This window comes from uncultured Clostridium sp. (genome assembly GCF_900547735.1).
Classification (GTDB): domain Bacteria; phylum Bacillota; class Clostridia; order Lachnospirales; family Lachnospiraceae; genus Otoolea.
Genome location: NZ_URHZ01000001.1, coordinates 57,672 through 115,342 on the forward strand (window position 1 = coordinate 57,672; position 57,671 = coordinate 115,342).

The 57,671-nt window shown below is 51.4% G+C and carries 52 protein-coding genes (2 of these 52 cut by a window edge); 44 read left to right on the top strand and 8 right to left on the bottom strand.

Annotated elements, in window-relative coordinates:
- Together QZT18_RS00265 and QZT18_RS00270 are read left to right on the top strand one after the other, a co-directional pair.
- Positions 1–1,477 carry the 3' portion of a DUF6923 family protein gene (locus QZT18_RS00265; protein WP_294143478.1) on the top strand. Its footprint begins 1,409 nt before the window's first position, so the window shows 1,477 of its 2,886 coding nt (coding positions 1,410–2,886); its start codon lies beyond the left edge, outside the window; it ends in the stop codon at positions 1,475–1,477.
- Between the two features lie 233 nt (positions 1,478–1,710).
- The gene (locus tag QZT18_RS00270) at positions 1,711–2,907 is read left to right on the top strand and encodes a hypothetical protein (protein WP_294143479.1); all 1,197 of its coding nucleotides are present in this window, start codon (positions 1,711–1,713) and stop codon (positions 2,905–2,907) included.
- Between the two features lie 12 nt (positions 2,908–2,919).
- On the opposite strand, the gene QZT18_RS00275 is transcribed toward QZT18_RS00270, so the two are convergent.
- A complete protein-coding gene (locus tag QZT18_RS00275; protein ID WP_294143480.1) occupies positions 2,920–4,782 on the bottom strand; it encodes a diguanylate cyclase in 1,863 nt (620 codons plus the stop codon).
- A gap of 477 nt (positions 4,783–5,259) precedes the next feature.
- On the opposite strand from QZT18_RS00275, the gene QZT18_RS00280 reads away from it, so the two are divergent.
- Complete coding sequence (locus QZT18_RS00280; protein WP_294143481.1) at positions 5,260–8,727, top strand: PAS domain-containing hybrid sensor histidine kinase/response regulator; 3,468 nt, start codon at positions 5,260–5,262, stop codon at positions 8,725–8,727.
- 108 nt (positions 8,728–8,835) lie between these two features.
- Here QZT18_RS00280 and QZT18_RS00285 read toward each other — a convergent pair whose 3' ends face one another.
- The 3 genes from QZT18_RS00285 to QZT18_RS00295 all read right to left on the bottom strand — a co-directional run bounded on the left by QZT18_RS00285 (position 8,836) and on the right by QZT18_RS00295 (position 13,963).
- Positions 8,836–11,550: an EAL domain-containing protein gene (locus QZT18_RS00285; RefSeq protein ID WP_294143482.1), complete on the bottom strand. Its 2,715-nt coding sequence runs from the start codon at positions 11,548–11,550 to the stop codon at positions 8,836–8,838.
- 179 nt (positions 11,551–11,729) lie between these two features.
- On the bottom strand, positions 11,730–12,443 hold the full coding sequence (locus QZT18_RS00290) for a response regulator (RefSeq protein WP_294143483.1): 714 nt from the start codon (positions 12,441–12,443) through the stop codon (positions 11,730–11,732).
- Positions 12,440–13,963, bottom strand: coding sequence for a histidine kinase (locus QZT18_RS00295; RefSeq protein ID WP_294143484.1), 1,524 nt, complete (start codon positions 13,961–13,963; stop codon positions 12,440–12,442). Before QZT18_RS00295 ends, QZT18_RS00290 begins: the two co-directional genes overlap by 4 nt.
- A 298-nt stretch (positions 13,964–14,261) precedes the next feature.
- Between QZT18_RS00295 and glyA the strand changes: the two genes are divergently transcribed.
- From glyA to QZT18_RS00310, 3 genes are all read left to right on the top strand, one after another.
- Positions 14,262–15,536 carry a serine hydroxymethyltransferase gene (glyA, locus tag QZT18_RS00300; RefSeq protein WP_294143485.1) on the top strand — a complete coding sequence of 425 codons (1,275 nt, stop codon included), beginning with the start codon at positions 14,262–14,264 and terminating at the stop codon, positions 15,534–15,536.
- Positions 15,537–15,632: 96 nt separating this feature from the next.
- Positions 15,633–16,850 carry a dicarboxylate/amino acid:cation symporter gene (locus QZT18_RS00305; protein WP_294143486.1) on the top strand — a complete coding sequence of 406 codons (1,218 nt, stop codon included), beginning with the start codon at positions 15,633–15,635 and terminating at the stop codon, positions 16,848–16,850.
- A gap of 12 nt (positions 16,851–16,862) precedes the next feature.
- Complete coding sequence (locus tag QZT18_RS00310) at positions 16,863–17,717, top strand: bifunctional 5,10-methylenetetrahydrofolate dehydrogenase/5,10-methenyltetrahydrofolate cyclohydrolase (protein ID WP_294143487.1); 855 nt, start codon at positions 16,863–16,865, stop codon at positions 17,715–17,717.
- Between the two features lie 299 nt (positions 17,718–18,016).
- On the opposite strand, the gene QZT18_RS00315 is transcribed toward QZT18_RS00310, so the two are convergent.
- Positions 18,017–19,354, bottom strand: coding sequence for an MATE family efflux transporter (locus QZT18_RS00315; protein ID WP_294143488.1), 1,338 nt, complete (start codon positions 19,352–19,354; stop codon positions 18,017–18,019).
- A gap of 170 nt (positions 19,355–19,524) precedes the next feature.
- On the opposite strand from QZT18_RS00315, the gene QZT18_RS00320 reads away from it, so the two are divergent.
- Together QZT18_RS00320 and QZT18_RS00325 are read left to right on the top strand one after the other, a co-directional pair.
- Positions 19,525–20,160 (top strand): TetR/AcrR family transcriptional regulator, encoded by a 636-nt coding sequence (locus QZT18_RS00320; protein ID WP_294143489.1) that lies wholly within the window; start codon positions 19,525–19,527, stop codon positions 20,158–20,160.
- A gap of 73 nt (positions 20,161–20,233) precedes the next feature.
- Positions 20,234–20,725: an amidase domain-containing protein gene (locus QZT18_RS00325; RefSeq protein ID WP_125142391.1), complete on the top strand. Its 492-nt coding sequence runs from the start codon at positions 20,234–20,236 to the stop codon at positions 20,723–20,725.
- 102 nt (positions 20,726–20,827) lie between these two features.
- Here the strand turns inward: QZT18_RS00325 and QZT18_RS00330 are convergent, their stop codons facing one another.
- Positions 20,828–22,570 carry an FUSC family protein gene (locus QZT18_RS00330; protein WP_294143490.1) on the bottom strand — a complete coding sequence of 581 codons (1,743 nt, stop codon included), beginning with the start codon at positions 22,568–22,570 and terminating at the stop codon, positions 20,828–20,830.
- Positions 22,571–22,737: 167 nt separating this feature from the next.
- Here QZT18_RS00330 and QZT18_RS00335 point away from each other — a divergent pair, with 167 nt between their 5' ends.
- From QZT18_RS00335 to mobC, 27 genes are all read left to right on the top strand, one after another.
- The gene (locus QZT18_RS00335; RefSeq protein ID WP_294143491.1) at positions 22,738–23,181 is read left to right on the top strand and encodes a MarR family winged helix-turn-helix transcriptional regulator; all 444 of its coding nucleotides are present in this window, start codon (positions 22,738–22,740) and stop codon (positions 23,179–23,181) included.
- A gap of 102 nt (positions 23,182–23,283) precedes the next feature.
- Entirely contained in the window at positions 23,284–24,147 is an 864-nt protein-coding gene (locus QZT18_RS00340) for a hypothetical protein (RefSeq protein ID WP_294143492.1), read from the top strand.
- Positions 24,148–24,351: 204 nt separating this feature from the next.
- Positions 24,352–27,747, top strand: coding sequence for a restriction endonuclease (locus tag QZT18_RS00345; protein ID WP_294143493.1), 3,396 nt, complete (start codon positions 24,352–24,354; stop codon positions 27,745–27,747).
- 91 nt (positions 27,748–27,838) lie between these two features.
- The gene (locus QZT18_RS00350; RefSeq protein WP_294143494.1) at positions 27,839–28,681 is read left to right on the top strand and encodes a deoxyribonuclease IV; all 843 of its coding nucleotides are present in this window, start codon (positions 27,839–27,841) and stop codon (positions 28,679–28,681) included.
- A 177-nt stretch (positions 28,682–28,858) separates the two neighbouring features.
- Positions 28,859–30,175, top strand: coding sequence for an MATE family efflux transporter (locus QZT18_RS00355; RefSeq protein ID WP_294143495.1), 1,317 nt, complete (start codon positions 28,859–28,861; stop codon positions 30,173–30,175).
- A complete protein-coding gene (locus QZT18_RS00360; protein WP_294143496.1) occupies positions 30,172–30,789 on the top strand; it encodes a DUF3877 family protein in 618 nt (205 codons plus the stop codon). The genes QZT18_RS00355 and QZT18_RS00360 overlap by 4 nt, the downstream gene beginning before the upstream one ends.
- A 469-nt stretch (positions 30,790–31,258) precedes the next feature.
- A complete protein-coding gene (locus QZT18_RS00365; RefSeq protein ID WP_366925764.1) occupies positions 31,259–32,125 on the top strand; it encodes a hypothetical protein in 867 nt (288 codons plus the stop codon).
- Between the two features lie 147 nt (positions 32,126–32,272).
- Positions 32,273–33,736: a ParB/RepB/Spo0J family partition protein gene (locus QZT18_RS00370; protein ID WP_294143497.1), complete on the top strand. Its 1,464-nt coding sequence runs from the start codon at positions 32,273–32,275 to the stop codon at positions 33,734–33,736.
- 310 nt (positions 33,737–34,046) lie between these two features.
- A complete protein-coding gene (locus QZT18_RS00375; RefSeq protein WP_002588266.1) occupies positions 34,047–34,400 on the top strand; it encodes a hypothetical protein in 354 nt (117 codons plus the stop codon).
- Complete coding sequence (locus tag QZT18_RS00380) at positions 34,393–35,091, top strand: antirestriction protein ArdA (protein WP_294143498.1); 699 nt, start codon at positions 34,393–34,395, stop codon at positions 35,089–35,091. The genes QZT18_RS00375 and QZT18_RS00380 overlap by 8 nt, the downstream gene beginning before the upstream one ends.
- Positions 35,092–35,143: 52 nt before the next feature.
- Complete coding sequence (locus tag QZT18_RS00385; protein WP_294143499.1) at positions 35,144–35,932, top strand: DUF6674 family protein; 789 nt, start codon at positions 35,144–35,146, stop codon at positions 35,930–35,932.
- A gap of 84 nt (positions 35,933–36,016) precedes the next feature.
- Positions 36,017–36,484, top strand: a complete 468-nt coding sequence (locus QZT18_RS00390) for a PcfB family protein (protein ID WP_002588269.1) — start codon at positions 36,017–36,019, stop codon at positions 36,482–36,484.
- Positions 36,481–38,298, top strand: a complete 1,818-nt coding sequence (locus QZT18_RS00395; protein ID WP_294143500.1) for a VirD4-like conjugal transfer protein, CD1115 family — start codon at positions 36,481–36,483, stop codon at positions 38,296–38,298. The genes QZT18_RS00390 and QZT18_RS00395 overlap by 4 nt, the downstream gene beginning before the upstream one ends.
- Before the next feature lie 111 nt (positions 38,299–38,409).
- Positions 38,410–38,625: a Maff2 family protein gene (locus QZT18_RS00400; protein WP_002575635.1), complete on the top strand. Its 216-nt coding sequence runs from the start codon at positions 38,410–38,412 to the stop codon at positions 38,623–38,625.
- A gap of 16 nt (positions 38,626–38,641) precedes the next feature.
- Positions 38,642–39,508 (top strand): VirB6/TrbL-like conjugal transfer protein, CD1112 family, encoded by an 867-nt coding sequence (locus tag QZT18_RS00405; RefSeq protein ID WP_006356267.1) that lies wholly within the window; start codon positions 38,642–38,644, stop codon positions 39,506–39,508.
- 54 nt (positions 39,509–39,562) lie between these two features.
- Positions 39,563–40,264: a septation protein SpoVG family protein gene (locus QZT18_RS00410; RefSeq protein ID WP_294143505.1), complete on the top strand. Its 702-nt coding sequence runs from the start codon at positions 39,563–39,565 to the stop codon at positions 40,262–40,264.
- A 52-nt stretch (positions 40,265–40,316) separates the two neighbouring features.
- The gene (locus QZT18_RS00415) at positions 40,317–40,946 is read left to right on the top strand and encodes a DUF7007 domain-containing protein (RefSeq protein WP_006356269.1); all 630 of its coding nucleotides are present in this window, start codon (positions 40,317–40,319) and stop codon (positions 40,944–40,946) included.
- Between the two features lie 47 nt (positions 40,947–40,993).
- Positions 40,994–41,428, top strand: a complete 435-nt coding sequence (locus QZT18_RS00420; RefSeq protein ID WP_294143506.1) for a PrgI family protein — start codon at positions 40,994–40,996, stop codon at positions 41,426–41,428.
- Positions 41,406–43,757: a VirB4-like conjugal transfer ATPase, CD1110 family gene (locus QZT18_RS00425; protein WP_366925768.1), complete on the top strand. Its 2,352-nt coding sequence runs from the start codon at positions 41,406–41,408 to the stop codon at positions 43,755–43,757. The genes QZT18_RS00420 and QZT18_RS00425 overlap by 23 nt, the downstream gene beginning before the upstream one ends.
- Complete coding sequence (locus tag QZT18_RS00430) at positions 43,738–45,732, top strand: CD1108 family mobile element protein (protein ID WP_294143508.1); 1,995 nt, start codon at positions 43,738–43,740, stop codon at positions 45,730–45,732. The genes QZT18_RS00425 and QZT18_RS00430 overlap by 20 nt, the downstream gene beginning before the upstream one ends.
- Before the next feature lie 15 nt (positions 45,733–45,747).
- A complete protein-coding gene (locus QZT18_RS00435; RefSeq protein ID WP_118021104.1) occupies positions 45,748–46,011 on the top strand; it encodes a DUF4315 family protein in 264 nt (87 codons plus the stop codon).
- The gene (locus QZT18_RS00440) at positions 46,001–46,639 is read left to right on the top strand and encodes a DUF4366 domain-containing protein (RefSeq protein WP_294143509.1); all 639 of its coding nucleotides are present in this window, start codon (positions 46,001–46,003) and stop codon (positions 46,637–46,639) included. The genes QZT18_RS00435 and QZT18_RS00440 overlap by 11 nt, the downstream gene beginning before the upstream one ends.
- The gene (locus QZT18_RS00445) at positions 46,636–46,809 is read left to right on the top strand and encodes a hypothetical protein (RefSeq protein ID WP_294143510.1); all 174 of its coding nucleotides are present in this window, start codon (positions 46,636–46,638) and stop codon (positions 46,807–46,809) included. The genes QZT18_RS00440 and QZT18_RS00445 overlap by 4 nt, the downstream gene beginning before the upstream one ends.
- The gene (locus tag QZT18_RS00450; protein WP_085951117.1) at positions 46,806–47,186 is read left to right on the top strand and encodes a cysteine-rich VLP protein; all 381 of its coding nucleotides are present in this window, start codon (positions 46,806–46,808) and stop codon (positions 47,184–47,186) included. Before QZT18_RS00445 ends, QZT18_RS00450 begins: the two co-directional genes overlap by 4 nt.
- A gap of 147 nt (positions 47,187–47,333) precedes the next feature.
- The gene (locus QZT18_RS00455) at positions 47,334–47,945 is read left to right on the top strand and encodes a hypothetical protein (protein ID WP_294143511.1); all 612 of its coding nucleotides are present in this window, start codon (positions 47,334–47,336) and stop codon (positions 47,943–47,945) included.
- A gap of 11 nt (positions 47,946–47,956) precedes the next feature.
- Complete coding sequence (locus QZT18_RS00460) at positions 47,957–48,136, top strand: DUF4316 domain-containing protein (RefSeq protein ID WP_294143512.1); 180 nt, start codon at positions 47,957–47,959, stop codon at positions 48,134–48,136.
- Positions 48,136–48,477: a plasmid mobilization protein gene (gene mobC, locus QZT18_RS00465; RefSeq protein ID WP_294143513.1), complete on the top strand. Its 342-nt coding sequence runs from the start codon at positions 48,136–48,138 to the stop codon at positions 48,475–48,477. The genes QZT18_RS00460 and mobC overlap by 1 nt, the downstream gene beginning before the upstream one ends.
- 39 nt (positions 48,478–48,516) lie before the next feature.
- Here the strand turns inward: mobC and QZT18_RS00470 are convergent, their stop codons facing one another.
- The gene (locus QZT18_RS00470) at positions 48,517–49,341 is read right to left on the bottom strand and encodes an HNH endonuclease (protein WP_294143514.1); all 825 of its coding nucleotides are present in this window, start codon (positions 49,339–49,341) and stop codon (positions 48,517–48,519) included.
- A gap of 193 nt (positions 49,342–49,534) precedes the next feature.
- Between QZT18_RS00470 and QZT18_RS00475 the strand changes: the two genes are divergently transcribed.
- The 4 genes from QZT18_RS00475 (at position 49,535) to QZT18_RS00490 (ending at position 53,249) form a co-directional block, all read left to right on the top strand.
- Complete coding sequence (locus QZT18_RS00475) at positions 49,535–49,828, top strand: CD1845 family protein (protein ID WP_294143515.1); 294 nt, start codon at positions 49,535–49,537, stop codon at positions 49,826–49,828.
- 93 nt (positions 49,829–49,921) lie between these two features.
- Positions 49,922–51,346, top strand: a complete 1,425-nt coding sequence (locus QZT18_RS00480; protein WP_294143516.1) for a relaxase/mobilization nuclease domain-containing protein — start codon at positions 49,922–49,924, stop codon at positions 51,344–51,346.
- A 248-nt stretch (positions 51,347–51,594) separates the two neighbouring features.
- Positions 51,595–52,509, top strand: coding sequence for a YafY family protein (locus tag QZT18_RS00485; protein WP_294143517.1), 915 nt, complete (start codon positions 51,595–51,597; stop codon positions 52,507–52,509).
- Positions 52,510–52,565: 56 nt separating this feature from the next.
- Positions 52,566–53,249: a flavin reductase gene (locus QZT18_RS00490; protein ID WP_294143518.1), complete on the top strand. Its 684-nt coding sequence runs from the start codon at positions 52,566–52,568 to the stop codon at positions 53,247–53,249.
- 94 nt (positions 53,250–53,343) lie between these two features.
- Here the strand turns inward: QZT18_RS00490 and QZT18_RS00495 are convergent, their stop codons facing one another.
- A complete protein-coding gene (locus QZT18_RS00495) occupies positions 53,344–53,706 on the bottom strand; it encodes a helix-turn-helix transcriptional regulator (protein ID WP_294143519.1) in 363 nt (120 codons plus the stop codon).
- Positions 53,707–54,298: 592 nt separating this feature from the next.
- On the opposite strand from QZT18_RS00495, the gene QZT18_RS00500 reads away from it, so the two are divergent.
- The 5 genes from QZT18_RS00500 to QZT18_RS00520 all read left to right on the top strand — a co-directional run.
- The gene (locus QZT18_RS00500) at positions 54,299–54,721 is read left to right on the top strand and encodes an RNA polymerase sigma factor (protein ID WP_294143520.1); all 423 of its coding nucleotides are present in this window, start codon (positions 54,299–54,301) and stop codon (positions 54,719–54,721) included.
- A 465-nt stretch (positions 54,722–55,186) separates the two neighbouring features.
- A complete protein-coding gene (locus tag QZT18_RS00505; protein ID WP_006356351.1) occupies positions 55,187–55,387 on the top strand; it encodes a hypothetical protein in 201 nt (66 codons plus the stop codon).
- A gap of 152 nt (positions 55,388–55,539) precedes the next feature.
- The gene (locus QZT18_RS00510; RefSeq protein ID WP_002585354.1) at positions 55,540–55,803 is read left to right on the top strand and encodes a DUF6870 family protein; all 264 of its coding nucleotides are present in this window, start codon (positions 55,540–55,542) and stop codon (positions 55,801–55,803) included.
- 120 nt (positions 55,804–55,923) lie between these two features.
- Positions 55,924–57,615, top strand: a complete 1,692-nt coding sequence (locus tag QZT18_RS00515) for a recombinase family protein (RefSeq protein ID WP_294143521.1) — start codon at positions 55,924–55,926, stop codon at positions 57,613–57,615.
- Positions 57,616–57,631: 16 nt separating this feature from the next.
- A protein-coding gene (locus QZT18_RS00520) for a collagen-like protein (protein ID WP_294143522.1) crosses the window boundary here: on the top strand, positions 57,632–57,671 show its 5' end (the start). The gene runs 1,064 nt beyond the window's last position; only the first 40 of its 1,104 coding nucleotides appear in the window; it begins with the start codon at positions 57,632–57,634; the stop codon falls past the right edge of the window.

The following is a 57,671-nucleotide window of genomic DNA, read 5'->3' on the forward strand; positions in this document are numbered from 1 at the left end:
TTCCAACACGGCCGAGGTCGGAAGTGACGCACAGGATCCCAATCCCGACAATAATATTTCAACCGATACGGTCGATGTGGAAACTTTGGCGGATATGTCGGTCGCGAAAACTGCGTCACCCGATCCGGTTACGGCAGGGCAGCAGATTACCTTCCACATTACCGTGTCAAACCTGGGACCGTCCGACGCCCATGCGGTGACATTGGCAGATGATATACCGGCTGCCGTCACGGGAGCGGAATATTCCACCGACGGCGGCATTACGTTTATTCCGTGGCCCGGACTCATTAACCTGGGAACGTTTTCAAACGGCGAAGTACAGGAGTTTATAATAAGAGGCACCGTTGCCTCGGTTGCCGCAGGAACGATTGTCAATACGGTGGTGGTAGATTCCCCGACGCCGGATCCCAATCCGGATAACAACACCTCCACCTCGGTTACGGCGGTCAACGAATCCGCCGATGTTGCCGTGGAAAAGACCCAGTCACCGGATCCGCTGGTTCCGGGGCAGCAGGGAACGTACACGATAATCGTGTCAAACCTGGGCCCCTCCGATGCGCAGGATGTAGTCCTGTCCGATGCGATTCCTCCTCAGTTTACCGGGGCGGAATATTCCACCGACGGCATCAGCTTTTTCCCGTGGACGGGTATGCTGGCCCTGGGTACGATGACAGACGGCGAAGTGAGGACTATTTTGATAAGAGGCCTGGTAAGCCTGAATCCGGGAGTGATTACCAATACGGCGGTCGTCAGCTCGCCGACCCCGGATCCCAACCCCGATAATAATACCTCAACCGTTATCTCTCCGAACGTGGCCTCCGCCGATCTGTCGGTTGTAAAAACGGCGGTGCCGAATCCGGTTACGGCGGGAGAAGTTTTGACGTATACCATGGTGGTTGCCAATGCAGGTCCCGATGAGGCGGAGAATGTAACACTGACCGACGCCATACCGGGGGTGCTGTCCGATGTGGAGTATTCCGTGGACAATGGAACGACCTTTAACCCGTGGACCGGAACTTACCTGATTGGCACGCTGTCGGACGGTGAATCAAAAACGGTGTTGATCCGTGGTACGGTAAACTTACAGGCTTCGGGCATTATTTCAAATACGGCGGTAGTCGATTCCACAACATTTGACCCGAATCCGGATAATAATAGCTCTACGGTAGATACCGGTATTTTGGCATTCTGCGGACCGAGATGCCGGGCAGTCTCCGACCTGATTGAATCTGTTGCACTGGAAGAGGCGGGGATCGCGCACATTTTAAACGCAGAAGGAGAGAAACTCCAGAAGATTATAGGAAATCCGGGAACTTCAACCTGTACACTGCTGCAGGCCAACAATTCGGTTAAGAAGATGGTAAATTCCACCATGCTCCTTAATCTTATATTACAGAGTAAGCTGGGATTATTTGAAGACTGCATCTGCGGTGACACCCCGGACTGCTCATCTTCATGCGGCTGTGAAAACCGGTAAACCGTATTTCTAAAACCGGGAACAGACTGCTTTTCTGTATGAATACCGGGCCGGAAGCAATCCGGCCCGGTGCTCATACATGACATGGCGGCTGGATTCATACACTACATGGCGGCTGGATTCATACACTACATGGCGGTCGGATTCATACACTACATGGGCTCATACATGACACGGCAGCCAGGTTCATACATTACATAGTAACCGATATAAGAAACAGGAAGGAGATTTTGATGGATGATTGTGTTTTAACGGATTGCAGACCGGTATCACTGCGGTGTGATCAAAAGATAAACCGTGTGGCATTTGACGGCTGCCATTACTATTTTACAATACTGCACGCCTGCGAAATAATTAAAGCGGATATTTGTCTGGATATCGCTGAATGTTTTTCTACAGGCAGGGAGTATGACTGCATCTGCTATGATTCCGTGGAAAACTGTTTCTGGGCGTCAACGAAAAGGCAGAGCAATATGCTGTTTAAGCTGGCCCGGAATATGACGGAAATAGACTGCATTACCTTTAGCTGCGGGAAAAATGCGGGCAATATTACCGGAATCTCTTTTAACTGCTGCCACAACAGCCTGATTGTCTCCTATACGGCCTGTGTGATCGAGGTATGCAAGTGCTCCGAGGGAGCAGAGGTGCTGTACCGTTCCCCCGGTTCCTGCATTACCGGAATTCTCAGTCTATGCCCCGTGTACATCATCACGTTCGTGAAAAACAGCCAGTCCTATCTCTGCATCTTCGACGAATGCGGCCGTGTCGCCGGCTCCTGTATGGCGGACTGCGGTTTCATTCTGAGAGATATTATTTTTTATCCCTGCCGGTCGGAGTGCGGGGAGATATGCCTCGATTTCCTGGCGGTAAAAAAGGAAAAATATCCATACCTGTGCCGATGGAAATTCCCCATATGCTGTTTAGACATAACCCTCTGCCCCTGCAATTTTATCATGTGCAGAAAATGCCGCCCTGAAAATGACTGCTGCCGGAAAGACGCATGCGCCGATATCATGGAATCCATCGCCCTGATGGAGGCCTCTATGGCCCACATTTTAAATGCGGAGGGGGAAAAACTTCAGAAGGTGCTTTCCCTGACGGATGATATTGATAAAATACTCTGCATGAACAGAGAGATTAACAAAACGATCATTAATGCAACCCACCTGGAACATACGCTCTATGCAAAGCTGTCCGCACTATGCGGCTGCTGCGGTGACAGTTGCTGCTGCGGTGACGGCTGTGGCGGCTGCGGTGATGGCTGCGGCTGTGTTGACGGCTGCTGCTGCGGTGATGGCTGTTACTGCAGCAATAACTGCTGCGGCTGTGCCAACATCCGTGATCTCTGTGACTGCCATGACTGCGGAGGTCCGGCTTCTCCGGCGGGCCTGCCGGACTGTGAAGGTTCGGGGGAGCCGTGGGGGATATGACGGAACGTGAGCTCAAATCATAAAATACCGGTTTTTACCCTGCTGCTTTGCCTTATAAAGCGCCTCATCCGCTCTTTTGTAAAGATCCTCAAAGGATTCCGGTTCCCCGCCGGAATTGATTACGGCGCCGCAGCTATAGGTGACGGTGATATTATCTTCCAGCACGATGGGGCGCCGGTAGATGGAATCGAGGATATCCTTAAGCTCCGCGGCGGTGGCAAATTCATAGCAGAATACACAAAATTCATCGCCGCCGATTCTTCCGATCAGCGCCCTGGACGGAAATACTGTCTTCAGCATTGCGCCGGTCTGGATAATCACGCGGTCCCCGGCAGGGTGGCCGTAAACATCGTTTATGCGTTTGAAGTTATCAATATCAAACATTAAAAATGCATAGAGTACGGAGGCCTTACTGCGTTTCAGACAGGCCAGGATCTGTTCCATGATGACCTTTTTATTCAAAAGTCCGGTCAGCGGGTCTAATTCCGCCAGTTTTTCCTTTGTAATGTCCTCCATAAGTCCAATGACGCGCGTCTGCTGTCCGGAAAGCGGGGAGATGGAGACTTTATACCAGGCAACCGAATGATTGGAGCAGAATACCTTGATGACACATTCATTGTTAAAGATACCGTGATGGGTGTCACTGAGCATATGCTGTAACAGGAGCAGAGACTCATCATCGATTGTTCCGTTCAGGATAATCCGCTTTTTTAAGTCTTCCGGGGAATCCGAACTGTGGGTAACGCGGGTGGAATAAAAATTAGTGATGTCCCCTGTCTGCAGATCGTATTCGAATACGGTATTATTTGTCTGGGCCATCGCCACACGGAACCGTTCCTCATTGACGATCAAATCCTCCGACTGTTTCTGGATCTCCTGTTTTTGCAGGAGAAGTTCTTTGACATAGCGCTTCTCTTTTTTCAGGTTGTAGTTGGCGTAAACGACCAGGATGATGAAGAAGGACAGTATGGCAACAAAAAACGGAAGGCTGGACATAAGACTTTTCCGGGCGCTGTTGTTGATATAGTTACGTATCAGGTCACCGTAAAAGCCGACATAAAATCCCCATCCGGTTTCCTGTATGGGGGCATAGACCAGATAATTTCTGGAGCCGTCCCACAGGTAAGAGCCGCGGCCGCTTTTTCCTTCCAGTGCCTGACGTTCCAGATCGGCCACTGTCTTTGATTCTTCATTTGTACCGGCCAGTGCCTGTGAATTATATGAGGACATAATCCAGTCATAATTTTCTTCTCTTGAAGCAGCGATATTCCTGCCGCTGCTGTCGACGATATAGGCAACTCCCTCCCCGATTCGGAATTGAATATCCTCAAGCCATCGGCTGATGCAGAATCCGTCCAGCCGGGCAACCAGCAGGGCTTTTACACGGCCATGCTCACGAAGGGGAGCGGCGATGGAGAAGACATAATTACCCTCTCCGTCAAAATTGGGAGCGATAACGGCCGTTGTCCCGTTTGCAAATGCGGCATCCAGATCAAGCTGCGTATTCCAGTTCAGGACGTTTCCATCCGAATCAACGGCAGTTCCATCCGGCGAGGCGAGCCAATAGCCGGTACCGTCCGGCAGAAGCGGAAGTTCCTTAAGCACAGCGGCCTGTTCGGTCCGAGTCCCGGCGGTCAGCCGTCCTGAATATTCTGAGGCAGTGTCCTCAAGGCCGGTTTCCAGGTCGTCCAGATGATCTTCGACCAGATAGATACCCAGTTCACGTATTACCTCCATTGCCTCCATCGTCTGATCGACGGAGGCGTCGAAAAACACCTGATTGATGGTCCGGAAGGTAACCATATATAGAAAAAAGGCCAGAAAAATCAGCAGTGCGGTAATACTGACGGATATACGCAGTTTTTTCTTTTGCATTAGGATGCTCCAATATTTATTTTTTGTATTTTCAATTTATCAACAAAATGTATTCTTATCATTTTATCATATTGTTCTACCGGTAACAAGCTTATTTAAAATCACGAAACTGGAAACGAAGCCGAAAACGAAGCCGGAAACGAGGCCGAAAACGAAGCCGAAAACGAAGCTGAAAACAAAGCCGGAAACGAAACCGGAATCCGGCCTGCCGGGAAGTGGCCGGCGGCATCCGATTTTACGCTTCACCGGCACGGTTCCGGTCAGCCCGGACCGATGCAGTTTCGGGGTAAGGGCCGAGTAAGATTGCATATCCATCCCCCCTATGGTAGAATTAATAGAATATAGAAAACAGGGTACCGAAATTTTCATACATAACAGTGGAAAAATTGTTTAACTTACGATAAATTCCTCTTACTGCAATCACAGTCTGTTTATTTCTGCATGCGGATGCAGCGGGAGACGGGGGAAAGTCTGAAGATGGAAAAAAATTCTTTGTCACCATTAAAGCTGTTGGAATATTTCTGCGAGTGTGATTATGTGAGGAGGGATACCGCCGGAGCAGTGGAGTGTCTGAGTGAGGACATCCATTGGTTCGGCACTTCCGATGCGGAAGATATCCATAATTTAGAGGAAGCAAAAGCATTTATTACCGAAGAGATAGAAAAATCACCGGATTCATATCAGATTGAATTCAGTGAAGGGAGAGAGAACCTGACGGCGGAGGGGCTGGGCATCGCCACCGTTAAGATGAAAATCAGCGCCAACGGCCTGATTATGCTCAGCCGGATTACCTGCGTGACAAAACTTCAGGACGGGATAGCGAAGATTTGTGAGATGCATACGTCATTTCCGGAGGAACATCAGGAGCAGGGGGAGTATTTCCCATTTGAGTTTTCCAGGCAGCATGAGTCGGACGTGGTGCTGGACTTTGTGAATACGGCGCTGCCGGGAGGCGTTTTCGGCTTTTCGCTGGAGGAGGATTTTCCTCTTGCTATCATCAACCAGAACATGCTGCTGTACCTTGGCTACCGGAATGAGCGCGAATATCTGAGGGACACGGAGGGAAAGCTGGTTAACGCAATTCATCCCGATGACCGTCGGGTTCTGCGCCTGTCGGTTTCGGAGGCGGCAGAGCAGGGAGATGAATTTAAGGCGCTGCTGCGAATCAGGAAGAACGACGGAAGTTACTTCTGGGCGGATATTAAGGGAACGCTGAACCGGGACAGGAGCCGGATCACCTGTTTATGTCTGGATGCCACGGAACTGGTAATGGCGAACAACCAGTTGGAAAACGATCGGCTGAAGATGAAGGAATATGCATCCAGACTGATGGAGAAAGAACAGATTATATCCGAGGACGCCGTAGAAATGAGCCGGCTGCGTAAGATGAAGGGCCTTTACGGGGAGCGGAAAGAGAAAGAAGAGGGCGGTAAAACACCGGGCGGAAAGCATGTAAGGTGGAAGGATGCCGCCGTGATTATGGCATCGGTTGCCGCCATCATCGCGGCAGTGGTCGGTTTTACCTTTTATCTGTATGATATTCAGTGGGAGGCAGCGGCGGACGCAGTCAGGACGGCATCGCTTTCCGGAGTGCAGTGCGTGTCTAATTCGATGAATGCGGATCAGCAGATTCTTACAAATACGGCGGATTTGCTCGGCAGACTGGATGACCGGGAAGAAGCGGGAGATACCTTAAAACAGAATATCAATTCGGGATTTGACGAGCTGATACTGTCCTATGACGGCGGTGAATGCTTTTCCTCCCTCTCAGGTCCGTCCGAAACGGCCCGCGAAGAGATAAATCAACTTGTGTTTGCGAACGGAAGAAATGTCAGCAGGACCTTCCATGGAAAGAACGGAAAAAAACAGATTGCATACCGTACGGATGTGTTTTCAGGGGGAGAGAAGACAGGAGCGCTTTTCGGGATTGTTAATCTGTCCGGTTATTATGTTCCCGAGGTGATGGAATTTTATGAAGGCAGGGGATTTTCATGCGTAATTGACGGGGAAAGCGGAGATTTTATCATCGGCAAAACCGGGACCGTGCCACAGGGGGAAGACAGGGGCTTTTACGATGTCCTGGCGGAGTCTGAGGATGACAAGACCGTAACGGAACTGAAAAGCGCTCTGACGGGCGGGAGGACCGGCAGCACGGTCGTTAATATGCCGGGAGAAAAGATGTATCTGTACTTTCTGCCTCTTAATAACGGCAGTCCTGCGTGTCTGATTGCCATGATTCCCTACAATATGATGAGAAAAGAGTCATCGGGCATGGTGTACCTTGGTGTGGCGTTTATTGTTGTCATTCTGCTGGCGGCGGCTCTGCTGATCATTTATAACAACCGGATTGCCGGGACAAAGATACAGGAGAGGGAATACCGCAATACCCTCTTTCGTCTCCTTGCGGAAAATGTGGACAGCGTCTTTCTGATTTTCGATTCCGAAACGGATGAAATCGATTATGTTTCAGAAAATATAGAGCGGATTTTAGGAATAGGCTTTGACATGGTCAAGGGTGGAATTATCAGGAATGAAAAGCTGTCCTTTACAGAGAAGGAACTCTTGGATATAAAAGAGATGATGGATGAAAAGGAAAACTTTTACTTTGATTTCCGATACCGGAATCCACTGGATGACAAACAACAGCTTCTGAGGCTGAGCGGTTATGTTCCTGAAGGAACGGCATGGCAGAAAAAGTGGATCTTCTGCATCAGTGACCGCACGGATGAAGTTTTAAAGGAGAGACGGCTGGAACAGGCGGTAAAAGAGTCCGACGAAGCCAGCAGGGCAAAATCAGAGTTTTTAGCCAATATGTCACACGATATCCGGACTCCGATGAACGGAATCATCGGGATGACGCAGCTTGCTCTTCAGGATGGGGTCAGTGCAGATTCTATGAGGGTGTACCTGGAAAAAATTTCAACGTCCTCCGCCTTTTTGCTGACGCTGATTAACGATATCCTGGACATGTCTAAAATTGAAAGCGGAATGATAGAACTGCATCCGAAACCATATCCGATGAAAGAAGTGAGCGGATATCTGGACAGTGTAATAATGCCGCTTGCCAGGGAAAAGAATATTGATATCGAGACGGATATCGATGAAACCATCATAATATCCGTAGATCAGCAGCGATTTAACCAGATTTTATTTAACCTTCTTTCAAATGCAGTGAAATATACGGAGCCCAATGGAAGAGTGGCGCTGACAATCCGGGGAAAACGGGGTAAAAACGGAAAATTCCATATGACGGCCGCGGTCGAGGATAACGGAATCGGCATGTCTGCGGAGTTTCAGAAACGGATGTTTAAATCCTTCACCCAGGAGAGCCGAAAGATTATGGGAATGAGCGGCACGGGGCTCGGCCTTGCCATTGTTAAGAAACTGGTGGATCTGATGGACGGGACAATCCAGGTGGAAAGCAGCATAGGCAGGGGCAGTCTCTTTACGGTGGAACTGGACGCTCCGGAAGCGGATAAACCGTGTGAAGAAGGACAGAAACAGAAGGCTGAATATGATTCGGCTGGAGAATCGGCCCGTGTGCTGCTGTGTGAGGATAATGCCATCAACCAGGAGATTATGCTGGGAATTCTGGAATTCCTCGGGGCGGAACCGGAACTTGCGGTCAATGGAAAAGAGGGAGTTGAAAAATTCCAGAGTCAAAACCCCGGCTTCTACAGCGCCGTTCTGATGGACTGCCGGATGCCGGTGATGGACGGATATGAGGCGGCCCGAACAATACGCGCCATGGACCGCCCCGATGCGAAAACAATACCAATCATTGCGCTTACGGCCGATGCGTTCGAGGAAGACAGAAGGCGGTGTATGGAAGCCGGAATGAGCGATTTCCTTGCTAAACCGGTAGAGATAGATGCCTTGAAGACGCTGCTGGGAAAGTATATGCGAAGCGGGGAGAAAGCGGAAGATGCAGGCCGGATTTTATAAGATATCCCGAATGAACTGAGGGAGTGAATGAAATAAGATGAGAAAGAAATAAGATGAGAAAGAAATAAGAAAGGGTCCGGACGGTTTTTTACCAGTCCGGACTCTTTCTTATTCCTGGTTTTCGTATAAAAACAGTTTCTCGTATTCCTCTGTGGAAACAGGCTTGCTGAATAAATATCCCTGGACCAGATCAATATCACAGGAACAGAGTACGGAAAACTGTTCTTCCGCCTCCACGCCTTCGGCCACCAGGCAGACACCGAGATTGTGGCAGACCTCGGAGATGGATTTGACAATGGTCAGGTTCCTCGGATTGTCGGCAATATGGTCGATGATACTCTTATCCAGCTTCAGCACATCGAATTCCACCTCGGACAGAAGAACCACGTTCGCACACTCCGTGCCGAAATCATCGAGGGCAATGGTAAAGCCCGCTTTCTGAAGCCGGGAACTCAGTTCTTTTACATCGAGGCCGTCATTGTTCTGCATTTTCTCCGTGACCTCGATCTCCAGATAGTTCGGTGATATATCACAGGAAGCGCAGATTGCCGTAAGCTGCTCGATAAAATCAGGCATTTTCAGCGAGCAGACCGAAAAGTTTACGGAAACGGGGAAGATACGTCTGCCGCTCTTTTTCCAGGAACTCAGCTTGGAACAGACAAAGCGGAAGACAAAGAAATCAATCAGGTTGATGATTTCGAATTCCTCCAGCAGAGGAATAAAATCTCCGGGATCAATCAGTTTGCCGGGCTGCGGCGAGTAGCGGACAAGCGCTTCGGCTCCCTCGGCCAGACGGCTGGAGGACGAAATTTTAGGCTGGAAGTAAACGACGAAATGATTCTCATCGATCTCTTTCTGCAGTGTGGCGGAATTCGACAGGTGGGAAAGAAGATCGTCATTGTAATGACGGTAACGGCGTGAGGCCGGATTCTTCCGGTAAAATGCCTTCTTATCCTCGTACATCCGGGCGTCGGCAATTGCAATATCGCGGCTGATATCGTCAATGCATTCGATCCACTGGGAGCCAATCGCGGCCTGGCAGTCGGAGTCCAGAGCAAAGCGGGCCTTCAGCTCATGCACCAGGTTCTGGAACTGCTCCTGATTCATGTCGGGACAGATAATGACAAATTCGTCGCCGCCGATCCGGTAAAAATCGGCATGGGTGAATATATTTCTCATCCGTCTAGCACATTCCACTAAAACCTTATCGCCGAATTCATGGCCGTAGCGGTCGTTGATATCTTTTAATCCGTTGACATCGAGATAGACAATTCCCACCGGTTTGCACGAGTGGGCCAGAGCCGTCGTGTCTTCTATGTACTTATTCCTGTTCTGGAAATCGGTCAGCTTGTCAAAATAACTTAAATGGGTCAGTAATTTCTGGCTGTCCGAATGGCTTTTTGCAAGCAGGAGGAAATAACACAGGGTCTGAAGGAGGGGCGCAATATTCTGAATCCGGTCGGGCGGAGGGTTATCTACGCCGAAATAGCCGATCAGAGTCCCTTCGCGTTCCAGCGGGGCGACAACCAGGCTTGTGATGGTTTGTGAATGGAGAATTTCATATTCTTTCGGGGCTGTATTCCGGATCTGTTCCAAATCTTCGATTATAATGCATTCCTTGTGGTTGAAATAAGGAATCCAGCGTTCGATCAAATCGAGTGGAACCTCCTGCAGAAAATTTTTCTGAGGCGCAATTCCCCCGGCGCACCATTCATAATCATTGTACATTCTGCCGTCCCTGATATAGACGATATAGGTGCGGGCGGCGGAGAGAAAGCTTCCCAGATACTGCAGAACCTGAGAAATTGCCGCGTCGATGTCATCCGGCTGGTACAGCATGCGCACACATTCCGTGATCATCTTATCGGCTTCCAGGTTGGATTTGAGCTGCAGCTTTTCCCTTTCCGATTCGGTGGTGTCGAATGCGAGTTCCATCCTTGCGATGCGTCCTTCCCATTCCACCAGACTGTCTTTCAGGATATAATGGCGTTTTGTCAGGGGATTGGTATATTCCCAGGTATATATTTCTCCCTCTTTCAGGAGCGGAGTGGTGCAGAAATCGCAGGGACCGTCCTTTCCCTGAAGGGCTTTGTAGCATTTCTGCCCATCCATATTCTCGATATGGAAGGTTTCCTGGCCGGCCTTGTTCAGAAAAAGCAGGTCATGGCTCTCAATATCGGTTACATAGATAAGCTCGGAGATATCATTCATCGGTCCCAGAAGGCTGTCGGTCATACGGGACAGACGTTCCTCTTTTCTTCGGTTCTCTTCCTCGGCGGCCATCAGCGCTTTACGCCGTTTGGCCTGGCTGGAACTGAACAGATAGAATAAGAAAATCATGATAATAAAGGAACAGTTTAATATCAGCAGGCTCTTCTCGGCCAGATACTCCCTCTTTTCAGAAAACTGCTCCGCGGCCAGAACCGCCTGATCGGCCAGGTCAAAATAAGACTCACTGTCCTCAAAGAGCTGTTTCGTGTCGCCCCCGGCCCTGACGTCTCTGATTTCTTCTTTCATGTCTTTCCATTCAGACCGCATCTGAAGGATCAGGGACTGGAATTTACTGCTGTCCATGCGGATGAGCCCGTGCTCGCCTTCGCCGGTCTGAAGCTCTGAAATAATGCCGTCCAGTCTCTGAATCAGGGCATCATTGGGATGATGGTTCAGTTCTTCTTTGACCAGACGCTGGGTGGCGCCGCGCACGATACCGGCATAGTTTATTACCTTTGCATTACCCTGGAGGTTGTGCAGGCAGAAAAGTGAAAAAAAACTTGAAAGTATAAGGGCGATTGTGATAATAACAGGGAAAATTTTCTTTTGCATAAGTGCCTCCGGGTGGCTTTTTATTGTGTATGTTCCGTGATGTCGGTTCTGTATTTGATTTACTGCTTTTGCGGAAACTTTTGTTTTAATACGCCGCTGTTATGGATAAGCGTACCATACTTATCCGGAGTATGCAAGGTTCCCCGGTTAAAAGAATTGTGCCGGAAAATCCTTCCCTGTCAAGACGGAGGGATGGCGGGTTCATGGCCTCCCTGGTGCTCTTTCGGAGTCATTCCGGTCTGCTTCTTAAACGTGCGGTAAAAATAGTTTAAATTGCTGTATCCCACCATATCCGCGGCCTCCTTGACCGAGCAGCCGCTGTGCAGAAGTTCCGTCGCCTTATTGATCCGGACGGAATTATAATAGGTGGTAAAGCTGGTGTTCAGATAATGTTTGAATAATCTAGCCACGTTGCTTTCGCTGGTTGAAATAGCCGCAGCGCAGTCCCCCAGATGAAGCTCTTCCATATAATGCAGATCAATGTATTCCATAAGCTGGTTAAACAGCGGATTGTCGGAATAACGGTATCCCAGAACACGCTGCATAGTCTCGCAGAACTGCTCGTAGAGTATCGGTTTCAGCAGAAAATCACGGGCCTTGAGCCGCAGCGCCTGCTGGGCGTAGGTAAAGGAATTATATGCCGTAATGATGATAAAAGCCACATCCCCCAGGGGCTCATGGCTGAGCTTTTCCATGACCTGGAGCCCGTTTAAGCCGGGCATTTCAATGTCCAGGAATACAATGTCGGGGCGCAGCCGTTTGACCGCCTCCACGGTCTCATCGCCCCGGGTTGTCTCACCGACCACTTCCAGCGGAAGCTTATGTTTTTCTATAAAATAGCGGATGATATCGCTGGAGGCTCTTTCATCGTCGGCCAGGAGAACCTTTTTCATACTGCGTTCCCCCTTCTCCATGGAATCTTGATGGTCACGGTGGTTCCGTCGGCGCAGGAGCTGATTTCATAGCGGTATTTCTCACCGTACAGGGCATCCAGTTTCCGCGCAACCATTGCCGTTCCGTGGGAGGAGTCGCCGTTGCGCGTGATGTCCTTGAGGGCGAGAAGCTCTTCCGGTTCCATTCCTCTGCCGTTGTCTTTGATGCTTACGGTGAGATAATCCTCCGCCCCGTGGATGGAGACGGAGATAGCCATCAAATCCCCGGATGCGGTGAAGGCATGCTTAAAGCAGTTCTCCACAATCGGCTGGAGGAAGTTAAACGGGACCTCCTCGTGCAGAAGCTGTTCGTCAATATCGTACTGAAGCTGCAGGCGTTTTCCGAAACGCATCTGCTGCAACCCCGTATAATTCTTCAGGTAATTCACTTCCTCGCGAAGCGGGACAAAATAGCTGTCGCCGCGCAGCGTATATTGAAGCATCAGGGCCAGGCTGCTGATGGCCTGGTAGGTCTGTTCCGCGTTCTCACGGATGGCCGTGCCCATCATCATATTCAATGTGTTAAATAAGAAATGCTGGTTAATCTGTAAGTTGATGGCCTTTGTCTGGCTAGTCTGGAGCGAGGACTGCAGAAGCTGCTCCTGCTTCGTCTGGTCGGACAGGGCTTTTTTGCTGTCCTCCAGGGCCGCTTCCATCTGGGTAAAATGATAGTAATTGCAGATGATGTTCGAAAGCTTCTCCATAATCTGCAGGATGCCCGCCACGGTGCTGCTGGGGACATTGTAGGGGAGCTTTCCCGGAAATTCCGTCACGGCGGGCTCCATCGTCCTGACGTGGCCGGCCTTAATCGCCCCCAGGTAATCTTCGCCGGACACGATGGGCAGAATATAGAGGGAGAGGCCGTACTGGCAGATAAAGGCCGAGGGCCTCGAATTGCAGGATGCGGGATAAGACTCCTTCTGACGGTAGAGGGGACAGTTCATCGGATCCTCCACGATGTCACAGCACGTCTTACAGAAGGCGGGATATTCCGCATTCTGATAGACCGCCGTTCCGTCACAGTCGTAGATGGACAGCGGCATTTTCAGCGGGTGCAGCATCTGGCCGGAGATTTCTGAGATGGTCTGTCTGAGAAAATGCCGCCTGTCAATCTCCCGGGGAGCGGCGGGGACTTCGGTTTCCTGTCCCTGCCAGGCCGGTCCGTCGCTCAGCGCGGCGGGAATGGAGATCAGCAGTTTGACAATCTCTTCCTCTCCGTCGTTGACGGCCTCATGGGACATGCCGGGGGATATATGATAGAGCTTTCCGGGAGCCAGCGGGAGTTCTTCATCCCCGACTTTCTGGTGCCCGTACCCCTTCAGGACGTACATAAGCTGTTCATCCCCGATATGAATATGGCGGGGCTGCTCCCCGCCGGACCGTATGGTGCTGATTCCAACCTTCATTTTATCGTTTGATCCCGGGGCGGGTTCAAAGACCCAGTCGATATTTCCCCAGTCCAGTTCCTGTATATTTCCCATTGCATTCACCGCCTTTGCTCCATTATATCAGGAATCCCCCATGCCGTAAAGTTGACTTGAGAACCGTTATTTTATTAACAAAAACAGGGTATTATGTACAGGGAAAAGGAGGAGAAAACAGCCGGTTTCGTGATTATATACCATAATTGTAAAGAAAAAATGATAAAAAGTGTGATTTTGTTCAATAAAACAGCGGTTTAGTTCCTATAAAAAAACTGCCGGTTTATTATAATGGGATTATAGAAAAGCAACAGACAGGAACTTATAAATCGGGAATTTAAAAAATGGAGGAATGAAGATGTATCTGGATAACAGCTTTGAGAAAATTAAAAAATTTGACCCTGAAATGGCGGAACTGACCATGCAGGAGGAGGAACGTCAGAAAAAAACACTCTGCCTGATCGCATCGGAAAACTATGCCTCACCTCTGGCGGCGGGACTGGAAGGTTCCATCTGGGCCGACAAAAATGCCGAGGGTTATCCTGGCGGACGCTTCGTGGCAGGCTGTGAACTGGCCGACAGAGTGGAAAACCTGGCGAAAGAGCGTATTAAAAAACTGTTTGGCGCCGATCATGTAAACGTACAGTCCATGAGCGCTACGGTGGGGAATGTGGCGATTCTGCGCGCCCTGCTGAAACCGGGCGACACCGTACTTTCAATGGAACTGGATCAGGGCGGCCATTTAAGCCACGGCGCCAAATTCCATTACAGCGGCAAAATGTACCAGTCGGTATTTTACGGACTGAACAAGGAAACAGAGGAGATCGACATGGAGCAGGTGGAGAGGCTGGCCAAAGAGCATCAGCCGAAACTGATCATCTGCGGAGCTTCCTCCTATCCGAAACAGATCGATTACAAGCGCTTTGGTGAGATAGCAAGGAGCGTCGGAGCTTATCTGATGGCCGATATTGCACACCCGGTCGGCCTGATTGCAGCGGGAATCATTCCTTCACCGATTCCTCATGCCGATGTAGTCAGCAGCTCCACCCATAAGACCTGGAGAGGCGCCAGAGGCTGCGGTATCATCATGTGCAAAGAAGAACTCGCCAAAAAGATTGACACCCAGGTATTCCCGGGACTGCAGGGAGCGCCCAAAATGGATATGATCGCGGCGCGCGCAGTGCAGGCGCTGGAGAGCATGACTCCTGTTTATAAGGCATACCAGCAGAAGGTATACGACAATGCCCAGGCGCTGGCGGATGAACTGTTAAAATGCGGTCTCCGGCTCGTTTCCGGCGGAACCAATACACACCTGATTCTCGTGGATGTCCGAAACTTAATCCCATCCGGCAAAGAAGCCGAGGCGGTTCTGGAATCCGTAGGAATCGTAGTCAATAAAAATATGATACCTTATGATCCGCAGAGCCCGAAGGTGACGAGCGGCATCCGGATTGGCACACCGGCCCTGACGACCCGCGGCCTGGAAGAGGAAGAAATCCGTGAGGTTGGACGCCTCCTGGCGGATACTCTTAAAAACAGCGGCAATACGGAAGCTCTCGATAAGATCCGCACACGCGTGGCTGAGATTGCCGCGGTGCATCCTCTGTTTGATGAGGAAAAATGGCTTGCCTGATAAGTTCTTTACATACATACGTTCCGTCACCCCGCCCTTTTAGGGAACCGGGGCGGCGGAACAGGATCCATGAGTGGACTGGGGAAGGGGATAAGAATGAAAGAAACGAAAAAAATGCCGATATTTGCGAAAATCGCCATCGGTTTCGTCCTGGGAATTTTGTTTGGTGTTCTTTTGAGGGAAAGAGCCACCGTATTTGAGCCGATTGGCGATCTTTTTATGCGTATGCTGAAGATGCTGATACTTCCTCTGGTTTTCAGTGCGATTATCAGCGGCCTGACCAGCATACCGGATATGAAAAAAATTTATAAAATGGGAATCAAGGCATTCATCCTGTTTGTAGTCATGACGGCGCTGGCGATTCTGACCGGTATTGTATTTGCGAACCTGTTAAAACCGGGAGTGGGAGCGGCGATCCAGATGCCGGTGACAGATACCGGGAATGCCACGGATGTTTCCTTTATCTCGACGATCCTGAATATGTTCCCGACCAATGTGTTTGCATCATTTTCCGGTGACAATATGCTTCAGGTAATCGTTTTTGCATTCTTCTTTGGAATCTGTATCGTGATGTGCGGAGAGAAGGCGGAGCCGGTGAAGGTGTTCTTTGACAGAACCGCACAGGTTATGTATAAGATGACGGATATCGTCATTTCCTTTGCCCCGTTCGGCGTATTCGGCTTAATGTCCGGCATGATAGGAAAATACGGCCTTTCCACACTTCTTCCTCTGGGAAAATTTATTATTGTGCTGCATTTGGCACTGATTGTATTTATATTTGTCATCCAGGCGGGCCTCGTGGTCATCGGCGTCAGGATGAACCCAATCAAATTCTACAAGGGTATCTTCGGGGCAATCAGCATGGCCCTGGCAACCGACAGTTCGGCCGCGGCTCTGCCGGTGGCAATCAAGGAGCTGCAGAATAATCTCGGGGTTTCCGAGGCAATTGCCAGCTTTATCATGTCGGTTGGAACGAATGTCAGCAAGAGCGGAAGCGCGCTGTATCAGGGCATGACGGTCATCTTCATCGCCCAGGTGGCGGGAGTGCAGCTTTCAATGGCGCAGCAGGTAACGGTTTTCGTCACGGCGCTGCTGGCTTCCCTGGGAACCGCCGGTGTTCCGAGCGCCAGCATTGTCATGTTGACAATGACACTGGGCAGTGTTAATCTTCCGTTAGAGGGCGTTGCATTGATGACGGGAATCGACCGTATTATCGGCGGTCAGAGGACACTTCCGAACGTAATCACCAATGCCGCCATATCGGCTATGCTGGATCGGCAGGAGAAAATAGAACAGGGACAGCAGCCTGTGTAAGGAGGAGTTTCAATGGCTAAATTATTGACGGGAGCGCCCGTTGTCGCAGCGCTGAGCGGGGAGCTTTCGAAGCGGGTGGAACGGCTTAAGGCGGCCGGGATTACACCGACGCTTGCGATTGTCCGGATTGGGGAACGTCCGGCCGATCTGTCCTATGAGCGGGGCGCGTCCAAACGTTGCGCCGCAATCGGGATTGAGGTAAAGCATATCTTTCTTAAACCGGATTACCGGCCGGAGGAGCTGATGGCCGTCGTGCGGGAAATTAACGGGGATCCCGGAATTCACGGCTGTCTGATGTTCCGGCCTCTGGCACGGCGCGAGGACGAACTGGCCGTCTGCGCGGCCCTGAAACCGGAAAAGGACATGGACGGCATTACGGCCTGGTCCCAGGGAAACGTACTTTCCGGCGAGGAGGGAGGTTTTGCACCGTGCACCGCCCAGGCTTGCCTGGAAATTCTGGACTATTACGGGTATCCTCTCAAGAGTTCACGCGTCACGGTCATCGGGGCCAGCATGGTGATTGGAAAACCGGTCGGCATTATGCTGTTAAACCGGTGCGCGACACTGACCATGTGCCATATCGACACCGTGGACACCGCATCCCATTGCCGCGGGGCCGAGATCCTGATTTCAGCGGCGGGCTGTGCGGGGCTGGTAAGTAAAGATTATGTATCTCCGGGCCAGGTTGTGCTGGATGTAGGCATCAACACAAACCCGGAAGGGAAACTGTGCGGCGATGTGAGATTCGACGAGGTGGAGCCGATTGTGGAAGCCGTCACACCGGTGCCGGGGGGCGTCGGAACGGTCACATCGACCGTATTGGCCAAACACGTGGTGGAAGCTGCGGAGAGAATGTACCGAAAGTAAGGGGACAATTCAGATTGACGATTATTTGAGCGGGGCAGTGCGTCCATAGGGACGCGCTGCCCTGCTACAGAGTGTCGACAAAGTCGCCACTCTGTAGAATTCATGGCATAACGCCATAAATTCTAGTCACCGAAGGAAGAACTGCCGATTTCCTCGCGCAAGGGCTAAAGCCCCTAGAAATCGGCAGTTCAGCACTACGGCGGAACTGAATTCCACCTACGTGATTTGAAATGAGGGTTACACCCTCAAACTCCTGATATAAGGAAAATATAGCTTGTCGGGCTCTTTCCTGTATCCGCCTATTGTTTCTTTAGTAAATCCAGTTCGTTCCTTACAAAAACAACGGTTACGGCAAAGGAGATTAAATCGGCGGCAGGGGTTGCCAGCCAGATTCCGGTCATGCCGGTAACTGCCGGAAAGAGAAGGGCAAAGGGAATCAGGAGGATGAGCTGGCGGAGGGAGCTCAGGATGACGGACTGTTTTACCTTTCCGACGTACTGGAAGTAGTTTGCGCTTATCATCTGAAACCCGGCAAGGGGGAGTGTAAGGCTGAAAAGGCGCAGGCCGGGAACGGCCATAGCGGCCAGGGAGGGTTCCCCGGTCCCTCCGAATGCCCCGACGATTGCGCCGGCCGCAAGTTCGATGAGAAGAAACATAACGCCCGCAAAGACGGTGGCATATGTAATGGAAAGCTTTAAGGTCTTTTCGACACGCAGGTAATTCCCGGCGCTGTAATTAAAACCGAAAATGGGCTGGATTCCCTGGCCGAGGCCGATTACCGGCATATAGACCGTCATCATCGTGTTGTACATAATTCCATAGGAAGCAACGCCGGCCGTTCCACCATAGTATGCGGCGGTGTGGTTGAAGGTCAGGGAGACAAGGCTCAATGCGAACTGTACGATGGAGGCGGGAAGGCCGATGGACAGAATACTTCCTGAACCGGATGGCCTTATGCAGCTCAGCCGGAGATTTGCGGTGCATTTTCCGGAGCGGAGGAAGCGGATCGCCATCATCATGCAGACGCCGTTGCCAATCACCGTTGACAGGGCGGCTCCGAAGACGCCCCAGTGAAAGACGAAGATAAAAACAGCGTCTAAAACCGTATTGGTCAGTACGCTCATCAGGGAATTCAGGAAGGCCCTTCCTGCGTACCCCATCCCCTTTACGCAGTTGTTCATCGACTGCGCCATGATGAAGAAACAGGAACCGCTCAGAATAACGGAGATATATTCCACGGCGTATGCGAGGTTCTCCTCATTGGCCCCGTAGAGGCGGAGCAGGGGAGTCACGGTAAACAGCCCTGTGACGGTGATGGACGCGGCAAACAGGAGGGAGAGAAAGAAGGTGTTTCCAATCACTTTTTCCGCTCCCGCCCTGTCGTCTTTTCCGAGCCTCAATGAGATGGAGGCCGATGCTCCGGCAGCAATCAGCAGTGAGAGAGCCTGGATAATGAGGACAATTCCAAATGAAACCGTTACGGCGGACAAGGCTGCGGTGCCAACGCTCTTTGCCACAAATACGCCGTCTATCGCCGCGTTTAACGCGTTTAGGAGCAGGGAAAGGATGGCCGGAGCCGATAACTCCCGGATTAATCCGGGAATCGCCCCGGTTTTGATTTTTTCTGACAGTTCCATGACAGATACCTCCTGATGTGATTTTATTAATATGAGTAATGACTCATGTTTATAAACGCGATTATATACTCATATTTTCTGCCTGTCAACAAAAATGTGAGTAATAACTCATTTTGATTCTTGACGTTTCAGGAAAGGGAGGATAGAATAAAGAGCAGGGAGGATGGACAATGGATACAGAAAAGACAATCAGACAGCCGAAACAGAAACGCAGCATGGAGATGAAGGAAAGAATCCTGAGTTCCGCCATGAGGCTGATCTGTGAAAAGGGATTTTTTCAGATGACAACCAATGAGATTGCAAAAGCGGCCGGAATTTCAATCGGCAGCCTGTACTCATATTTTTCGGATAAAGACACGATTCTGGCGGAGCTGCTTGAACGCCATCACAATCATTTTATGACGGTTTTCCAGACGCTGAATACGGAGATGAACAGGCGGCTGTATACGGAGAATCTGCAGGAATGGCTCCGGTGCCTGGTGAAAAAACTGATAGACCTGCACCTTTGTGTCAAGGATTTTAACAAGGCGCTGGAAGAGCTTTATTATGCAAAAAAGGATGTGGCTGCCGTGCTGGATCTGCACAGGGAAGAAATCAGGAAGGCCGTTCTCGAACTTCTGGGCCGGAACCAGGACAGGGTCAAGGCAGACGATTTGGAAGCGGCCTCCGTTGTGATTGTGGATTTCATTGATGCCCTTGTGGACCGCATCGTATTTAAAAGCACTCCGGTAGAGGAGGAAAGAATCCTGGATACCGGGGTTACGCTGCTTTATGAGGCCTGTTTTCACCCTGCGGATGAGAAATAGTAAAGTTCCTGAGGATATCGAAGCCGTGTCCGCCATATGATTAAATAACAGGGAGCGGACCAGGTTACGGGATATGTTAAAAGAAAAGGAATACCGCCGGGAGGCGGCGTTACAGTATGCCAAACAGTGGGCATTGGGGAGGAATCCGAGATATCTCGATTTCGAACATATGGGAGGAGACTGTACGAATTTTGCTTCGCAGTGCATTTATGCGGGGAGCGGAGTTATGAATTATACTCCGGTGAAGGGCTGGTATTATAACAGCGGCTATGACAGGACGCCGAGCTGGACGGGGGTTCAGTACCTCTACAATTTCCTTGTGGGAAATAAGTCGGTGGGGCCTTACGCCGTGGTGACGGATGAGAAGGGGATACAGCCCGGAGACATCGTGCAGCTCGGCAACGGGAGCTGGTATTATCACAGCCCGGTGATTGTGGCCGTGGAGAATGGTCGTATTTTTCTTGCGGCACACAGTTATGATGCCTATATGCGGCCTCTGGATTCCTACCAGTATGAGCAGGCCAGATTTCTTCATATAAAGGGAGTCCGTGTCTGGGGGGCATAGGGAAAGCCGGAAGTGCCGGTACGGGGAAGGAAACGTTCTTCCCGTACCGGCACTTTACCGTTGAGTGGCAATGAAAAGTACGCGAAGCGTGCTTTTCGTTGTTTAATGGAGCAGATGTTCCGTCTCATATACGGGGGCGTCCGCTCTCTCAGCGATGAATGTGCGGTGGGCGTTCCTGACCTGTTCCCGGCATTTGGCCATGAGTTCCGGAAACCCGGTCCACCGCTCCAGGAGCGCATTCTGGTTCAGCTTTTCTTCCAGTAAATGGGCCTGGATGACGAGGTTATAATACAACTGGGAATCAATCTGGTCGGTGTGGCATAGTTTTGCCAGCAGTTCCGTGATGGATTTATATTTGTCCCAGAGCTGCCTTGTGGCTTTTTCTCTGTTGAAGGGAAAAATAAGGCAGTTTACCACGTATGCCGCCGCGGCCCCGGCCAGGATATAACAGAGCCGGATGAGGAAGACGCCGCCGACCGCCTGCAGCCCGAAGGCGGTCATGAACACGGCGCCTCCCATGGCCCCGATGGTCGAGCAGGTGAAGGTTTCCGCGTAATCCGTAAAATAGAAAGACAGATAACCGGACAGCATCATGGCTGCGGTGCGGCCTGCCGGGGAGGGGATCAGCGAGTAGACGGCAACGGAGATAAGACCTCCGGCCACCGTGGCGGCAATTCGCTTTTTCATTTTTACCGGGACGTCGTCCGCATAGGGGAGAGATACGGAGGCCATTGTGAACAAAAGCCATTTTCCGTGCGGCAGGGAGAGGGATCGGACGAGCAGGGCTGCCGCAGCAAGAAGCAGGGCGGTGCGGAGGGCGTAGACAAACCGGACCGGACTTAAATCGAGGGCGGCCTGGATTCTGAGTTTCAGCGACAGTACATTCGGGCGGTAGTTTCCCTTATTTTGGGGATCCGACATGTGCAGCAGGCGGTCGTTTATGTAGTTCAGAAGTTTATCCGGCGGATGAGTTTCTTCCTTGTCTCCTTCGGTGACAGTATCGTGGGATGGCTTTGGAAGCTCCTTTATTTCCTGGTGAAGGAAGGCGCGGAAGACTCGCAGCCGGTTCAGCGTCACCTGAAGGAGGGAGCGGTCCTGATTGGACAGATCTCCGGGGAGTTCCTTCAGCAAGAACAGCAGATGTTCAAGCCCCCGTCCCGCGTCGATCATGGAAAAACCGGCGTCGGAAACGCAGAGCGCCTTTTTCCTTCGGTCATACACGGTTTTACTGAGGCTGCAGAGCAGGTGATGGATAGCCACGGAATCTGGTTCCGCACCGTTCCCGTCAAGTTTGCCTGTGATATAGGAGCAGATGCAGTCGATCATCCCGCTCAGCACATCCCTGGCCGTTTCGTCTACGCGTTTTCTTCCCATAATCCACTGGTAGAGCAGAATGGATACGGCGCCCGTCACCATGGCAAGGAGCCGTCCCGGCAGGCGGGCAGCGTCCACGGGGGAAATAAATATCAGGAACAGGTAGGACAGAATGTAGGGAAAGTACATATGGGTGGAGTATTCATAGGTATAAGCATACAGGATGACAAACAGTGTGATAAAATTGAGAAGGAAAGAGGCCGGAGCGGGGAGCGCATTTACCAGATAAGCGGCGAGCGCGATCCAGAGAAGCATAAGCGACTGGCCGGCCAGATGCCGGAACGGTGTGGCCGTCAAATCCCGGACCATGGAGGCGGACATTAAGATCGTGAATATAACGCCTGCGATCGTATTTTCCGGCCCGAAGAGCAGGGAAAAAAGATTGACGTATGCAATGATGAAAATAAAGCTTAAAGTGCTGAAACGAAAGTGTTCCCTGATTCTGGCGGGAATTTTGAAATGATTAACCATAGAACGATGCATCTCCTTTGTGACGGTTCTTAACCGGGTATTGATTTTCAGACTGGATGTTGTATAATCGTGATAATAACATAAATATGATAGTCATATTTTATTTACTAATTTTATAAGATACCATTTTTGCCTGTTTTTGTCAATAAAAATCTGGGAGAGAAAAAATGAAATCAGATAAACTATCGGAATTATTTGTGAAAAACCTGCTTCATGCGATGCCGGCCTGGAATTCCAATCTGGTGCGGCCTTTTAAAAATTCACTGAATGGAGAGATGAGCCTGGAGACATATTACTGCCTGGAAACATTGAGGAGCCGGGGAACCGCCACGATGACGGAGATGGCCCGGCGTCTGAATGTGCCAAAGCAGCAGGCGACAAAACTTGTGGATGCGCTTGCTGCACATGAGTTTGTGGAACGTGTGCCCAGAGAGAGCGACAGGAGAACCGTCGAGGTCCGCTTGACGCCGAAGGCGGTTTCCTATCTGGATGATTACCATATGAAAAATAAGGAGTTTATCCGAACACTGGAAGAAAAACTGACGGAGCAGGAACTACAGAAATTAAACGATGCCGTCATAGTCCTGGCGCAGACGCTGCCGAAGCTTTAGCAGCCGGGAGGCCCCGGTACTTTTCCCATTCCGCTTGTAGAAAGAGCGGGCATTTGTTATAATAAACTGAGATTGTTGTGGACAATGTGCGGGGACGGCCGATTGGAAGAGGCTGAAAATGCGGGGGAAAACGAGACGATGAAGAAGGTATGTTTCATAATAATGTTTCTGTTGTTTATCACGGCAGGTTACGGTTCAGGGGAGGCGGCTGCTGCGCCGCTCCGGAATGCAGACACGTCCCGCGACGCGGGAGTGGCACGGGAAGACCGCGTGTTGGAGGAATATCTGGCGCCTCTGCTGACCGCCTTAAAAAACAGGGATAAAGAGGCAATGTGCAGTCTGTGGGTGGACATAACGGAGCCGGAAGAGAAAGAACAATTCTTTGAACTGTTTTTTGATATCTGGAACGGGAGAACGTGGAATTCGGCCGAGAAACTGGAAGAGAGGAGGCGCCAGGCGGAAGGAGCCGCTCCGGGGGCGACCATATACAGTTATCTGGTGGACTGCGGGGAGGAAAGTCCCAGGGTGGAATTGGCTGTCTCGGATGACAGCGGGAAAATCGACTGGATCCGCATAGCGGCTTCCCCGGTGGTAACCGGAACCCCGTCGACCTGGAGACAGTTCAATACGGCGCAGTGGATTATGACAATCCTGGCGGTTTTCGAGGTCCTGTTTTCAGTCTGGATGACCGTGCTCTGCGTGAAAAGAAAGCCGCGGCTCTGGGGGCTTTGGGTCATGTTTATCCTGTCTGTTTACGCGGGAATCATCTTTATGACAAAAGGGGATCTGATAATCTCATTTTTTATTTATACTTTTGCGTTCCCTAAAATACTGGACTATCAGAATCTGGGAATGAGGGTGTATCTGTCGCTGCCTCTTGGAGCGGCCGTTTATTATTTTAGATATGGACGGAAGCAGCTGCGAAAAAGAAAAGACGAATCGGGAAAGATGAAAAAGGAAAGATGAAAAAGGAAAGACCTGGCGGAGAACGACGGGTTTTGAATCTGTTTTGGAGGCGTCCCGCAGTCGGGCCGCCTCCTTTTCGATATCGTTTACACCGTGGTTTTGATATGATACAATAAAAGAACACAGGTTCGCAGATACAGGGGCGGCAGTTACGGTAAATCAAGCCGGTAAATTCCCTTTTTAGAAAGCAAAGGAAGACCGAGCATGAGAACATACGATTATAATGAAAAATTGAGCTGGGCCGATTTTCAAAATCTGGCGTGTGAAGTGGTCCAGCAGCGTGAGCATGTCCGGCTTCAGACGTTTAAGGATACCGCTGACGGCGGGGCCGACGGACTGTGGTTTGACGAAACATCCACACTGGTGGTACAGGCTAAAAAGTATAGGGACTTTAAGACATTATACAGGGAACTTAAAAACATTGAACTTTTAAAGGTTAAAAAGCTGAATCCGGACCGCTATATCCTCGTTGTCTCACTTGAACTGGGAAAACATGAAGCCGATAAAATTTATCAGCTGTTTGAGGGGTATATCAAAACCAGCGGGGATCTTATCACGAAGAATGAGCTGAACCGCCTTCTGGCGGAAAAGGAATACAGCCGGATTGAGAAGGATTATACCAGGCTGTGGCTCCCCGACACGTCCGTCATAGAGGAGGTTCTTTCCGAGATTGTCCACAAGGGCGCGCGGAACCGCAATACGAACGCTTACCGCAAGGCTCTCGGTACCAGCAGGACCTTTGTCCAGACACAGACTTACAACCATGCACTGGCTAAACTGAACGCCAACCATACGATCGTGATTTCGGGTGAGCCGGGGATGGGGAAGACGACGCTGGCTTATATTCTTGCGCTGGAATTCCTGTCTGTGCGGGGGTATGAAGGATTTATCTGGGCCGAGACAATAGAGGAGATTGAGGCCGGATGGGAGTACTCCGATCAGAGACAGGTGTTTATTCTGGATGACTATTGGGGCAGCACATTCCACAAAGAGACCGGGAGAAAGGCTACAAGGAAGCTGGAGGAGCTGATTTACCTGGTAAAGGCCGATGAAAATAAAAGGCTGATTATTACGTCCAGGGAGTATATTGTCCAGCAGGAGATCAGCAGGAGCCCGGAGCTTAAGGACATCGTAAGCAGGCTGAAGCTGGAATGCGTCCTGAAGGATTACAGCGACGCCGAGAAAGCGAAGATCCTGTTCGCCCATCTGTATGCGTCGGAGCTTGAGACGGAATATCTGGAGGACATCTTATTTCACTGTGATAATATTGTTGAAAATGAGGGATACAGCCCGCGTATTATAGAGAAATTTTTAAAACAGAGTGACTATGGGGAGTTTTCACCGCAGGAGTACACGGAGGAACTGCTGGGATATCTGGACTATCCGGAGAATTTCTGGAATGAAATTTTTATGGAGCTTACGGAGGAGGCGAGAATCATCGCCCTGATTATCGCGATCTCCTATGTGCCGATCAGCCTGGACGATATCAGAAATACGTTCGGAAAGTATGTTCAGCTGTACGCGGCCGACAGGAAAATGAAGTCCTTTGAGGCCTGCATCTCCGAGCTGGAAAAAACCTTTGTCACGACGTATTGGGACGAAGAGATTCTGATTACGTTTGATAACCCGTCTATTGTTGATTTCCTGTTCTCTTTTCTGGAACAGAACCAGGAATACTATATTCCGAAATTATGCAGGTCGGCTTCCTTTTACAACCAGCTTCTGATGCTTCTGGAGCGGGATCTCTGTAAGGATGAGGAAATCATACGGGAGATTGAACAAAGGGCCGTCGACGAGTTTTATAACCTGCCGATGAAGCTTTCCGATTTTGGGGAAATTGAGGTCGGGGAATCCGATATGGAGGAGGGAAGTCTCTGGGCCGGCCGGGCCTTTCACCTGCTGCGGGTCTCAAAGTTACAGAAGCGGGGCCCGGTGTGGGACTTTATCCGTGACTTTATCAATACATTTTTTGAACAGTTGGGCCGGAATGGGGCATTTGACGGAATAGATGAGTTGATCGATTTTGTCGGTTTGGTGCGCTTATGCGAAAAGAACGGCCTGCATCTTAATGGCCGGCAAATTATGGAGCAGTACTGGTCCTGTTCGTTCCTGGCCACACATTATGCATACTTCAGTGAGTTAGGTGAAATTTATCCGGACGAGTTTAAAGAACGGCGTGAGAACTACGTTCAGTTTATGAAAAAGAATATCAAGGATATCATTCTTTACAGCCTTGATTATCTGGATGAGCTTGACTATCCCTGGCAGCTGGACATGCTGGTGGATGATATTCCGCGTATTCTTAAAGAGTTCGGCCTCAGGTACACACAGAAATATAAGATGCAGATTAAGCTGATCGCCGGACGGTATTATGAGGAGACTAAAATAGACAAAAAAATAGACAAATTTGCCGGGTGGTCTCCGGAGCCGGAAGAGGAGAACTATGGAAAGGCCAAGCGGGAGGGATATGAGCTGCTGCTTGGAGAAAAGGACGGCGTGCTCGATCAGGAAGAATGCATGGAGCTTATCAAAAAGCTTAAGTACGGTCCGGAGATGGAGGCAGATCTGCTCTCCATCGCGGAGAGCGGAGAACCGTGGTATATCAGTGAAATGCTGGTAACCGAGGAGATGCTCGCAGCGGCGAAAGATATGACGGACAATATGGGGCTGAAAAAGATGCCCCGCAGTGTGGATACCTTCATGAATCTGCTTATTTATCAGATACTGGATGGGGATCCTGATATTGCTGACGTCTTTGTGGGATTCTGTACCGATTACATGCTGGATCTTCTGCTCTACAATGCAAGCTCCCGGGTGAGTGAGACGAAATTCAGGAAACTGGAAGACTATGAAAAATATGTGGCCGGGAATCAGGCGCTGGAAGAGCTACTGTTCAGGACCGTTCTTGTGAAAAATGGAAAGTGGGTCGAGACTCGCAATGAGCTGCTCATGCTGTACTGCTGCGGCCGGGCTTTGGTGAATGGAGAAGATTTTGAAAGAGGGATTTTCTTTGAGTATGAGACGCTGTTTTCGGACTTTTTTGAAAATGGCCGGGACGGCAGTCTGGCGGTTTACAGTCCTGATTTGAATGGCGGTTTTAAACGCAATTATGAATGGGAACGGCAGCTTGCCCTTTTATTCCGGGAGATGGATGAGGAACGGTTTTACCGGAATTATGTGATTCCGCAGGTGGAGCAGTTTCTGGACGGTTACGGACGGGGAGAAGAGAGGATAACCGGCTTTCTGGAAGAAATCCGTCTGCAGATTAAAACCGGGCGCGACAATGAGATTTACAGCGATATGATGACGGTTTCCGATGCAATTATTCTGGTTGAAAATCTGGAGATAGCCCAAATAACCGGTGCGTTTAAGGATAAACTGACAAAGAAGGAAATAAAGTGCCTGACAGGCAGAAAGTCCATCTGCAAAAAGCAAAAAGATAAGACGGTCATCTACGTATTTCAGGAAAATAATGTAGAATTTCTGAAGAAATGCGGTGTTTATGGTATTGTCAATGAATTCTTCAATGATTTGGAATGTTTTGTAAATCAGTTCCCAATCCGGACCGGGCTGCAGAATGTATTACAAACCGGGTTATAAACCGATAATTTTCAGCCGTAATATTTTGTTTTGCAATATTTGCCGCAATGCAGGGAATAGTAGTAGGAAACGATTTCAGGGAGGCGGCACATTGTACAAGATAGGAGTGCATTTTACAATCGCAAAAGGTTTTACTTATGCAATAGAGACGGTCTTTGGCCTGGGGGGAAACACATTTCAGTTTTTCAGCCGGAACCCGCGTGGGAGCAGTGTGAAGGTATATGACGAAAAAGACATTGAAAAATTCCGTCGATTCAGGGAGGAACACCGGTTTGGGCCTCTTATGGCTCATGCGCCGTATACAATTAATATGGCCGGTGTAAATGAGGATATCCTCTCATTTTCCAGAGAGGCGGTGAAGGACGATATGATCCGCATGGAGAAGCTGGGAATCGAATATTACAATCTTCACCCGGGCAATCATATGGGGGCGGGAGAGGAGGCGGGGATTGTCCGTATTGCGGAAGGCCTCAACCGGGCGATCGACGGAAACCAGCGTCTCACGGTCCTACTGGAAACCATGTCGGGGAAGGGAAGCGAGATTGGCTGGCGCTTTGAACAGCTCAGAAATATTATGGACAGGGTGGAATGCGGATCCAAAATCGGCGTCTGCATGGACTTGTGCCATATGTTTTCATCCGGCTACGATATTGTAAATGAGACGGAGCGCGTCTTTCGGGAATTTGACGGTATTATCGGGCTTGAAAAACTGAAGGCCGTCCATCTGAACGACAGCGCCAATCCGTTTGGTTCCAGAAAAGATAACCATGCCCCGATCGGGGAAGGCCGCATGGGGAAAGAGGCCACGGTTAAAATAATGGGACATCCCGCTGTACGCCGCCTGCCCTTCTATCTGGAGACTCCTCTGGATGATGAGGGACACAGACTTGAGATTGCAATGCTCAGGAAAGAGCTTACACAGGCGCACAGGTGATATCCGTTTGAGACATGGACGGATACAACGACACACGGACGATACAACGACACACGGACGATGGAAAAGTGCTGTATTTCTGCGGAGTGTTTTGTTATAATGGTTCCATTCCACCGGGCGGGCAGAAAGCTGATTCTGCATTTTGTCCGGTGAGTTTTTGACAGAGGAGAAACGGGCATGGAAGAGACACCGGTATGGAAGCAGTTAATCAGGCTGTCGGCCCCGGTTATGCTGGCATTGTTAATTCAATCGATTTATAACATCGTGGACAGTTATTTTGTTGCAAGATATTCGGAGGAGGGGCTGACGGCCCTGTCCATTATGTTTCCGATCCAACTTTTGATGACGGCCCTGGCTACGGGCACGGGAGTGGGAATTAATATCCTGATTTCCAGGCTGGATGGGGAAGGTGAGACAAAATCTCAGAAAAATATTATAGCGGCCGGATTCCTGCTGAGCATACTGGGCGCCCTGCTTTTTATTGCCGCGGGAATGCCGGGGATCAGATATTATTATCAGGTTTCATCGGCGCAGGCGCTTGTGAGGGAATACGGGATTCAGTATGCTCAGATTATCTTTGCATTTTCACTGGGAATGTTTATCGAGGCGGCCGGAACTAAGGTATTGCAGGCCAGGAGCAATATGGTGCTGCCCATGTGCGCCCAAGTGGCGGGGGCAGCGGTGAATATTGTTCTGGATCCTGTCCTGATATTCGGTTATTTCGGATTGCCGGCGATGGGGATCAGGGGGGCGGCCGTTGCAACCGTAATCGGCCAGTGGACGGCCATGGCGATCGTGATGGCCGGGTTTATCAAACGGTATTCCATGCCCTTTGGACGGGTGAACCTGCATTACTGCACCAGAGTCCTGAGGGCGGGAGCGCCTTCGATTATCATGCAGTGTCTGTATACGGTGTACATAGTGGGACTGAACCTGATTCTGAAAGTTTTTTCCGAGGATGCGGTTACCGTGCTCGGAATCTATTATAAACTTCAGACCTTCTTTTTTATCCCGCTTCTGGGACTTCAGCAGGTTATACTGCCCCTGTTAAGTTTCAGCTACGGTGCGGGGAGAAAGGACCGGGTGGACAGCATCCTGCGCTGTTCTTTTGTGATAGCGGGAGTGATTATGGTGGCCGCGGCCGCGTGTTTTATGGCCATGCCGGAATTATTGCTGAGCATCTTTTCGTCCAGACCGGAGATCCTTAAGATCGGTGGCACTGCGTTCAGAATCATAGCGCTGAGCTTTATCCCGTCGGCGTTCGGGCTGATCTTTGTGGTTTATTTCCAGGGAGTGGACCGGGGAAAAGAGAGTATCTTCCTCATTCTGCTGCGCCAGGTTGCTTTGCTTGTGCCAGTCGCCTGGGCGCTGCATTTTCTTGGGCTGAACCGGGTGTGGTTCACATTTCCCATCACGGAAGTGATCGTAGTGGCAGCATGTCTGATTTTTTATAAAAAACGGAAGCCGTTTAACGGCGGAACAGGAGAAATATGACGACAGAGTTTTTGCGGCAGCATATTTTTGACACAATAAAAGAGTGGCAGATGAAAATCGGGAGCCGTGATGAGAGTATCAGGCTCTATTATCCCGCAGTTTCCCTGATGAATCTGCTGAGGCTTGGGGATGAGGCGGGGGACGGCCGTACTGAGGATAGAGCGGAAGAGAAAAAGCCAGAGGGTGAAGCCGGGCTTGGGGAACTTGACGGGGCGCTTCTGGTTTTTGCACAGGATGTTGAACCGCTGCTTGGAAAGATACGGTTTTCAAGACAGGGAGAGCGGTACTGTATCGAGGTGCCGGAAAAAGGATGCGCTTATATAGCCGATTCCGTTCCGGAACCGGAATTTCTGAAACGGTTTCTGTCCGTCATTACGGCAAAAGACAGTACATTGGAACAGATACGGGCGTGTTTCCGGGATTTTGCCGGAATGTATGAGCTTGGATATACGGAAGAGGATAAGGAGGGGGAGGGAGTCGGCCATGTGTTCTATTTCAGCAGTGCGGTTCCGGAACCTTATATTTATTGTGTGGAGGAGGACGAATTCGGTCTGACTTACCACCGTTTTACCAGAGAGGACTACGAAGACCTTTCCGGGGAGGACGCTCATTGAGCTGAGAGGCCGGGGCAGTCCGGCAGATAATTGGATTCATACACATCTTTTAGGACAACAACATATTATGGCATTAGCAGTATAAACTGCTGACTAATAAGGATGTGATAATATGAATTGTAATGATAATTGCAGATTTGGCAATACGAATACAAACTCTTTTATACAGGGCGAAAATCCGGTTTTACGAAACCAGGGACTTTGCCCGGGAAATTTCCCGGAACCAAGGTGCGGAAGGTGCTGCCAGGGTCCGACCGGTCCCAGAGGCTGTCCCGGCCCGATGGGTCCCAGAGGATGCCCGGGTGAACGGGGACCAAGAGGTCCACAGGGCCCGACAGGTCCGACCGGCCCAAGAGGTCCGCAGGGTCCGATAGGCCCACAGGGCCCGCAGGGATTCCAGGGCCCAACCGGCCCGACCGGCCCGACAGGTTCAACGGGAGCCACAGGGGCAACTGGGGCGACGGGAGCTATGGGGTTAAGAGGTGTTACCGGAGCGACCGGCCCAACGGGAGCAACTGGTCCAACCGGAGCAACTGGAAATACCGGAGCCGCTGGAGTGACAGGTCCAACCGGAGCAATGGGAAATACGGGAGCCACCGGTCCGACCGGAGCAACTGGAAATACCGGCGTAGCAGGCCCAACCGGCCCGACAGGGGCAACTGGTGCTAACGGAGCAACGGGAATTACAGGCCCAACCGGAGCGACGGGAACAGCGGGAGCCGCCGGAGCCACCGGCCCGACAGGTCCTACGGGAGCGACTGGAACAGCGGGAGCTGCCGGAGCAACCGGGGCAACAGGTCCTACGGGAGCGACGGGAACAGCCGGAGCTGCTGGAGCCACCGGCCCGACAGGCCCTACGGGAGCGACGGGAACAGCGGGAGCTGCTGGAGCAACCGGGCCAACAGGAGCCACAGGTCCAACCGGAGCGACTGGAACAGCCGGAGCTGATGGAGCAACTGGGCCGACCGGTCCAACCGGAGCAACGGGAACAGCGGGAGCCGCTGGAGCCACCGGCCCAACAGGTCCTACGGGAGCGACGGGAACAGCGGGAGCTGCTGGAGCCACCGGCCCAACAGGTCCTACGGGAGCGACGGGAACAGCGGGAGCCGCCGGAGCAACGGGAGCCACCGGCCCGACAGGTCCAACGGGAGCAACGGGAACAGCGGGAGCCGCGGGAGCAACCGGAGCCACAGGTCCAACCGGAGCGACTGGAACAGCGGGAGCCGCTGGAGCAACCGGAGCGACCGGGCCAATCATAATAAGAAAACGGCTAAATACACGTTATATCAATAAAATAAGAGCTTATCACTTTACCGGACAAGCGCCGCCCAAGTAGAGACTACGGGCGGCGTTTTCCGTTGTGAGGCGGAAAGGAGGATATTTCTTATATCCATGCTTCGGGCCAAGTTGACCCGAAGCCGTTGTGGGGCTGACTGTAAAAGTTAGGCCCTTTTTTTCATGCCAAAATGAAGGAGGTAAATGAATGGCAGAGGATAAAAAAGATTTGAAGCCGGAGGAACAGGGACAGAGCGGCCCCGCCGTTTCCGAAGCTCCGGCTCCACGGAAGGAGGAGCCCCCGGCGCAGGAGGTTAAAACTTCAGCCCCGGTGCAGGAAGCCGAGAAGGCGGACACCCCTGCCGCAGAAAAGACTGACACCCCGGGCCCGGCTGACAGGAGCCGCCCCGGAAATGTCATTGATATTTCCGGCGCTATGATTGATAAAATTGTGGCCGAGAAGGAAAAGGCGGCTATGTCGGAACAGGAACAAGGCTCAACTACCGATAAGCCGAAGCCCGAACGGACAGACGCGGCTAAACCGGAAAAGAAGAAACAGACGGCACGTTCCCAGAAGGACAAGGCTCCCAAACAAACTGAAAAGTCCAAGGTTGAAAAAACTTCCCCGTCCAAGCAGGAGGAAGAAAAAGCGGCCCCGGCGGCGGACGGCCCCAGCCGGGAAGAACAGAAGGCCAAGCTGGAACAGGAGCTTCGGAAGAAATACGGAATCCCCAAGACGGACAAGCCCGTGGAGCCTTTCGTTATCCCGGAAGTGGAACAAACCGTAAGAATCCCCCATGAACAGCTCCATGCCTTCAAAAATCACCCGTTCAACGTGGAGAAAAATGCAAAGTTCATGGCGTTTGTTTCAAGTATCCGGGCGCAGGGCGTGACACAACCCGCCATTGTCCGGCCTGATGACAAGGGCGGCTATGAAATCATTTCCGGCCACCGCCGCGACGCGGGCAGTATTGAGGCCGGTATTCCCTATACGCCATGTATCATTCGCGCCCTGACTGACGAGCAGGCCATTCAGCAGATGGTCGAGGATAACGTCAACAACCGGGAAGTTTCCACGATGGAGTTAGCCAAGGCCCTAAAAATGCAGTTGGAGGCCATCAAGCACCAGGGGGCGCGTGAGGCGCTGGAGGGACAAAACTTCTCAACAGACGTGGATAAGCGTTCCAATGAGGTTATCGCGGAGCGCAACGGCATGAGCGTGAAACAGGTTCAACGGCATATCGCCCTGACAAGGCTCATTCCCCCGTTGCAGGATATGGTTGACGGCAAAACAGTCGGGAGCGGCGGCAAGCCGCTCAAGATTGCATTTACTCCCGCTGTGGAGCTTTCCTATATCAAGCCCAAAAATCAGCGGTATATTGCTGTTGCCATTGACGCACAACAGTCGGCCCCTTCGCTCTCCCAGGCCCAGCGTATGCGGAAACTCGACCAGGAAAATATGCTCAACGGCGACGTGATCGACGGAATCATGCTCGAAGAAAAGAAGGAGGTAGACAAAGTGATTATCAGTGGAATGGAATTGGAGAAGTATTTCGGCAAGGAAAAGACCCCGCAGGAAATGAAAGACCAGATTATCAAGCTCCTGGACGACTGGAAGGGCAAGCAGAAGGAACAGACGAAGCCGGAGAAAAAGGCCGAACAGGAGAAATAAGGCCGGAGAGCTTCGGGCCAAGTTGGCCCGAGGTTCCCGCCTAAAGCGGGGCTCTGCCCCGCGCCCCGAAGCTCAAAGGATATAATATATTCCCCGTCGCCGTGGTTTGTATAGCGCAACCGGGGAAGGCAGTCAAGGGTGGCGCCCGCGCCACCGCCTACGGCGGCGAAGCTCTTGACAGCCTTTCCCGGTTGTGCTTGTAGTAGTCAAGCGACGGGGATATATATTCCTTTGAGCCGTTCCCCTTCCCACGGGAAGGGGCGGAGGGGTTGGGCTCCCTATTAAGCAAAAACAGGAAGGAGGAAACCACATGAAGCGACCTTTAGCATACATCACCGCCGCATGGACAGGCGACCAAAACGCCGACACGGAACAGGCGGCGCGGTATTGCAGGGCAGTTTATGAGGCCGGATTTTCCCCGGTCTGCCCCCTGCTCTACCTGCATTTATTTCTGAACAACGATATTCCCGAGGAACACAAAAGCGGGATTGATATTTCCCGCGATATGCTCCGCCGGGCTCATGTGCTGGTGGTCTGCGGCGACGGCATGACGGAAGATGTGAAAAATGATATTGCCGTGGCCGGGCGGCTCAACATCACGGCGACCACGCTGGACGGCATTTTGACCGTAAAGGGCCAGGGTCGGGAGGCAAGGCGTGATTAGCGCCTATATCAGCAATATTGGTAAGTACAACGAGGGTGTTCTCGCGGTGGAGCCTCTGCGTCTGCCTGCCACCACCGAGGAAGTACAGGCTGTACTTTCCAAGATTGGCGTGGACGGGGTGCGGTATGAGGAAATCCATATTGTTGATTATGAAACCGACGTTGCCGGACTGCGGGCGCACCTGGGGGAAAACGAAAGCATTGACGAGCTGAATTACCTCGCCTCCCTGTTGGGAGAAATGGACAGCGGCGAGATGAAAAAATTTGAAGCCGCTGTTGCCCTCGGGGAATATGCCGGAAGTGTGAAGGATTTAATCAACCTGACCCAAAATCTCGGCTGCTATGATTTTTACCCTGATGTAAAGACACCGGAAGAACTGGGGCGGTGCTTCATTGACGAGTTTGCTTCGCTGAACGTGCCGGAGGATATAAAGGGCTATTTTGACTATGAGGCATACGGGCGGGATCTGTTTCTGAACAGCACGAGCGATTTTACAGACGGCGGCTATATCGAAAATAACCAGAGCTCTTTCATTGAGCACTACGACGGAGACAAGGTTCCCGAGGAATACCAGATATTTTCCTATCCCGTTGAGCCCCGCCGCTCCATTCTCGAAGCGTTAAAGAAGTATCGGGAGGCCCCACCCCCGGAGCGTGGAGGTGGAAAAGCCGCCGCCCATGAAGAACGGTAGACTTCGGGCCAAGTTGGCCCGAGGTATGGCCGAAGAAAAGGAGGTGTAACGATTGGGCAGAAAAAAAGAGGCCCCGGCAGAAACGCCGATTGTTGAAAATGAGTATGTGAAGGAACTGCTGGCCCTTCTGAAAGAAAATCAGTCCCCGGCTGGCAAAGAGCTGTTAGAGGCTATCGGCCATGTTTCCGAAATGGAGAAACAGCTTGCCAGCGCGGTTGACGAGTTAAAAGCCATGCGGCAGGAGCTTCAAGGCTTGCAGGAACAAAACCACCCGTTAAAGGCGGCTCTGCAAAAGAGCGTCAAAGCGTTGGAGGCCAACGTGGCCACCCTGCGGGAACGGCTGGCGGAGTTAAAAGGCGCGGTAATCGAGGGCTGTAAAAACACGCTGGCCGCTGTGAAGGAGCGCGGGATCGGCGCGCTGGACAGCGCCGCCCGGTTCTTCCATGTCAAACCGGGGCTGGAATCTCTGCGGAATACCATCAATGACGGGATAAAGGCAGACGAAAAAGCTATTTCCAGAATTGAGGCGGTAAGCGCCGAGTATCACGAAGCCGGGCGGCACTTGAAAAACATAGGCCGCGCCCTGATGGGGAAGGAGGCCGTTCAGGAGGCGAAGGCCGTCGGCAAGCTGGCAAAGACGGTGCAGGCCCCCTATCGGGCCGAACGGGCCTGTTATCTCGCGACCCGGAATAGCCTGGACAAAGCGGTTTCCAGCCTTGACCGTCTGGAAAAGGCCGCTGAAAAACAGCCTTCTATCTTGAAGGCCATGAAAGAACACAAGGAAACGCCCCCGCCGAAGAAGGAGAAATCCACTCCGGCGGCGGCACATGACGAGCGGTAGACCTCGGGCCAAGTTGGCCCGAGGTTTTCCATATCCCCGGGGCCCGCCCCATCTTGAAGCGGCCCGGACAGAAAGGAGGAATCAATGGAAGAAGATGTAACACGGCGCACTGTTGCCATATCGGTACAGGCAACCAAGCTCACGGGCCGGGTGTTGTGCAAAGCGTTCCAGAAGTTTCTGGCCCAGGCGGAGAAACAGCGCCGGGCCTCTCTCACCCCCCACGGACGGCAGAGTGTGAAACAGCTTATGGGACACGGCGGGCCGTCCAACAGTATCCAGCTGAAGGGCGACGCCCGCCTGTTTGACCGGGTAGCCCGAAAGTTCAATGTGGACTACGCTTTCCACAAGGTGGGGCCGAAGGACTATCTGCTGTTCTTCAAGGCAGGACAGGCCGACGCAATCACGGCGGCATTTTCCGAGTACACCAAACGGGTAATGGCCCGGCAGAAAGACCGGCCCTCTATCCTCGGCCAGCTCCGGCAGTTTGGGGCGCATATCAAGACCCGGCAGAAGGAACGGGAAAAGACCAGAGAGGCGGTGCAGGAACGATGAACGCCAAAATTAAAAAATATGTGGTTCCCAACCTCCCGTATCTCTTTATTTTCTGGTTTTTCTGCAAAATCGGGGAGGCGTACCGCCTTGCGGCTGGGGCCGACTTTGGCATGAAGCTCATAGGCATGATGAAAACCATAGGCCCAGCCTTCGGGACGATAGCGCCGGGCCACGGCTTCGATTTGCTGGTGGGCCTAATCGGGGCCGTGGTGCTCCGGCTGGTAGTCTACAACAAAGTACGGAACGCAAAGAAATTCAGAAAAGACGTGGAATATGGTTCGGCCCGCTGGGGGACGGCAAAGGATATAGCCCCCTTTGTTGACCCAAAGTTTGAAAACAACGTGATACTGACCGGGACGGAATTTCTCACTATGAACACCCGGCCCAAAATCCCGGCCAACGCCCGCAACCTCAACTGCTGTATTATCGGCTCGTCGGGCTCGGGCAAGACCCGGTTCTGGCTGACCCCGCAGCTCCTTCAAGCTCATTCGTCGTATGTGTGCGTAGATCCGAAATGCGGGGTGCTCTCCCAGGTAGGCCATTTCCTGCAAAAAAAGAAGGGCTACAAAATCAAGGTGTTTAACTCGATTGACTTCCGCAAGAGTATGCACTATAACCCGATGGCCTACATCAAGACGGAATCCGACGTGCTGAAATTTGTAAACGCCCTGATAACCAACACAAAGGGCGACGGCAAAGAGGGGGACGAGTTCTGGACAAAAGCGGAAACGCTTTTATATTGTGCCCTTGTTGCCTATATCGTCTTTGAAGGGCCGGAGGAAGAACGGAACATGAACACGTTAGTCGAAATGATTAACAGTATGGAAGTAAGGGAGGATGATGAAAGTTTCAAAAATGCCGTTGATTATATGTTCGACGGCCTCGCCAAGCGTAAGCCCCAAGCCTTCGCTGTGCGGCAGTATGCCAAGTATAAGTTAGCCAGCGGCAAGACCTCAAAAAGTATATTGATTAGTTGTGGGGCGCGGCTGGCTCCCTTTGATATTGCGGAGCTAAGGGAAATTATGAGCTATGACGAGTTAGAGCTTGACAAGCTCGGGGATGAAAAAACGGCGCTGTTCTTCTGTATTTCCGATACGGACAGCACCTACAACTTTATCGTTGCTCTTGCCTTTTCGCAGATGTTCAATTTGCTTTGTGAAAAGGCAGATAACGTCTATGGCGGGCGGCTTCCCCACCATGTACGGGTGCTGTGGGACGAGGCCGCGAATACGGGACAGGTGCCCCAGCTCGAAAAAATTTGCGCTGTTATAAGGTCGCGTGAGTGCAGTATTTGCTTATTTTACCAGGCCATGAGCCAGTGTAAGGCCCTGTATAAAGATAATTCTGAAACCATCTTAGGAAACATGGATTCGGTTATCTTCCTCGGGGGCCGGGAGCACTCCACGATTAAGGAAATCTCGGAGGTACTGGGAAAAGAGACAATCTCCATGTATACTGAGAGCCGCACGCGGGGCCAGTCGGAAAGCTACGGGCAGAACCTTCAACGGCTCGGCAAGGAACTGATGACAATGGACGAGCTGACCACCATGCCAGGGAACAAGTGCATTTTACAGCTCCGGGGCCTGCGCCCGTTCTTCTCTCCGAAATACGACCTGAAAAAGCACCCTAACTATAAATACACGGCGGAGGCCGACAAGAAGCGCAACGCCTTCCATCTGGAAAAGTTGATAAGCACCCGGCTGAAACTCAATCCCAACGAGGAATACGAGGTTTACGAGGCCGGAGACGCGGACAGCCTGGACGACGATATTCTCAATTATGACGATCTGGACGACCCGGACGCCTTCGCCTGACTTCGGGCCAAGTTGGCCCGAAGCTCCCGCCGCCTGAAATGGGCGGCTTTTTTCATACCTGGGGGCCTTGCCCCCGCAACCAACAACACATTTTGAATGGAGGAAAATTATATGGAATTTTTTGCTTCTGCTATCGACACCCTGAAAATTTTGGTTATCGCTATCGGCGCGGGCCTCGGCGTGTGGGGCGTGGTCAACCTGCTGGAAGGTTATGGCTCCGACAATCCGGGGGCCAAAAGCCAGGGAATTAAGCAGCTTATGAGCGGCGGCGGGATTATCCTGATTGGAACCACGCTTATTCCCCTGCTGTCCGGCCTGTTCAGCTAAACGATAAGGAGACGCTATGCAAATAATCTTCGACGCAATCGCGGAGTGGTTGAAGGGTCTGCTGGTTGACGGCATTATGGGAAACCTGGGCGGGCTCTTTGACAACGTAAACGCGCAGGTCGGAGAGATTGCAGAACAAGTGGGGACAACCCCGGCGAGTTGGAACGCCGGGGTTTTCTCCATGATACGGCAGCTCTCCGAGACTGTCATTCTCCCAATCGCCGGGCTGGTGCTCACCTTCGTCATGTGCTATGAGCTCATTCAGCTACTCATTGAGCGGAACAACCTGCATGACGTGGATACCTGGATTTTCTTCAAATGGATATTCAAAACCTTCTGCGCCATTCTCATTCTGTCCAATACCTTCAACGTGGTAATGGCCGTGTTCGATTTGTCGCAGTACGTTGTCCAGCAGTCGGCGGGACTGATACAGGGGAGCACCGAAATCACCCCGGATATGCTGGCCGATTTAGAGACGCAGTTGGAGGCGATGGAGCTCGGCCCCCTGTTGGGGCTGTGGCTTCAATCCTTCTTTGTGGGCTTTACCATGACGGCGCTCAATATCGTGATATTTGTGATTGTCTACGGGAGAATGATTGAGATTTACTTAATGACAAGCCTTGCCCCGATTCCCCTTGCAACGGTAGTCAACCGGGAAATCGGGAGCATGGGCCAGAACTATTTCCGCTCCCTGCTGGCCGTGGGCTTTCAAGGGCTCCTGATTATCGTCTGTATCGCCATTTACGCGGTACTGATACAGGGGATTGCCACGGGCGGGGATATGATCGGCGCGATATGGGGCTGTGTGGGCTATACCGTCCTGCTCTGCTTCACACTCTTTAAGACGGGCTCCCTCGCTAAATCCATTTTCGGCGCTCATTGATAAGAAGGAGCTTCGGGCCAAGTTGGCCCGAAGTCATGGAAACGAGGTGAGGCTATGGCCCCGAGACGGTACGGCGTGACCTCGGACGGGAGTGTTCAGCGGCTATGGAATGGAAAGCTGGTGGAGGACTTCATCGAGGCGGACACTCTGCGCTTTATGGCCGACACGGATATACAGCTACATGGAAACGTATCTGCGGACACACTGGCCGCAATCGAGCGGTCGGGCTACCGCTATGAGGGCGGGGAGGTACTGCCCCGGCCCGGAAAGGAGGAAATGACAATGAGTGAGGAAAAGACCACGGGCGCACAGGCCCCGGAACAGGAGGCCCCCGGCGGCTCCGGCCTGAAACTGGAAGTAGCCGCCCGTCCCATTGACCCCATCAAAAATCTGGTGGGCTTCGCAAGCGTGAAATTCAACGACTGCTTTGTGGTGGAGGACTTCAAGATTTTACAGAGCGATAAGGGCCTCTTTGTGGGTATGCCCAGCAAGCCGGACAAGAGCAGTAAATACGGCTACCGGGACACGGCGAAGCCTATCACCGCCGAGTTTCGCAAGGAGCTCCACGGGGCGATTTTGGAGGCATATCAACAGGAGGTTGAAAAGTTGCAGGCCCGCGCCGCCGCCGTCCGGCAGACCCCGCCCCCGGAAAAGGAATCCATCAAGGGACAGTTGGAGGCCGGGGCGAAGAAGGCGGCAAAGGAGAAAGCCGCCCGCGCCCCGAAGGAGAAGCCCGCGAAGGCGGCGGAGCGGTAAGCACTTCGGGCCAAGTTGGCCCGAAGCGGCCCCGGCAGAAAGGAGGATTTGATTGGCAAGAAAGAAATCAGGATATGATGCGGCCTGCTACTATGCCGGGAAACTGGTGGGCCGCTGTACGGCGGCGGACGGTGAAGCCTATTCCGCCCTGATGGAACAATGCGGCGGGGACGCGGCCCGTGTCCTGCGTGAATACGCCTACTTCTCGCCGGAACTCAAAGAGATTTTAGAGAAGGTGGCAGCGATACAGGCCAATAAAAGCCGCGCCGCCAGTCCGCCCGGTTTATTTGCGGAACCGAAAACCTCGCCGTGGGGAAAAATACAGACCTGCGATGTGCTCTGTCCCGGCGTATTCATGGTAAGCACCGCCAGCCACGGCGGGACAATGGTTGCAAAGGAAGTGTCCGCATTTTTGTCTCTTGCCGCCCAAAAGTGCGGTTTCAAACAGAGCGGGTATCTCTGCTATGAGGAAGATTCCCAGGAAAGCGTTGTTTTGCGGGAGCTCTTAGACAAGGGGCTCTGGAAGATTCCCGAGCGGATCAAAGACAAGGCGGCATTTGAAGAAAATATCAACCAATCCCTCCGCAGGTACAATCCGGCGTATTGGAGGGCGCGGGAACGGGGACGTGAAGCCGCCCGGCCTGTTGTCCGGCAGGACGCGGCCCGCGGCGAGGTAAGATAACACTTCGGGCCAAGTTGGCCCGAAGCTCTGAAAGGAGGTTTTGAGCTTTGCCCTATGTGCAGGTTCCAAAAGATTTATCAAAAGTTAAAACCAAGCTGGCCTTCAATCTCACGAAGCGCCAGCTTATTTGTTTCTCGGGTGCGGCGGCGGTGGGAATCCCCGCCTACCTGCTGACCCATTCCGTTATTGGCAACACCCCCGCCATGCTTCTGATGGTGGGCCTCATGCTTCCGTTTTTCTTCTTTGCCATGTTCGAGCGTGACGGCCTCCCCTTCGAGAAGATACTGCGGAACTTTATCCGGGCCCGGTTCCTCTGGCCCCAGGTACGGCCCTACAAGACCGAAAATTTCTATGCCGCATGGAGCGGCCCCGGCACTTCGGGCCAAGTTGGCCCGAAGCAGGAGAACACACCGAAAGGAGGTACTAGGATTGCAAAAAGAAAAAACGACAAAGCAGACCGTGCCAAAGCGGGCCAGCGATAAGGGGCGGAAACAGGCTGTCCCACAGACGGCACAACAGACAATCCCATTCCGGGAAATGTTCAAGGACGGCGTGTGTCGTCTCAACAACGGCGTTTACACAAAGACGGTGGCGTTTGAAGATATAAACTATCAGCTCGCCCAGACCGAAGATCAGTCAGCTATCTTCGACGGGTGGAGCTCATTTCTGAACTACTTCGACAGCGCCCTGCCCTTCCAGCTCTCGTTTATCAACCACCGTTCCAACCCTGAAAGCAAGTACACCGTTAATATCCCTCCACGGCATGACGAGTTTGACAGTATCCGCGCCGAGTATGTGGAAATGCTGGAAAACCAGATTGCCAAGAGCAATAACGGCATTGTCCGCTCAAAGCTCATTACCTTCGGCACTCCGGCGGACAGTGTGAAGGCGGCCAGACCCCGGCTGGAACGGATAGAGGCCGATATTATAGGAAACTTCAAACAGTTGGGCGTTCAGTCCCGGCCCCTTACGGGGCGGGAGCGGCTGGAAATCCTTCACGGCCAACTGCACCCCGGGGGCCGGGAGCCCTTCAATTTTTCGTGGGAGCTTATCCCGCAGACGGGCATGAGCACGAAGGACTTTATTGCCCCGACGAGCTTTGACTTCCGCCGGGGCCGGTTCTTCAAGGTGGGGGCGACCTGGGGCGCGGCCTCCTACTTACAGATAACCGCCTCGGAGCTCTCCGACAAACTGCTTGCGGAGCTTCTGGAGCTGGACACGGAAATGACCGTCACCATGCACGTCCAGACCGTAGACCAGGCAAAAGCCATTAAGACCATCAAGGGCAAGCTGACAGATATTGATAAAATGAAGATGGATGAACAAAAAAAGGCCGTCCGCTCGGGCTACGATATGGATATTTTGCCACCCGACCTTGTGACGTTCAGCAAGGACGCCAAAACGCTGTTGGAGGATTTGCAGAGCCGCAACGAGAGAATGTTTCTTTTGACCTTCCTCATTGTCAACATGGCCCCCACCCGGGAACAGCTTGAAAACGAGCTTTTCACTGTATCGGGTATCGCGCAGAAATACAACTGCACAATCCGGCGGCTGGACTTCCAGCAGGAACAGGGCTTTATGTCCTCTCTCCCCCTCGGCTTCAACGCCGTGGAGATCCAGCGGGGACTGACAACGAGCAGCACCGCGATTTTTATTCCATTTCTGACCCAGGAGCTCCGCATGGACGGGGAGGCCATCTATTACGGCCTGAACGCTCTATCCCATAACATCATCATGGCGAACCGCAAAAAGCTCAAAAACCCCAACGGGCTATTTCTCGGAGTGCCGGGCTCGGGCAAGAGCTTCGCGGCAAAAAGGGAGCTCGTCAACGTATTCCTCGCCACCAACGACAAAATCCTGATTGTGGACGCTATGGGGGAATACTCCGCGCTGACAAGGAGGCTCGGGGGACAGGTGGTGGAAATCGCCCCGGATAGTCCAAACCATATCAACCCCATGAGCCTGACCGCCGATTTGGACGGCGGCGAAGAAAACCCGATGGCATTGAAGGCCGATTTTATTTTATCCCTGATGGAGCTGATTGTGGGCGGCAAGGACGGCCTGCAACCAGTGGAGCGGACGGTCATTGACCGATGTGTGCGGCTCATGTACCGGGACTATCTGCAACACCCCGACACGGCAAAAATGCCGATACTGCAAGACCTGTACGAAATTCTCTGCAAACAGACGGAGCCGGAGGCGGCGCGGCTGGCAACCTCTCTGGAAATCTACGTTACAGGCTCCTTAAATGTGTTTAACCATGAAACAGACGTTGACCTGTCAAGCCGCCTTGTCTGCCTCGACCTTAAAAAGCTGGGGGCGGGCCTGCGGACAATCGCCATGCTTATCATGCAGGATTTAGTCAACTCGCAGGTGTCCTTAAACTTCGCCCGTGGGATTGCTACATGGTGTTATTTTGATGAATTTCATCTGCTCCTGAAAGACCCTCTCACGGCGTCCTATTGCGTAACCGTCTGGAAAATGCTGCGGAAAAAGTTCTGTGTGCCAAGTGCCTTAACACAAAATGTCAAAGACCTCCTCGCAAGCAGAGAAATAGAAAATATCTTTGAGAACAGCGATTTTCTTCTCATGCTCTCCCAGGCCCAGGGCGACCGCCAGATTTTGGCGAAGCAGTTAGGAATCAGCCCCACCCAGTTATCCTTTGTCACCAACAGCAACAGCGGCGAAGGGCTCTTATTCTTTGGAAATGTGATTATCCCATTCTCCGACCGTTTCCCGCAGAATACCGAGATTTACAGGCTATTAACCACCCGCCCGGAGGATTTGAAAGATGAAGCGGCGGGAGTATGACCGGGCCACTTCGGGCCAAGTTGGCCCGAAGATCGACCAGGGCAAAAAGGAATCGGCAGGCCCGGCCTCCCGCCTCCACTTTGAGGCGGACGGAGAACAGGAGGCCCCCGGCACTTCGGGCCAACATGGCCCGAAGTCCACCAGAGGGAAACGGCCTGCGCCGGAGCCAAAGAAAGAAACGGCGGAGCCTTCCTCTCGCCTCCGCTTTGAGGACAAGGGGGAAACGGAAAGACCGGGGCCTGACACTTCGGGCCAAGTTGGCCCGAAGCCTCCAAAGGGAGGGAAGTTCCGGCAGGACAGCGACCGGGCCCGGCCCTCGGAGCGGCTACGCCGGGAAGGAGAACCGCCGCCCGGAGAGGCCGGGGAAAGCCACAACGGTACAGGCTCCGTCGGAGAAGATACAGCCGGGCCGCAGACAAAGGAGGCGAAAAAGACAGAGAAAGCAAAGACGCGGGCCGATAAAGCCGGGGAGAAGCTCGGCAGGACGCGGGCCAAGCTGGACGCGCAGAAGCCGCCGAAGGAGCCCGGCCTTCCCCGTAAGTTGGCCCGGAGCGCCCGCACCGGGGCGTGGATATACGCCCACAACAAAATACATGAAGTGGAGCATGAGAATGTCGGCACCGAGGGAGCCCACAAGACCGAGCTGGTGGCCGAGGCCGGAATCCGCAAGGTTTCCCGGTTTGCAAAAAGGCGGTGGCGCACCCGTCATGCCCGGAGCGTTGTCAAGTGGGAGAAAAAAGAAATCCGGGCCAGCGCCGATTATGCGTTCCGGCAGATGGCCCAGGAGCACCCGGAGCTTACGAGTAACCCCCTTTCCCGTTACGCGCAGAAATGGAAACTCAAACGGGAATATGCCAAGCAGGCGCGGGAGGCGACGAAGCAGGGCGCAAAGGCGGCGGAGAAAACCGCCGTCACCACGGAAAAGCTGGCCCGCCGGGTGTTCCTCTTTGTGAAGCGCCACCCCGTCGGCGTGCTGATCGTGCTTGCCGTCCTTCTGGTGGTCATGCTGCTGGTGGGCGCTCTCTCGTCCCTCCCCGGCATGATAGGGAGCGGGGCCATGAACGCGGTGCTCGGCACTTCCTACGGCTCGGAGGACAGTGACCTATTGGGGGCCGACGCTGATTATACCGCGCTGGAAACGGCCTTGCAGAATGAAGTTGCCAATATCGAGAGCACCCACCCCGGCTATGACGAGTACCGCTATCATGTGGACGAGCTGGGCCACAACCCCTATGAGCTGGCCTCCTACCTGACAGCTAAGTTTCAATCCTACACCCGCGCCGAGGTACAGGGGGAGCTTCAAGCCGTATTCGATGCGCAGTATAAGCTGACCCTGACAGAGACGGTGGAAACCCGCACATACACGGACGAGGACGGCGACGAGCACGAATATGACTGGTACATTCTGACCGTCACTCTGACAAACCGCACCCTCCCCGTGGTAATCAATGAACGCCTGACCGACGACCAAAAGGAGCTCTATTCCGCTACCATGTGGACGAAGGGCAACAAGTCCTATCTGTGGGATAACATTTACACGGGCGGCGATACCGACCCCGGCCCCTCCTACGAGATACCGGGGGAGGCCCTGACTGACCCGGATTTTGCCGCCCTGATTGCCGAGGCGGAAAAGTACCTGGGCTATCCCTATGTGTGGGGCGGGAGCTCCCCGAGCACAAGTTTTGACTGCTCGGGCTTTGTGTGCTGGGTATACACCCATTCCGGCGTTTACGACCTGCCCCGCACCACGGCAACGGGGATATACAACCAATGTGCCATTGTGCCGCGAAGTGAAGCCCGGCCCGGGGATCTGATTTTCTTTACCCGCACCTATGCCAGCGCCGGGCCTGTCTCCCACGTTGGAATTTATGTGGGCGACAATATGATGATTCACTGTGGCGACCCCATCAAATACGCCAGTATCAGCACGTCCTACTGGCAGGAACATTTTTACGCCTTCGGGCGGCTCAACTGAAAAAGGAGGTTTTGCATGAGCAGTAAAATTGACAAGGTATGCGCCGAGATTGAAAAGGTCAAGGCCAAAATCAGCGAACAGCAATCCCGGCTCCGGGAGCTGGAACGCCAGAAAACCGAACTGGAAAATACGGAAATCGTCGAGCTGGTGCGCTCTCTCAACCTGACGCCCGCCGCGCTGGCCGACTTCCTGAAGGAGCAGAAAAAGAGCCCCGCCGCTTCGGGCCAAGTTGGCCCGAAGTCCGGCGAAGGAAAGGAGGAACCGGCTGATGAAAATTAAATTCCGTATGGCGGCGGCATTGACCGCCGTTTTTCTCTGCCTCCCTGTGTTTGCCCTCCCGGCTTACGCCCAGAGTACCGAACCCACGAAGGAATCGCCTGCGCAGGAGGAAACCACCACCGCAAAGCCCTTCACCCCGGAGGGGACGGGAACCGTGGTGGACAATGCCACCGACGAGGACGGCAAGGAATTTTACACCATTCAGACCCCGGACGAGCACGTTTTCTTTCTTGTCATTGATAAACAGCGCACAAGCGAAAACGTATACTTCCTGGACGCCGTGACGGAAAAGGATCTGCTTTCCCTCACGCAAGCGGAGAAGGAGCCCGAGACGGTAGAGCCGGAACCGGAACCCACAACTGCCCCGCAGGAGCCGACCGACGAGCCGGAGCCCGCCCCGAAACCAGCGAAGGAAAACAACCCTATGGGGACAATCCTTCTGGTGCTGGCCGTGGCGGTGATTGGCGGCGGGGCCGGCTGGTACTTCAAGATTTACCGCCCGAAACATCAGGCCCCGGATTTGGACGAGGAAGAAACGGACTTTGAGGCGGAGGACGACGAGCCCGCCGAAGAAAATGATTTGCCGCCCTGGGACGAGGACGAGCTGGAAAAGGAGGACGAGGAATGAATTTTACAGACAGCCCCTTCGAGCGAATGATGAAACAGATTCCCCGTCCCTCCCGGTATGACCCGGAGCCCTGCCCCGACTGCCGGGAACGCGGAGACTGCAAGAAGAAACGCCGCACGCTGATTGTAGAGCCCCGCAGGACTTCGGGCCAAGTTGGCCCGAAGCGGTGATGTGCAGGGAGCTGACCCGTGACGAGAGAAAGACGATCCGGCGGCTGGTCACGGGTATGTGCGCCAACTATGACAGCGACTATGGCTGTCTCCCGCTGGACTGCCCCTGCTATATGCTCGGCAAGTGGTGGACGGGGAGCCTGTGCCGCTACTTCCGGGCGGCGGTGCTGCCGCTGGCCCCGGTGCTCGAAGCCTCCCTTACCGGGGAGGCCGTAGGGCCGGAAACAAGGCGCTGTGCCGTATGCGGAAGGGCCTTTATCCCCGAGGGGCGGCAAGCCTATTGCTCCGAAGCCTGCAAGGCCGAGGGCAACCGCCGCAGGAGCCGGGAGCGCATGAGGAAAAAGCGGCTGAAAAACAGGGGCCGCCGTTACGATTAGGCCCCGAAAAACCCCTGTATTTCCAGGGCCTCGCGGGCCTGTTTTGCAGGCCGTCATATCTTTCTGCGTCTGGCTTCTGTTTCGCCGGGTAAATCGTAACATTAAGAGCTTCGGGCCAAGTTGGCCCGAAGCCGGAAAGGAGGATATATGGATACAGTAAAAGGGTATCAGATACAGAAAGATGTTACCTTTGAAAATGGCCGTGGTTTTGCGCTGGGCTATAACCCAACGGCGCAAGCACCCTTTGTTATCTGGCATTACACGGTTATGGCAGACGGCAAGCGGAACTTTTATGATTTTACTTCCTGCCGGGGAATCCTGCCGCCGGAAAAGGAATTTGAAAAATTCCTCTCTGCCTATGACTATGTTTACAAGGTTCGGAGGCTGGCGGAGGGGCAAAAAACACCTGACACAAACTACTACCGCTATTACACCCAATACCCGCTTGATGATAACACATTTCCAAAAGGAAAAGAAACAGGGCTGTTGGAGATTGCCCCCTATGAAAAACGGCTGATGGTCGAAAATGACACGATACAGACATGGGGGGAATTGATTTACACAAAGCCTCTGACCAAAGAACAAATCGCGTACTATGATTTAACGCCCGCCCCGAATAACCCTGATATGGGGAAACACCTCCCGGAGCGCAGACAGAAGCCGTCTATTGCGGCCCAGCTCCAGGAGGGCGCGAAACAGGCGAAGGAGCACCGGGAGCCGCCAGCGAAGAAGGACGGCCCCGACCATCAGGACAGATAGGAGGAATTTTCATGCAGGAAAAGTATAACCCATTGAAAACGGCGGAGCTCTCCGCCGAACAGAATTACAACATGATTGACGGCGTGATGAACAACATGCTGCCCGCCCCGGTTCTCCCGGAAAAAAAGCCGCTGGACAAGGTGAAGGAGCCGCCTAAACACAAGCGGAGCCGGGAGCGTGAGGAGCGGTAATGCCCCGGCGCAGGCGGAATATTCCGCTGTATGTGATGGTGTCCCCGGAGGAACTGGAACAGCTACACACCCGCATGGACGAGGCGGGCGTCCGCAACATGAGCGCCTTTGTCCGCAAGATGGCCCTAAACGGCTATATCCTCCATGTTGACCTGTCGCCTGTCCGGGAGCTCGTCTCCCTGCAACGGCGGTGTTCCAATAACATCAATCAGGTGGCGATTCACGCCAACACCTACGGCGTGTACCCGGACGAGATCGTCGGGCTTCAACAGGACTATGCCGAGCTGTGGGGGCGCATGAACGACATACTTAAACAGCTTTCTGCAATCGTGGAGCTGTAATTTATAACGTGAGGGCAACGGTATTGCCCTCACGTTATATCATCTGTATCTTCGTTTTGGAAAATACAATTCACGAAGTCCTGCTTCTTGACAAATTGAGGACATTATCTTGAGAATTTCGTCGCGTGTTAGATTAAACCAATCCCCAAGCGACTTGTCGCAAAAACAGTAAAAAACATCTTCTCCGCTACCATACGTTGTATATGCTTGTTCATCTTTGGCTATTTTTAGACGCCTACGAATAGAAGTTAATAAATCTACAACAGTGTCAAGTTTTTTGCGCCAGACAGGATTTTGTATAAGCGATTTTCCTTCAAACTGTTTTAATATATCACCATCTCTTGTTCTCAATATACCGGTATTAAGTGCAATAATAGTATCTTCAATCGCCTTATCGAAATCCTCCATGCGTCCTTCTTGATAGATGTCATCTCTAAATGCTGGTCTGTCAAAACATTGAACAAAAAAACTAAGAATATCTTTATCGTGTTTCATGGTTTGAGATGGCGAGGTTGATTCCAACTCTAAAATGGCTGATTCTTCTGCAAGCTGTTTCCATAAAAAAAGCAACTCCTGTGGATAGCGTTTAATATCAGAATCTATCAATTTTGAACACGATTGGCAAAGCCATATTCCATTCTCAAACGATTTACGTTCTTCTGTTGTCATATTTTCATCATAGCGAGGACCACCCTTAGCAGCTGCACAAATATGAGAGGCCACTCCTATATTTGTATATTTTTGCGGATCATCATTTGCTCCGCATGTTAATTTCATGCAGGCTGGATTACTACATCTATATCCAACTCGACGTGCTAAGAGTTCAATTATTTTTTGTGGAAAATCATCACGAGAATTTGCCATGGTGTTGCCCCCTTACATTATGGTTTTAGTATTTATACTATATCACAATAGTATTTGGCGTACAATCAATACCTCGGGCCAAGTTGGCCCGAAGTGCGCCGGGACAAGATTTGCAAAGTCCCGACAACATTGTTGCCCTGCCCCTGAAATGGTACAATAATAGTAGGATAAAACAAAGAAAGGGGCTGTTTATATGAGACTGATATTTAAGATTTTTGCTTTGCCGTTCCTGCTGGTTCTGTCGCTTTTAGCGGCGGTGCTGATGTTCCTGTTTGATGTGGCCGGGTGGTTTCTCTCCCTGGCTTCGGGTGTACTGGCTGTAATTGCCGTGGGCCTGTTTGTCCTGCAACATCAGCTCGTCGGTGGTGTGGCGTTCCTCGTCCTGGCTTTCCTGCTTTCCCCTTACGGGCTCCCGGCTATCGCGGAGTTTCTGATTGGACTATTAGACGAACTGAACTATTCCCTGCGGCGGTTCATCACAAGCTGACAGGCCGGAGCTTCGGGCCAAGTTGGCCCGAAGTCCAGAACGGCAAAGCGGCGGCTCTGCGGGGCCGCCGTTCTTTATGGAAGGAGGTGACACATGGCAACTACCCGCCATTTCACCCGGCACGTCAATGCGGGGGAAACCATAGCGGAGGCCATAAAGGATTGTACCGACTACGGCAAAAACCCAGAAAAGACCCGGGGTGGCGACCTCATATCCGCCTATGAGTGCGACCCGGCCACGGTGGACGCGGAATTTCTTCTCTCCAAGAGCAAGTACAAGGCCATCACGGGCCGGGAACAAAAACGGGACGAAAACATTTTATGCTATCAGATCCGGCAGTCCTTCCTTCCCGGAGAAGTGACCCCGGAGGAAGCAAATCGTATCGGCTATGAGCTCGGCATGAGTTGGACAAAAGGCAGGCACGCTTTTCTGGTAACGACCCACATTGACAAGGCTCATATCCACAATCACATTTACTATAATTCAACGTCGCTGGACTGCACCCGAAAATTTCGGAACTTCTGGAACAGCTCGTTTGCCATACGGCGTGTTAGCGACCGGATTTGTCTGGAACACGGACTTTCCATTGTGAAAAATCCGAAGCCCCGGAGCAAGGGGAAGTTTAAGAACTATGGGGACTGGCTCGGAGACAACAAACCGCCCACTTTTCAGGAACAGCTGCGGGCGCAGATCGACGCGGCCCTCTTGCAAAAGCCTGCCGATTTTACCGCCTTTCTCTCGCTGATGGAGGCGGAGGGCTACAAGGTAAAACATGGACGCGGCGATTCTCTCTCCTTCCGGGTTCCCGGACAGGAACGTTTTACCCGTTGTCGGGCCTCCACGCTCGGGGAAGGCTACGGGCCGGAGGATATACGGGCCGTTATTGAGGGCCGCTCCCCTTTGCCGTCCAACCGGGCGGCGGAGCCTGTGAAACAGGGCCGCAAGCTCAATCTGATTATTGACATTCAGACCCGGCTTCAAGGCAAGGGGCCCGCTTATGAACGGTGGGCGAAGGTATTCAACCTAAAGCAGATGGCGGCGGCGCTGGCCTACTTGCAGGACAACGGCCTGACGGAATATGAACAGTTGGAGAAGAAAGCAGAACAGGCCACGGAGCACTTTCACACGCTGGCCGGAAAAATCAAGACAGTAGAGGACGCGCTTGCCACCAATACGGAGCTTAAAGGGGCCACGGTCAATTATGCCAAGACCCGCCCTGTGTTCGAGGCGTACAAAGCGGCCCGGTACAGCCGGAAATACCTTGCGGAACATGAGGCGGAAATTGAGATTTACCGGGCGGCTCGGGCAACCATGAGCGCCATTCTGGACGGCGCAAAGCTCCCCAAAATGGATAGGCTCAAAGAGAAAGGCCGCAGGCTGGCGGCGGAGAAAAAGGAGCTCTACGCCGAGTACCGGGAAGCCCGGCGGGAAATGCGGGAAGTCACGACGGCAAAGGCAAACATTGATTATCTGCTCGGCCTGGCCGGGCAGGAGAAAAACAAGGAACAGGAGCGATAGCGAATGAGACGCAACCGACCAAGCGAAGCGCCGGGACTTCGGGCCAAGTTGGCCCGAGGTTCCGCAGGGTTTGGGGCTGGCCCCAACAAGCGGGATTTTTCAGGTTTCGGCGGAGGCCGGAACTTGAAAAATTCGCAAGTGTCTATACACTTGCATCGCTTGCCGTTTAGCGGAAGGCTGAAAAAGATAACAAAGAAATAAGACATACATATGTCCTATTCCATGTTATAATGGCATGGGGTGATTATATGAAGATAGACCGTCTTATCGGTATTATTACAATACTTTTGCAAAAGGAAAAAGTAACAATTTCTCAATTAGCCAAGCGTTTCGAGGTTTCATGCAGGACTATCCAGCGTGATATTGATGATATATGTAAAGCTGGTATCCCTATTGTGTCTATGCAAGGATATGGCGGGGGGATTTCCATTGAAGAAGGTTATAAAATTGATAAAACAATACTGACACAAAAAGAATTGAGTGCTATTTTTATGGGCCTCAAGAGTATTGATACCATTTCAAAATACCCTTATACTCAAAGCCTGATGGAAAAACTAAGTCACGATAAGAGCTCAATCCTTTCCGATCAAAACAGAATTATTATTAGTTTAGCCTCGTTTTATCAAGTAAGCCTAACTGAAAAAATAGATTTAATAAAACAGGCTATTAACAATCGGGAACTGATTTTATTCCACTACTATTCTGAAAAAGGAGAAAGTGAACGTACCATTGAGCCTTATTTTATAATATTTAGGTGGTTTGCATGGTATGTTTACGGGTACTGCCTTACTCAACAAGATTATAGACTTTTCAAATTAAATCGTTTAAGCAAATTACAGAATCTAAAAACAAATTATGAGGAAAGATTTATTTCAGAAAAAGAACTTGATTTTGACCAATATATTTGGCGTGACGATATAAAACTGGTAGCCCTTTTTGATATGAGTGTAAAATATAGACTGATTGATGAATATGGCCCGGAATGTATAACATTAGATCATCAATCTGGCAAACTGCTTTTTGAAAATGTTTTTACTAATTATAATTATTTAGTTCAATGGATACTTAGTTATGGAGAGGCAGTAAAAGTTATTGAACCTTGTGAATTAGTGAATGAAATCCGTAAAAAGGCCAAAAACATGTTAGCTCAATACGAGGAATAGGACATAAAGGTGTCGTATTACATGTGTTACGATTAAAACAAACGGAGGAATTGAATATGAAAAAAGAAATATCTATTACAGAGAGGCCGGAAAAACTTGCCGGATATGAAGCGGAGCAATACTTTGCTGCCTGTGGTAATTTGTCGTGGTACGATTTTGTGACAGCCATGCCATCGTTGGTATTCCTCGTTACAGGCTGGAAATCGAACGGTAAGGAAAACGCCTGTCTGCAATCTTGGTCTACCTTTGCCGGAAGTGGAGCTGACAACTTTGTATGTATCATGGGAAAGGTTAATAGAGGCGGGCATATGTATCAATCGCTGAAAGAAACAAAAGTATGTGTATTAAATTTCCCCTCTATCGACATTTATGACCGCTGTATAAAAACGATTGGCAACAATCAGTTTGAAACAGATGAAATTACCGCCTCTGGCTTAACTGCGGAGAAAGCCATAATGGTCAACGCTCCACAAATTAAAGAGTGCTTTTTGAATATCGAATGTGAATATTTGTGGGAACATGAGCTTTTCGAGGGAAGTCAAGAAGTTGCTGTTGCATTGAAAGCCGTCAACATTTGTATGGATAGAGAACGCTACGACCAATGTATGCTCGGCAGATACGGAAAGAGTGGATATTTATATCAAATCGACCAACCGACCAATCCAGAAACAGGTGAGATCACGCCGATAAATCGCGGAACATTGGAACCGGATGTTCCCATTGAGTGGGTTACGAATTAAGCGTTTGCTTCGGGCCAAGTTGGCCCGAAGTCTACAAAGTGGCCGCTGCTGCAACAAAAAAATGTTGTATTGTCAGATGAAAAAGCGGGGGCTATCACGCCTCCGCTTTTCTGGCTTCTTTGGCTTTCTGGATTCCTTGTACAGTGTCCGTCACTATAACAAGATCGGTTTCATCAACACAATTCAGAAGTTCGTCAAGTTGACGGCGCTGTGTGCTTTTGTCCGGCGCTTTATCTGGAAAGAAAAACTGATCCACCGATATATCAAAGAAAGTTACAAGCTCGTAAAACACTTGCAGGCTCGGGTGCTGTCCCTCGTTCTCGATTGAGACAAGATAGCGCGGGGCGATGTCAAGCTCTTTCCCTAAACGCTCCCGTGTATAGCCCTTTGCCTTCCTGGCCGCTTTGATGGCCTGACCGAAAGCCTTGAAGTCATAGACTTCTGTTGGTTTTCTCATAAATATATCACCCTATTACATTGTACAGTGCCAATTTAAGAAGATAAATGAGTGTACAACACATAGTATTTACCTAAATAGCGCCAATTATATGTACAAAAACATAATCGCCCAACGGCTAATAAAAAAAACCGTTGTCCGGCGGTTGGGTATCTATGCGCTTATCCAAAATCCAAACGACGGTTTTGAAATAACAATTTCAAGCCGCCGTTTTCTTTTTGAAAATTAGAATAACGGAGGGTGTGATAAAGTCGCCCTTTTTTGAGGACACGGCGGTTCAAGGAGGAAATCGCCGTGAAGTTTTTTATTCGACATAATCAGACAAACTTCTACTTCTCAAAAAAAGTCTGGCCCCTTATGACCATAACTGCGCCCCTCCATTTACCTATACACATCATTTAAGAGGAACTAATAGCGTTTGTTCTTGCGCTCGTTTGGCCTTGTGTCATTCGGGCGCTTTTCTTTTCCTACGGGCCAGCTTCGGGCCAACTTGGCCCGAGGCCCTTATCAGGCAGGAGCAGCCCCGGTGCCGTTCTCCGCCCTTCTCCATTTCGGTTTCCCTGTTCACCCACAACCGAAATGGAGGTTTATTATGTCAAAAATCAATTTGCGGGAATTTTACCCGTTCTATCATAACGATCTGTTTGTGGAGGTTCCCGACGAGGTAGCCGAGGCGCTGGCCGAAGCTGAACGGCTGGAACGAAACTATATCCGCCGCGTGTACTGGAACAAAGCATATTTTTCTTTGGACGCCGAGGACGGTATCGAGCATGAGGCGCTTTTTGTGGCCCTGTCTCCTTGTGAGTTGTACGAGCGCAAGGTGACGGCCCAAGAGCTCCGCGCTGCCCTTTCTGCCCTACCTGAAATGCAGAGCCGCAGGGTTTACGCCCACTACATACTCGGCATGAACAAAACCGAGATTGCGTGGGCCGAGGGAGTCCATGAGAAAACGGTGCGTACTTCGATTGAGCGAGGGCTTCGCAATATGGAAAATTTCTTAAAAAATCGTATCTGACCCGGCCCGAATTTGCCCGTTTAATCTCATGGCTTATGAAAGGGATAATTCTCTTGTGTAGCTTGACAATTTCATAAAAAGATACCCGGATACGAAGGGTGCGTGTACTAAGTGACAGGCCCGCCATGACCTCTATTGCCAGAGAATAGAGAGAGCGACAAGGCCCATGCCGCAGGCGGGCCGAGGCTGGCCCCGCCGGATAAAGCCCACTAACCTTGATACTTGCGTTTAGTCATAGTCCGAGCGTTGAAGCGGCCATCAGGCCGTGAGCCGTCGCAGGCATTGAGAACGCCTTGCCATAAGAATGGGGAGAGGTGAAATTCCTATGGGGTGGACAAGCCGCCGCCTGTCCGGGTTATCTGTTGAAGCAAACGATCAGGAGCGCCGGGCTGGATAATCTGTCTGATAACAGCCCAAAACTTCCCGGCGCGGCGCTCCACCTATTTTGAAATAGGGAGAATCGAAATGGAAAAAGATTTAACTTTGGATATGATGTTGACCGAGCGGTGGAGCAACAACGCCTGCCGCGGTTACGTCATTTGGGCGATGGAAAACTGTAACTTCAAGCCCGAGGACATTAAACGGGTGGTTCGTGAGCTTCATTGGGTTTTCGATATGAAATCCATTGAAGAAGCCGACGAGCACTATTGCCAAAGTCCTTACTAAACCTTTCTTTTGCTCTGACCTCGGGCCAAGTTGGCCCGAGGTCTTATGAGCAGATGGCAAAGGGCGGCGCGTATAAGCGGGCCGCCCTTTGTCATTTCCTCATAGGACAATCAGGGAATGACATACACATGGAAGAAAGGGGGCGAATATCCATGCAAAATCAAATTCATTTATCGGAACTCGCGGGCGTTGATATAACGACAGTCAACAAAGAGGACTTAGTTGACGTGTCCGGGCTGGCCTTCGATAACACGGTTCCGAGAGAACAGCGGGCGGCGCAGGTGCTCCGCAAGGTAAAAAATCCGTACTGCTTTCGGGTGGGCGATATGGGCGTAAAACTGGAATTTCTGGATAACGCCCCGCCCCTCCAAGATTGTTTTTCCGACTTCCTTCAACGTAAAAAAAGCGGCCTGTAACAAATGTTCAGGCCGCTTGTGTCGGCCTACGGACAAGGTTTGCAAAGGCTCGACAACATTGTTCACGCCACCTATAAATGGTATAATATAGGTGTAAAGTGATAAGGGAAGGAGGTTCACATGGCGCGAAAGAGCCGTGTTATCACTGAAACTCAAAAGCAGGAAAGCGCAAAAGCATTTGAATGGAAAATCGGTATTTATATCAGACTTTCCAAAGAAGATTTAAGAAATAACGATGAATCCGAAAGTGTAACCAACCAGAGAAAAATCAATCTGGAATTTGTAGAAGAAAAGTTCTGCAACGAAAAGTATATCATTTATGATATTTATGTAGACGATGGACGCTCTGGAACGACGGAGGACACACGCCCTGATTTTCAAAGGTTATCGAAAGATATTCGTGAGGGTAATGTTAATTGCGTTATTTGTAAAACTCTCGCCCGGGCCTTTCGTAATTATGCCGACCAGGGGAAATTTCTGGAACAATACCTCCCCACATATGGTTGCCGCTTTATCGCATTTGGCAACCCTTATGTTGATACTTTCGCCAATCCAGACTGTATGCAGAACATGGAAATTCCTATAAACGGCCTGATGAATGACCGTTATGCGGCAAGAACATCCGAAGATGTGCGAAGAACCTTTCGGACAAAACGCAATAAGGGGGAGTTTATCGGTGCATTTGCTCCATACGGATATTTGAAAAATCCTGAAAACAAAAGTGCATTTATTATTGACGAAGAAGCCTCGGAAGTTGTGAAGGAGATATTTGAAAAATATCTGGACGGTATGAGTAAACTCTCCATTGTACGATACTTAAATGACCATGGTATTCCCTGCCCAACAATATACAAGCAAAAACGGTTGGGGCTGAAATACCAAAATCCCCATAGTGATCCAGCAAAAAATCCACTTTGGAGTGAAAAGACAGTAGGAGCGATACTTAAAAATCAAATGTATTGCGGGGATATGGTACAAGGGCGTTCTCGTATTAAGAGCTACAAAGTTCATATACAAGAGCAGGTTCCAGAGGAAGAATGGACGATTGTAAAGGAAAAACATCAACCAATTATTGACTGGGAAACTTTTGATAAAATTCAACGGTTATTGCAGAAAGACACTCGTACCTCTCCCCAAAATGACACCTTATATCTGTTCAGCGGTTTCTTACGATGTGCAGATTGTCAAAAAGCTATGATAAGAAGTGAGGTAAAAGGGAACGTATATTATTATTGCTCTACCTATAAAAGACGTTCAAAAAAGGCCTGTACGAAACATTCCATTAAACATGAACGTTTAGAAGCGGCTGTCCTGTTTGCCATTCAGCAATATGTATATCTGGCAATCGACTACACAAAGACCATAGAGCAAATTAACAGAGCCCCGATTATGAAAAGTCAGGATAAGAAGTTATCAGAGGCCATCTCCCAAAAGGAACGGGAACTTGCCAAGGTAGTTCGATATAAGCAGGCCATTTATCAAGACTGGAAAGATAATGAGATTAGTCAATCCGATTATCGCCGTATGCGAGAAGATTATGAGGAACAGGAAAAAGAAATAAATGCCGTAATTAAAAAATTACAAGACGAGAGGGCCGAACAGGAAAACGGCGTAGACATTGAAAATCCGTTTCTGGTAGCGTTCCGCAAGTATGAGAATATCACCACTCTAACCAGGGAAATTTTGATTGAACTGGTTGACAATATCATTGTTCATGAGGGCGGTAACATTAGCATTATCCTTCGGTTTGCTGATGAACTCCGCCGGGTGCAGGATTTTATTGAAGTCAACACCCATTCAGAAGCGGTTTGAAATGACCGCATTTTAATTGATAGTTGGTTTTCTTATTATCCTCGGCTCCACCGGAC

Excerpts from the sequence above, each read along its gene's own strand:
- QZT18_RS00270 (WP_294143479.1), top strand. The coding sequence starts at position 1,711 with ATGGATGATTGTGTTTTAACGGATTGCAGACCGGTATCACTGCGGTGT.
- QZT18_RS00275 (WP_294143480.1), bottom strand. The coding sequence starts at position 4,782 with ATGCAAAAGAAAAAACTGCGTATATCCGTCAGTATTACCGCACTGCTG.
- QZT18_RS00280 (WP_294143481.1), top strand. The coding sequence starts at position 5,260 with ATGGAAAAAAATTCTTTGTCACCATTAAAGCTGTTGGAATATTTCTGC.
- QZT18_RS00285 (WP_294143482.1), bottom strand. The coding sequence starts at position 11,550 with ATGCAAAAGAAAATTTTCCCTGTTATTATCACAATCGCCCTTATACTT.
- QZT18_RS00290 (WP_294143483.1), bottom strand. The coding sequence starts at position 12,443 with ATGAAAAAGGTTCTCCTGGCCGACGATGAAAGAGCCTCCAGCGATATC.
- QZT18_RS00295 (WP_294143484.1), bottom strand. The coding sequence starts at position 13,963 with ATGGGAAATATACAGGAACTGGACTGGGGAAATATCGACTGGGTCTTT.
- glyA (WP_294143485.1), top strand. The coding sequence starts at position 14,262 with ATGTATCTGGATAACAGCTTTGAGAAAATTAAAAAATTTGACCCTGAA.
- QZT18_RS00305 (WP_294143486.1), top strand. The coding sequence starts at position 15,633 with ATGAAAGAAACGAAAAAAATGCCGATATTTGCGAAAATCGCCATCGGT.
- QZT18_RS00310 (WP_294143487.1), top strand. The coding sequence starts at position 16,863 with ATGGCTAAATTATTGACGGGAGCGCCCGTTGTCGCAGCGCTGAGCGGG.
- QZT18_RS00315 (WP_294143488.1), bottom strand. The coding sequence starts at position 19,354 with ATGGAACTGTCAGAAAAAATCAAAACCGGGGCGATTCCCGGATTAATC.
- QZT18_RS00320 (WP_294143489.1), top strand. The coding sequence starts at position 19,525 with ATGGATACAGAAAAGACAATCAGACAGCCGAAACAGAAACGCAGCATG.
- QZT18_RS00325 (WP_125142391.1), top strand. The coding sequence starts at position 20,234 with ATGTTAAAAGAAAAGGAATACCGCCGGGAGGCGGCGTTACAGTATGCC.
- QZT18_RS00330 (WP_294143490.1), bottom strand. The coding sequence starts at position 22,570 with ATGGTTAATCATTTCAAAATTCCCGCCAGAATCAGGGAACACTTTCGT.
- QZT18_RS00335 (WP_294143491.1), top strand. The coding sequence starts at position 22,738 with ATGAAATCAGATAAACTATCGGAATTATTTGTGAAAAACCTGCTTCAT.
- QZT18_RS00345 (WP_294143493.1), top strand. The coding sequence starts at position 24,352 with ATGAGAACATACGATTATAATGAAAAATTGAGCTGGGCCGATTTTCAA.
- QZT18_RS00355 (WP_294143495.1), top strand. The coding sequence starts at position 28,859 with ATGGAAGAGACACCGGTATGGAAGCAGTTAATCAGGCTGTCGGCCCCG.
- QZT18_RS00360 (WP_294143496.1), top strand. The coding sequence starts at position 30,172 with ATGACGACAGAGTTTTTGCGGCAGCATATTTTTGACACAATAAAAGAG.
- QZT18_RS00365 (WP_366925764.1), top strand. The coding sequence starts at position 31,259 with ATGGGGTTAAGAGGTGTTACCGGAGCGACCGGCCCAACGGGAGCAACT.
- QZT18_RS00370 (WP_294143497.1), top strand. The coding sequence starts at position 32,273 with ATGGCAGAGGATAAAAAAGATTTGAAGCCGGAGGAACAGGGACAGAGC.
- QZT18_RS00375 (WP_002588266.1), top strand. The coding sequence starts at position 34,047 with ATGAAGCGACCTTTAGCATACATCACCGCCGCATGGACAGGCGACCAA.
- QZT18_RS00390 (WP_002588269.1), top strand. The coding sequence starts at position 36,017 with ATGGAAGAAGATGTAACACGGCGCACTGTTGCCATATCGGTACAGGCA.
- QZT18_RS00395 (WP_294143500.1), top strand. The coding sequence starts at position 36,481 with ATGAACGCCAAAATTAAAAAATATGTGGTTCCCAACCTCCCGTATCTC.
- QZT18_RS00400 (WP_002575635.1), top strand. The coding sequence starts at position 38,410 with ATGGAATTTTTTGCTTCTGCTATCGACACCCTGAAAATTTTGGTTATC.
- QZT18_RS00405 (WP_006356267.1), top strand. The coding sequence starts at position 38,642 with ATGCAAATAATCTTCGACGCAATCGCGGAGTGGTTGAAGGGTCTGCTG.
- QZT18_RS00410 (WP_294143505.1), top strand. The coding sequence starts at position 39,563 with ATGGCCCCGAGACGGTACGGCGTGACCTCGGACGGGAGTGTTCAGCGG.
- QZT18_RS00430 (WP_294143508.1), top strand. The coding sequence starts at position 43,738 with ATGAAGCGGCGGGAGTATGACCGGGCCACTTCGGGCCAAGTTGGCCCG.
- QZT18_RS00435 (WP_118021104.1), top strand. The coding sequence starts at position 45,748 with ATGAGCAGTAAAATTGACAAGGTATGCGCCGAGATTGAAAAGGTCAAG.
- QZT18_RS00440 (WP_294143509.1), top strand. The coding sequence starts at position 46,001 with ATGAAAATTAAATTCCGTATGGCGGCGGCATTGACCGCCGTTTTTCTC.
- QZT18_RS00445 (WP_294143510.1), top strand. The coding sequence starts at position 46,636 with ATGAATTTTACAGACAGCCCCTTCGAGCGAATGATGAAACAGATTCCC.
- QZT18_RS00455 (WP_294143511.1), top strand. The coding sequence starts at position 47,334 with ATGGATACAGTAAAAGGGTATCAGATACAGAAAGATGTTACCTTTGAA.
- QZT18_RS00460 (WP_294143512.1), top strand. The coding sequence starts at position 47,957 with ATGCAGGAAAAGTATAACCCATTGAAAACGGCGGAGCTCTCCGCCGAA.
- mobC (WP_294143513.1), top strand. The coding sequence starts at position 48,136 with ATGCCCCGGCGCAGGCGGAATATTCCGCTGTATGTGATGGTGTCCCCG.
- QZT18_RS00470 (WP_294143514.1), bottom strand. The coding sequence starts at position 49,341 with ATGGCAAATTCTCGTGATGATTTTCCACAAAAAATAATTGAACTCTTA.
- QZT18_RS00475 (WP_294143515.1), top strand. The coding sequence starts at position 49,535 with ATGAGACTGATATTTAAGATTTTTGCTTTGCCGTTCCTGCTGGTTCTG.
- QZT18_RS00480 (WP_294143516.1), top strand. The coding sequence starts at position 49,922 with ATGGCAACTACCCGCCATTTCACCCGGCACGTCAATGCGGGGGAAACC.
- QZT18_RS00485 (WP_294143517.1), top strand. The coding sequence starts at position 51,595 with ATGAAGATAGACCGTCTTATCGGTATTATTACAATACTTTTGCAAAAG.
- QZT18_RS00490 (WP_294143518.1), top strand. The coding sequence starts at position 52,566 with ATGAAAAAAGAAATATCTATTACAGAGAGGCCGGAAAAACTTGCCGGA.
- QZT18_RS00495 (WP_294143519.1), bottom strand. The coding sequence starts at position 53,706 with ATGAGAAAACCAACAGAAGTCTATGACTTCAAGGCTTTCGGTCAGGCC.
- QZT18_RS00500 (WP_294143520.1), top strand. The coding sequence starts at position 54,299 with ATGTCAAAAATCAATTTGCGGGAATTTTACCCGTTCTATCATAACGAT.
- QZT18_RS00505 (WP_006356351.1), top strand. The coding sequence starts at position 55,187 with ATGGAAAAAGATTTAACTTTGGATATGATGTTGACCGAGCGGTGGAGC.
- QZT18_RS00510 (WP_002585354.1), top strand. The coding sequence starts at position 55,540 with ATGCAAAATCAAATTCATTTATCGGAACTCGCGGGCGTTGATATAACG.
- QZT18_RS00515 (WP_294143521.1), top strand. The coding sequence starts at position 55,924 with ATGGCGCGAAAGAGCCGTGTTATCACTGAAACTCAAAAGCAGGAAAGC.